The 57,671-nt window shown below is 74.1% G+C and carries 44 protein-coding genes (2 of these 44 cut by a window edge); 22 read left to right on the top strand and 22 right to left on the bottom strand.

Annotated elements, in window-relative coordinates; translation table 11 throughout:
* A protein-coding gene (locus IE239_RS25060) for a type I polyketide synthase (protein WP_190151633.1) crosses the window boundary here: on the bottom strand, positions 1 to 6,433 show its 5' portion. 701 nt of this gene lie to the left of the window's left edge; only the first 6,433 of its 7,134 coding nucleotides appear in the window; it begins with the start codon at positions 6,431 to 6,433; its stop codon lies beyond the left edge, outside the window.
* A 650-nt stretch (positions 6,434 to 7,083) separates the two neighbouring features.
* On the opposite strand from IE239_RS25060, the gene IE239_RS25055 reads away from it, so the two are divergent.
* The gene (locus IE239_RS25055; RefSeq protein WP_190151632.1) at positions 7,084 to 8,280 is read left to right on the top strand and encodes a serine hydrolase domain-containing protein; all 1,197 of its coding nucleotides are present in this window, start codon (positions 7,084 to 7,086) and stop codon (positions 8,278 to 8,280) included.
* Positions 8,281 to 8,533: 253 nt separating this feature from the next.
* On the opposite strand, the gene IE239_RS25050 is transcribed toward IE239_RS25055, so the two are convergent.
* A complete protein-coding gene (locus IE239_RS25050) occupies positions 8,534 to 8,890 on the bottom strand; it encodes a hypothetical protein (RefSeq protein WP_190151631.1) in 357 nt (118 codons plus the stop codon).
* A gap of 112 nt (positions 8,891 to 9,002) precedes the next feature.
* Positions 9,003 to 9,653: a TetR family transcriptional regulator gene (locus IE239_RS25045; protein ID WP_190151630.1), complete on the bottom strand. Its 651-nt coding sequence runs from the start codon at positions 9,651 to 9,653 to the stop codon at positions 9,003 to 9,005.
* 58 nt (positions 9,654 to 9,711) lie between these two features.
* On the opposite strand from IE239_RS25045, the gene IE239_RS25040 reads away from it, so the two are divergent.
* Together IE239_RS25040 and IE239_RS25035 are read left to right on the top strand one after the other, a co-directional pair.
* On the top strand, positions 9,712 to 10,425 hold the full coding sequence (locus tag IE239_RS25040; RefSeq protein ID WP_190151629.1) for a class II aldolase/adducin family protein: 714 nt from the start codon (positions 9,712 to 9,714) through the stop codon (positions 10,423 to 10,425).
* Positions 10,422 to 11,351: a carbohydrate kinase family protein gene (locus IE239_RS25035; protein WP_190151628.1), complete on the top strand. Its 930-nt coding sequence runs from the start codon at positions 10,422 to 10,424 to the stop codon at positions 11,349 to 11,351. The genes IE239_RS25040 and IE239_RS25035 overlap by 4 nt, the downstream gene beginning before the upstream one ends.
* A 231-nt stretch (positions 11,352 to 11,582) precedes the next feature.
* Here IE239_RS25035 and absR1 read toward each other — a convergent pair whose 3' ends face one another.
* Positions 11,583 to 12,668, bottom strand: coding sequence for a beta-glucuronidase AbsR1 (absR1, locus tag IE239_RS25030; protein WP_190151627.1), 1,086 nt, complete (start codon positions 12,666 to 12,668; stop codon positions 11,583 to 11,585).
* 96 nt (positions 12,669 to 12,764) lie between these two features.
* On the opposite strand from absR1, the gene IE239_RS42325 reads away from it, so the two are divergent.
* Entirely contained in the window at positions 12,765 to 15,143 is a 2,379-nt protein-coding gene (locus IE239_RS42325; protein ID WP_229878295.1) for a helix-turn-helix transcriptional regulator, read from the top strand.
* 13 nt (positions 15,144 to 15,156) lie between these two features.
* Here the strand turns inward: IE239_RS42325 and IE239_RS25020 are convergent, their stop codons facing one another.
* Positions 15,157 to 17,736, bottom strand: coding sequence for a CHAT domain-containing protein (locus tag IE239_RS25020; RefSeq protein WP_190151707.1), 2,580 nt, complete (start codon positions 17,734 to 17,736; stop codon positions 15,157 to 15,159).
* A gap of 288 nt (positions 17,737 to 18,024) precedes the next feature.
* Between IE239_RS25020 and IE239_RS25015 the strand changes: the two genes are divergently transcribed.
* Genes IE239_RS25015 through IE239_RS25005 form a run of 3 tightly spaced genes read left to right on the top strand, consistent with a single transcriptional unit; the run spans position 18,025 to position 20,622 of the window.
* Positions 18,025 to 19,455, top strand: coding sequence for a S8/S53 family peptidase (locus tag IE239_RS25015; RefSeq protein ID WP_190151626.1), 1,431 nt, complete (start codon positions 18,025 to 18,027; stop codon positions 19,453 to 19,455).
* Between the two features lie 7 nt (positions 19,456 to 19,462).
* Positions 19,463 to 20,101: an RNA polymerase sigma factor gene (locus tag IE239_RS25010; protein WP_190151625.1), complete on the top strand. Its 639-nt coding sequence runs from the start codon at positions 19,463 to 19,465 to the stop codon at positions 20,099 to 20,101.
* A gap of 5 nt (positions 20,102 to 20,106) precedes the next feature.
* Complete coding sequence (locus IE239_RS25005; RefSeq protein ID WP_190151624.1) at positions 20,107 to 20,622, top strand: hypothetical protein; 516 nt, start codon at positions 20,107 to 20,109, stop codon at positions 20,620 to 20,622.
* 124 nt (positions 20,623 to 20,746) lie between these two features.
* Here the strand turns inward: IE239_RS25005 and IE239_RS25000 are convergent, their stop codons facing one another.
* Entirely contained in the window at positions 20,747 to 21,544 is a 798-nt protein-coding gene (locus IE239_RS25000; protein WP_190151623.1) for an N-formylglutamate amidohydrolase, read from the bottom strand.
* A gap of 87 nt (positions 21,545 to 21,631) precedes the next feature.
* On the opposite strand from IE239_RS25000, the gene IE239_RS24995 reads away from it, so the two are divergent.
* Positions 21,632 to 21,973, top strand: a complete 342-nt coding sequence (locus tag IE239_RS24995) for a DUF5713 family protein (protein ID WP_190151622.1) — start codon at positions 21,632 to 21,634, stop codon at positions 21,971 to 21,973.
* Between the two features lie 121 nt (positions 21,974 to 22,094).
* On the opposite strand, the gene IE239_RS24990 is transcribed toward IE239_RS24995, so the two are convergent.
* Positions 22,095 to 24,314 (bottom strand): NADP-dependent isocitrate dehydrogenase, encoded by a 2,220-nt coding sequence (locus IE239_RS24990; RefSeq protein ID WP_190151621.1) that lies wholly within the window; start codon positions 24,312 to 24,314, stop codon positions 22,095 to 22,097.
* 205 nt (positions 24,315 to 24,519) lie between these two features.
* Here IE239_RS24990 and IE239_RS24985 point away from each other — a divergent pair, with 205 nt between their 5' ends.
* On the top strand, positions 24,520 to 26,088 hold the full coding sequence (locus IE239_RS24985; protein ID WP_190151620.1) for a M1 family metallopeptidase: 1,569 nt from the start codon (positions 24,520 to 24,522) through the stop codon (positions 26,086 to 26,088).
* 15 nt (positions 26,089 to 26,103) lie between these two features.
* Here the strand turns inward: IE239_RS24985 and IE239_RS24980 are convergent, their stop codons facing one another.
* Positions 26,104 to 27,201, bottom strand: coding sequence for a mechanosensitive ion channel family protein (locus tag IE239_RS24980; protein WP_190151619.1), 1,098 nt, complete (start codon positions 27,199 to 27,201; stop codon positions 26,104 to 26,106).
* 390 nt (positions 27,202 to 27,591) lie between these two features.
* Positions 27,592 to 28,557: a lysylphosphatidylglycerol synthase transmembrane domain-containing protein gene (locus IE239_RS24975; protein ID WP_190151618.1), complete on the bottom strand. Its 966-nt coding sequence runs from the start codon at positions 28,555 to 28,557 to the stop codon at positions 27,592 to 27,594.
* A 282-nt stretch (positions 28,558 to 28,839) separates the two neighbouring features.
* On the opposite strand from IE239_RS24975, the gene IE239_RS24970 reads away from it, so the two are divergent.
* Positions 28,840 to 30,729, top strand: a complete 1,890-nt coding sequence (locus IE239_RS24970) for an ABC transporter ATP-binding protein (RefSeq protein ID WP_190151706.1) — start codon at positions 28,840 to 28,842, stop codon at positions 30,727 to 30,729.
* Between the two features lie 70 nt (positions 30,730 to 30,799).
* On the opposite strand, the gene IE239_RS24965 is transcribed toward IE239_RS24970, so the two are convergent.
* The 6 genes from IE239_RS24965 to IE239_RS24940 form a co-directional block, all read right to left on the bottom strand.
* Positions 30,800 to 31,855, bottom strand: a complete 1,056-nt coding sequence (locus IE239_RS24965; RefSeq protein WP_190151617.1) for an NAD(P)/FAD-dependent oxidoreductase — start codon at positions 31,853 to 31,855, stop codon at positions 30,800 to 30,802.
* Between the two features lie 11 nt (positions 31,856 to 31,866).
* A complete protein-coding gene (locus IE239_RS24960) occupies positions 31,867 to 32,376 on the bottom strand; it encodes an isoprenylcysteine carboxyl methyltransferase family protein (protein WP_190151705.1) in 510 nt (169 codons plus the stop codon).
* A gap of 5 nt (positions 32,377 to 32,381) precedes the next feature.
* On the bottom strand, positions 32,382 to 33,470 hold the full coding sequence (locus tag IE239_RS24955; RefSeq protein WP_190151616.1) for a type III polyketide synthase: 1,089 nt from the start codon (positions 33,468 to 33,470) through the stop codon (positions 32,382 to 32,384).
* A gap of 221 nt (positions 33,471 to 33,691) precedes the next feature.
* Positions 33,692 to 34,531 (bottom strand): UbiA family prenyltransferase, encoded by an 840-nt coding sequence (locus tag IE239_RS24950; RefSeq protein WP_229878293.1) that lies wholly within the window; start codon positions 34,529 to 34,531, stop codon positions 33,692 to 33,694.
* A gap of 369 nt (positions 34,532 to 34,900) precedes the next feature.
* The gene (locus IE239_RS24945; protein WP_190151614.1) at positions 34,901 to 36,256 is read right to left on the bottom strand and encodes an NAD(P)/FAD-dependent oxidoreductase; all 1,356 of its coding nucleotides are present in this window, start codon (positions 36,254 to 36,256) and stop codon (positions 34,901 to 34,903) included.
* Between the two features lie 17 nt (positions 36,257 to 36,273).
* Positions 36,274 to 36,612, bottom strand: coding sequence for an acyl carrier protein (locus IE239_RS24940; RefSeq protein WP_190151613.1), 339 nt, complete (start codon positions 36,610 to 36,612; stop codon positions 36,274 to 36,276).
* A 109-nt stretch (positions 36,613 to 36,721) separates the two neighbouring features.
* Between IE239_RS24940 and IE239_RS24935 the strand changes: the two genes are divergently transcribed.
* Positions 36,722 to 37,996: a cation:proton antiporter gene (locus IE239_RS24935; protein ID WP_229878292.1), complete on the top strand. Its 1,275-nt coding sequence runs from the start codon at positions 36,722 to 36,724 to the stop codon at positions 37,994 to 37,996.
* Between the two features lie 21 nt (positions 37,997 to 38,017).
* Here IE239_RS24935 and IE239_RS24930 read toward each other — a convergent pair whose 3' ends face one another.
* Together IE239_RS24930 and IE239_RS24925 are read right to left on the bottom strand one after the other, a co-directional pair.
* Positions 38,018 to 39,004: an SDR family oxidoreductase gene (locus IE239_RS24930; protein ID WP_190151612.1), complete on the bottom strand. Its 987-nt coding sequence runs from the start codon at positions 39,002 to 39,004 to the stop codon at positions 38,018 to 38,020.
* Complete coding sequence (locus tag IE239_RS24925) at positions 38,988 to 39,986, bottom strand: LLM class flavin-dependent oxidoreductase (RefSeq protein WP_190151611.1); 999 nt, start codon at positions 39,984 to 39,986, stop codon at positions 38,988 to 38,990. The genes IE239_RS24930 and IE239_RS24925 overlap by 17 nt, the downstream gene beginning before the upstream one ends.
* Positions 39,987 to 40,179: 193 nt before the next feature.
* Here IE239_RS24925 and IE239_RS24920 point away from each other — a divergent pair, with 193 nt between their 5' ends.
* Entirely contained in the window at positions 40,180 to 41,679 is a 1,500-nt protein-coding gene (locus tag IE239_RS24920) for an FAD-dependent oxidoreductase (RefSeq protein ID WP_190151610.1), read from the top strand.
* A gap of 54 nt (positions 41,680 to 41,733) precedes the next feature.
* A complete protein-coding gene (locus tag IE239_RS24915) occupies positions 41,734 to 42,741 on the top strand; it encodes a methyltransferase (protein ID WP_190151609.1) in 1,008 nt (335 codons plus the stop codon).
* A gap of 82 nt (positions 42,742 to 42,823) precedes the next feature.
* On the opposite strand, the gene IE239_RS24910 is transcribed toward IE239_RS24915, so the two are convergent.
* Both IE239_RS24910 and IE239_RS24905 read right to left on the bottom strand, forming a co-directional pair.
* A complete protein-coding gene (locus tag IE239_RS24910) occupies positions 42,824 to 43,750 on the bottom strand; it encodes an aromatase/cyclase (RefSeq protein ID WP_190151608.1) in 927 nt (308 codons plus the stop codon).
* A gap of 117 nt (positions 43,751 to 43,867) precedes the next feature.
* A complete protein-coding gene (locus IE239_RS24905) occupies positions 43,868 to 44,893 on the bottom strand; it encodes a class I SAM-dependent methyltransferase (protein WP_190151607.1) in 1,026 nt (341 codons plus the stop codon).
* A gap of 138 nt (positions 44,894 to 45,031) precedes the next feature.
* Here IE239_RS24905 and IE239_RS24900 point away from each other — a divergent pair, with 138 nt between their 5' ends.
* Positions 45,032 to 46,195: a nucleotide disphospho-sugar-binding domain-containing protein gene (locus IE239_RS24900; protein WP_190151606.1), complete on the top strand. Its 1,164-nt coding sequence runs from the start codon at positions 45,032 to 45,034 to the stop codon at positions 46,193 to 46,195.
* A 58-nt stretch (positions 46,196 to 46,253) separates the two neighbouring features.
* Here IE239_RS24900 and IE239_RS24895 read toward each other — a convergent pair whose 3' ends face one another.
* Entirely contained in the window at positions 46,254 to 47,858 is a 1,605-nt protein-coding gene (locus IE239_RS24895) for an MFS transporter (protein ID WP_229878291.1), read from the bottom strand.
* Positions 47,859 to 47,950: 92 nt separating this feature from the next.
* On the opposite strand from IE239_RS24895, the gene IE239_RS24890 reads away from it, so the two are divergent.
* From IE239_RS24890 to IE239_RS24880, 3 genes are all read left to right on the top strand, one after another.
* Positions 47,951 to 48,607, top strand: a complete 657-nt coding sequence (locus IE239_RS24890; RefSeq protein WP_190151605.1) for a TetR/AcrR family transcriptional regulator — start codon at positions 47,951 to 47,953, stop codon at positions 48,605 to 48,607.
* A gap of 76 nt (positions 48,608 to 48,683) precedes the next feature.
* Positions 48,684 to 49,703 carry a ketoacyl-ACP synthase III family protein gene (locus IE239_RS24885; RefSeq protein WP_190151604.1) on the top strand — a complete coding sequence of 340 codons (1,020 nt, stop codon included), beginning with the start codon at positions 48,684 to 48,686 and terminating at the stop codon, positions 49,701 to 49,703.
* A gap of 114 nt (positions 49,704 to 49,817) precedes the next feature.
* On the top strand, positions 49,818 to 50,882 hold the full coding sequence (locus IE239_RS24880; RefSeq protein WP_190151603.1) for a ketoacyl-ACP synthase III family protein: 1,065 nt from the start codon (positions 49,818 to 49,820) through the stop codon (positions 50,880 to 50,882).
* A 51-nt stretch (positions 50,883 to 50,933) separates the two neighbouring features.
* Here the strand turns inward: IE239_RS24880 and IE239_RS24875 are convergent, their stop codons facing one another.
* Entirely contained in the window at positions 50,934 to 51,551 is a 618-nt protein-coding gene (locus IE239_RS24875; RefSeq protein ID WP_229878290.1) for a dTDP-4-dehydrorhamnose 3,5-epimerase family protein, read from the bottom strand.
* 124 nt (positions 51,552 to 51,675) lie between these two features.
* On the opposite strand from IE239_RS24875, the gene rfbB reads away from it, so the two are divergent.
* From rfbB to IE239_RS24850, 5 genes are all read left to right on the top strand, one after another.
* Complete coding sequence (gene rfbB, locus IE239_RS24870) at positions 51,676 to 52,647, top strand: dTDP-glucose 4,6-dehydratase (protein ID WP_190151602.1); 972 nt, start codon at positions 51,676 to 51,678, stop codon at positions 52,645 to 52,647.
* Complete coding sequence (locus IE239_RS24865; RefSeq protein WP_190151601.1) at positions 52,644 to 54,002, top strand: NDP-hexose 2,3-dehydratase family protein; 1,359 nt, start codon at positions 52,644 to 52,646, stop codon at positions 54,000 to 54,002. The genes rfbB and IE239_RS24865 overlap by 4 nt, the downstream gene beginning before the upstream one ends.
* Positions 53,992 to 54,948, top strand: a complete 957-nt coding sequence (locus IE239_RS24860) for an NAD-dependent epimerase/dehydratase family protein (protein ID WP_190151600.1) — start codon at positions 53,992 to 53,994, stop codon at positions 54,946 to 54,948. The genes IE239_RS24865 and IE239_RS24860 overlap by 11 nt, the downstream gene beginning before the upstream one ends.
* Before the next feature lie 64 nt (positions 54,949 to 55,012).
* Complete coding sequence (locus IE239_RS24855) at positions 55,013 to 56,152, top strand: nucleotide disphospho-sugar-binding domain-containing protein (RefSeq protein ID WP_190151599.1); 1,140 nt, start codon at positions 55,013 to 55,015, stop codon at positions 56,150 to 56,152.
* A complete protein-coding gene (locus IE239_RS24850) occupies positions 56,145 to 57,170 on the top strand; it encodes a Gfo/Idh/MocA family protein (protein ID WP_229878289.1) in 1,026 nt (341 codons plus the stop codon). Before IE239_RS24855 ends, IE239_RS24850 begins: the two co-directional genes overlap by 8 nt.
* A 16-nt stretch (positions 57,171 to 57,186) precedes the next feature.
* On the opposite strand, the gene IE239_RS24845 is transcribed toward IE239_RS24850, so the two are convergent.
* Positions 57,187 to 57,671: the 3' portion of a BTAD domain-containing putative transcriptional regulator gene (locus tag IE239_RS24845; protein ID WP_229878288.1), read on the bottom strand. Its footprint extends 361 nt past the window's final position; the window shows 485 of its 846 coding nt (coding positions 362–846); its start codon lies off the right edge, out of view; its stop codon occupies positions 57,187 to 57,189.

Below are 57,671 nucleotides of genomic sequence, written 5' to 3'. Positions count from 1 at the left end.
CGGTGTCCGCGGCCTCCGGACCGTCCGGGGCGGGGGTGCGGCCGAGCAGTTCCAGACGGCAGCGGGAGGCGCGGGCGAGTGCGGCGGCGAACTGCGCGGTGATGCCGCGCGCCCCGCCCGCGAGCAGGACCACCGAGTCCCGGTCCAGGCCGAGCGCGGCCGCTTCCGCGGCGCCTTCCCCGGCCGGTCCCGCCCCCGTGTCGCCGAGCGCGCCGAGCGGCGCCGCCACCAGGTCGAACCCGTGCCGCCCGGCCGCCGTCCGCAGCACGACCGGCGTCCGGTCCGGCGCCATGGCCTCGGCGACCACGGCGTCCGCGACGGCGGACGGCGAGACGTCGGCGAGTTCGACGACCCGGGCCACGGTCTGCGGATACTCGAGCGCCACGGTCCGGAACAGTCCGCGCAGGCCCGCCGTGCGGGGGTCGGGCGCCTCGCCGTCGGCGGAGCGGACGGCCAGCAGCCGGCGCGGGCCGTGCGCCAGGGCGGCCTTCAGCACGGGGAACATGTCGGGCAGCACGGGGGAGTCGTCGCCGTTCGCGAGGGCCCCGAGCCACAGCACGCCGTCCACCGGCCCGTCCGCCTCCGTCAGGACGTGATCACGGGCGCGCACGTCGACGTCGGCGCCGTGGGAGGCCAGGCGGGCGGCCGTCTCGGGGGCGTCGCCGAGGACGATCCAGCGGGCGCCGGCGAACACGGCCGACGGGTCGGCGGGGGCGCCGGGCCGCTCGTCGAGGAGGACCGGGCGCAGCAGGCGCCGGCCGGGGGCCTCGCCGGTGACGGCGTCCGGCCCGGGGTCCGGGTCCGGGGCCGCCGCCGGTTGCGTCGGTGCGGCGGCCTGCTCGGCGGGTCCGTCCAGCCGGGCGGTCAGCCAGTCGGTCACCGCGGCGGCCGTCCGCGCCTTCGCCAGCTCCTCCAGCGCGTCGTCGTCCAGGCCGGCGAGGCCGGCGTCCGCTCCCGCGCCCAGGCGGCGGGCCAGTTCGCCCGCGATCTCGGCCCGCTTGATCGAGTCGATGCTGAGATCCGCCTCCAGATCGAGGTCGGGCTCGATCATGTCGACGGGGTAGCCGGTGCGCTCGCTGATGATCTCCAGGACGACCTGCTGGACGTCGACCACTCCCGAGGGCACCGCGGCGGGCTCCATGGCGTCGGGCCCCCCGACGGCGGCCGCGGCGTCCGCGGTCCGGGTCGGGCCGGCCGACTCCGTTGCCCCGGAAGGGAGTTGCGGGACGGCTTGCAGAACCTGAGGTGCGGGCGGCGGGGGGGAGGCGAGCCGCGCGCCCGGGTCGGCGCCGAAGTAGGTGAGCAGGACGTCCCGTTGGGCGGCGATCATCTCCCGGCTGGTGCGCAGGAATTCGGAGATGAGCGCGTCCCGGTCGGACGGGACGCCCTGCGGGGGGTTCGTCGTCACAGTCGTCGCTGTCCTCTCGGTGGGGTCCACGACACGTCGGGCCGGTGCGAGCGCACCGGGAAGGAAGGCGCCGTCGGCGGTGCGCACCAGCTGGCCGTCCACGGTCCAGCCGGGCCGCTTCGGCTCGGGTGCGCGGAGCGCGTCCACCGCGTCGCGGCCGCGCAGCAGCCACCCGGCGCGCACCGGCAGCCCCGCGACGGCGAGTTCCGCCAGCGCCTCGAGCCAGCCGCGCAGGCCGCTGCCGGGCCGGGGCTCGCAGGCCACCGTGCGGTGCGGGCGGTCGCCGAGGATCTGGCCCGTCAGCCGGGTCAGCACGGAGCCCGGACCGGCCTCGACGAAGACGCGCGCCCCGGCCGCGTACATGGCCTCGATCTGCTCCACGAAGGCGACCGGGGCGCCGATCTGCGCGGCGAGCCCGGCCCGCACCGCGTCGCCGTCCGGGGGGTAGGGGTCGGCCGTGCGGTTGGACCACACCGGGAACTCGGGCGCGTGCACCGGGCGGGCGGCGAGCGCCTCGGCGAACCGGTCGGCGGCGCCGGCGACCAGCGGGCTGTGGAAGGCGCAGGCGACCGGGACGCGCTGGGCCCGCAGACCCGCCGCGCGCAGCAGCCGGACGGCCTCGGCGACGGCGTCCGTGGGACCGGAGATCACCGTCTGTTCGGGGGAGTTGCGGTTGGCGATGACGACGCTGTCCGGCGCGCCCGCGTCCCGGAGCGCCCGCGTCACCTCTTCGGCGCCGGCCGAGACCGCCGCCATGGTCCCGAGGTCCGCGCCGTCGCCCTCGTCACCACGGGCGGCCCCGGCGGCCTCCGCCGCCCGCAGGATCGCCGCCGCCCGTTCCGCGCTGAGTTCCAGCAGCGTCTCGGGGGTGAGCGCGCCCGCCGCGCACAGGGCCACCAGCTCGCCGTAGCTGTGTCCGGCGGCCATGTCCGGCTGCACGCCGGCCGCGGTGAGCACGGCGTGCGCGGCGAGTCCCGCGACGCCGAGGGCGGGCTGCGCCACGCGGGTGTCGGTCAGCGCGGCCCGCTGCCTCTCGCGCACGGCGTCGTCAAAGGCGGCCGGCGGATACAGGGCGTCGGCATGCGAGCGGCCGAGCTCCAGGTAGGGGCGCAGCTCCGGGAAGGCGACGAACAGGTCCGCGAGCATGCCGGTGCGCTGGCTGCCCTGACCGGGGAACAGGAAGGCGACCTTGGCGTCGCGTGCGTCGCCCGCGTCACCGGTGCCGCCCGCAGGACCGGTGCCGCTCGTGCTCCCTGCGTCAGCCGTACTCCCTGCACTCTCTGCGTCAGCCGTGTCGTCCGCACGGCTCGTGTCGTCCGCACGGCTCGTGCCGGCCGTGCGGACCACGCCTTCCGTGCCGCCGGGGCCGGGCCGGTGGAGCCCGCGCAGCGGAGCGGCTCCGGCGGCGTCGGCGGGATCGGCCGTGGCCCGCAGCAGTTTCTCCACCAGGTCGTCCACGTCCGTCGCCACGATGGCGCCCCGGGCCGGGTCGGTGCTCGCGTCCGACCGCCGGGCCGCGCTCAGGGCGAGGTCGCGGAGCCGCCATGGACGGCCGGGCGCCCGGGCGGCCTTGAGCAGTTCCTCCATCGCCCGGCGGGCCGTCGCCTCGTCCCGTCCGCGGAAGACGAACAGCTCGGCCGGCCAGACGTCGAGTCCCCGCACCGGCGGCACACCGTCCGCGTAAGCGGCCAGCACCACATGGAAGTTGGTGCCGCCGAAGCCGAACGCGCTGACCCCGGCGATCCGTTCCCGCGCGGGCACCGCCCAGGGGCGGGCCTCGGCGTGGAAGGCGAAGGGGCTGGTGTCCGCGTCCCAGGCCGGGTTGGGCGTCTCGACGTGCAGGGTGGGCGGCCGGACGCCCGTGTGCAGGGCCAGCAGCGTCTTGATCATCCCGGCGAGGCCTGCGGCGCACTTGGTGTGCCCGATCTGCGACTTCACCGAACCGAGCGCACAGCCGCCCGGCCTGGCCCCCGCCTCGGCGAACACCTCGCTGAGAATGCTCAGTTCGGTGCGGTCGCCGACCACCGTCCCGGTGCCGTGCGCCTCGACCAGCCCGACGTCGGCCGGGGAGACGCCCGCGTTGCGGTAGGCGCGCTCCAGCGCCGAACGCTGCCCCTCGGGCCTGGGCGCGGTCAGCCCGAGGGAGCGGCCGTCGCTGGAGGCGCCCAGGCCCTTGATGACGCCGTAGACGCGGTCGCCGTCGCGCTCGGCGTCCGCGAGCCGCTTCAGCACGACGCAGGCGACGCCCTCGCCGAGCGCGATGCCGTCCGCCGAGCCGTCGAAGGCGCGGGAGCGGCCGGTCGGGGACAGGGCGTGCACCGAGGAGAACAGGACGTAGTCGTTGATGCCGTTGTGCAGGTCGGCGCCGCCGCACAGGACCACGTCGGAGGTGCCGCCGACCAGTTCCTTGCAAGCGACGTCCACCGCGGCCAGCGACGAGGCGCAGGCGGCGTCGACGGTGTAGTTGGCGCCGCCGAGGTCCAGCCGGTTGGCGATCCGGCCCGAGATGACGTTCGCGAGCATGCCGGGGAAGGAGTCCTCGGTGAGCCGCGGGAGCTGGCCGTCCAGACCCTCCGGGACACGGCCGTAGTAGGAGGGCAGCACCGCACGCAGCGTGGCCGCGTTCGACAGGTCGCTGCCCGCCTCCGCGCCGAACACCACCGAGGTGCGGGAGCGGTCGAACTCCCGTCCTCCGTCGCCGTATCCGGCGTCCTCCAGGGCGCGCCGCGCGGCCTCCAGGGACAGCAGCTGCACCGGTTCGACCTGGCCGAGGGAGGCCGGCGGGATGCCGTAGCGCAGCGGGTCGAAGGGGATGCGGGGGAGGAACCCGCCCCACTTGGACGGAGTGGACTCGCCGTGGTGCACGGCCGGGTCCCAGCGCTCGGCCGGGACCTCGTCCACCGCGTCCACGCCGCCGACGACGTTCGCCCAGAAGGCGGGCAGGTCGGGAGCCTGCGGGAACATGCACGCCATGCCGACGACGGCGACGTCGAGCGGAGCGGGCGCGACCGGCTCCGCGGCCTGCCCGGCCGGGGCCGTCTCCGCCGCCCGCCGGGCGAGATGCTCGACGGCGCCCGTGGTCACGGACGCGTGCAGGGCCGCGAGGGTGGTGGTGGCCGAGCGCAGCACGGCCACCTCGCCCGCCATGAACATCCCCTCGGCGAGCTGCCGGCGCTCGTCGACGGGGACGAGCGCGCCCTCGGTGTCCCGGGTCACGCCCTTGCTGGCCAGGCGCAGCCGGCCGACGTTGAGCCGCTCCAGCTCCTCCCAGATCCGCCGGTCGGGCACGCCCTCGGCGCGCAGCCGGGCCTCCTGGTCGCGGAATCCCGCGGCGAACGGGCTGGGCACGCACCGCGTCGCGTGCCCCGGCGCCGACTCCAGCAGCGTGGTGGCCTCGGCGTCCATGACCTGCCGCCGGAACAGCGGCCGGATCGCCCCGCAGGACACGGCCTCGTCGGTGAACAGGTACGCGGTGCCCATCAGCAGACCGACGGCCGCTCCGCGCGCGGTGAGCGGCGCGGCGAGCGCGGCGACCATCGCCGCCGACCGTTCGTCGTGCACTCCGCCGGCGAAGAACACCTCGACGTCGTCGGCCGCGCGGCCCTCGAAGTAGTCTTCCAACACGCCGAGTTGGGCTTCCCAGAGCGCGAAGCTGCCGCGCGGTCCGACATGTCCGCCGCACTCCGAGCCCTCGAACACGAACCGGCGTGCCCCGGCGTCCAGGAACTGTCGCAGCAACCCCGGGGAGGGCACGTGCAGAAAGGTGCGGATGCCGTCCTGCTCCAGCGCCCGCGCCTGGGACGGCCGGCCGCCGGCGATGATCGCGTGCGTCGGCCGCATCTGCCGTACGGCCTCCAGCTGGGCCGCGCGCACGTCCTCCGGCGCGAAGCCGAGGACGCCCACACCCCAGGGCCGGCCGGCCGCCGCGTCCCGCGTCTCGGCCAGCATCGTCCGGGTCCGCGCGCCGTCCGCCAGGGCCAGGGCGAGGAAGGGCAGCGCCCCGTCCGCCGCCACCGCCGCGGCGAACGCGGCGTCGTCGCTCACCCTGGTCATCGGCCCCTGAGCGACGGGGAGCCGGGTGCCGAGCGCCCGGCTCATCGGCGAACCGGGCCGCAGCGCACGGGGGGCCGAGTCGTCGTGGACGGCGTCCCGCATCGCGTCCCGCATCGCGCGCACGGTGCGCCGTACGTCGCCCCAGCGCTCGGCGAACCGGGCGGCGAGGAAGCCGTCCTGGCCCACCGGGAGCAACTGGGTGCGCGGGTCCCGTGCGCCGAGCATCGCCGCGACCTCCTGTGGCCCGGCGTCCCCGGCGAGCTGCGGCGCGTCCGGGCCCCGCCGCAGGAGGACACGGTGACCGGCCAGGACGACGGTCTCCGAACCGTCGAGGGTGCGCAGCGCCGCGGCGGCCGGTTCGGGCAGCGCCGACTCGACGAGCAGCGCGAGCTGGCCGTCCAGGACGACCCCCGCCGCGCCGCCCGCCACCGCGGCGGCGGCCGTCCGGGGGCCGATGCCGCCGCACGCCCACACCGGCGTCGTCACGTCGGGCGCGGCCAGGAGCTGCTGGAGCAGGACGAAGGAGTTCAGCGCGCCGACGCGGCCGCCGCATTCGGCGCCGCGAGCGATCAGGCCGTGCGCGCCGGCGAGGGACGCCTCCCGCGCGCCCGCCAGATCGGTCACCTCGACCAGCACCCGGAAGCGCCCCGCGAGTTCGGCGATCGGCCAGGCTGTGCCCGCTGTGCCCGCTGTTCCGGTCGCCGCGTCGACGGCGAGGACCACGGTGTGGGGACCGTCCGGATCCAGATCGGCGGGGGTGAGCCGGCAGTGCGCGTCGACCCGGACGCCGAACCCGCCCGGAGAGGCGCGCCGCAGCCGGGAGAGGGCCTCGCGCGATCTTCGGTCGCCGGGCCCGAGGTCCAGCACGCCGAGACCGCCGGCCCGGCCGACCGCCAGGGCGAGCCCGGCGTCCGGCTCGCCGAACGGAGTGATGCCGATGATCATGTCCTCGGAACGCACAGCGGACGTCATGATGCTCCGAATCAAGGGTGAGACTGCTCGGTGGGGGGTTCGGGACAGCAAAGGCGGCTCACCGGATTCCGGCGGGGAGAGGCCCACCGCGGAACGCCGTTCTGTAGCGCGTGCTCGAAACGCGTTGAAAGCTAGTGGCCTTGTTACTCACTGGTCAACGTTCGAACGATCGGCCGGTTACCGGCCGCATCGATTCGGTCAGACGCGCGTGAAGGTCCAGGGGGGAGGAAAACGGATCAATTCCGGTTCCCCACAGCGGTGTTCACCTCGGACTCACCTTCCGGAAACATGATGGGCCGACAGAAATGCGCTCCTTTGGACCGCATGTCCCCGGACGGGCGCCTGTTCCCTGCGTCGATCCGGTGGCCGGGAAAATTCTGTGTGTCGCCCCCGGAGTGACCGGAAGAGCCCCTGCTCGGCCGGGTGCCCGCCGCTCACCCACCGGAACGGGTCTTGACTGGGGCCGGACGGCCGCCAAGACTGCGTTGACTGCGCGGTCGGGCCCGTCCTCGGGAGGTCGTCGACCGGCTTGACCGTGCGGTCGCTGCGCGGGGGGCTGCACTCCTCCGTACGGGTTCTGTCCGGCCCCGGGGCGCCGGTGTCCGAGTGTCACGCCGGGACCGTTGTGACGTTCAACCCATAGTGCGCGTATGACGCGTACCCGTACGGCGCTGCTCTGCGCCGCCGCTCTTCTCGCCTCGACCCTCCAGACGACGGTCGCGGCCGCAGGTCCCGGCCACCACGACCGGGCCTGCGCAGCCACCCGCAGCCCCGACGGCCGGGCGCGCAAGGTCCTCGGCATCGTCCGCCGCGCAGAGAAGGAGCTCGGTCTCGAGGCCGCCCTCGTCAAGGTCACGGTCGACGGGCGCGAGCTCGTCACGGGAGCCGTCGGCGAATCCATGACGGGCGTGCCCGCGACCCCCGCCATGCACTTCCGGACCGGCTCGGTCGGCATCGCCTTCATGGGCACCGTGCTGCTCCAGCTCGTCGAGGAGCACAAGGCGGACCTCGACGCCCCGGTCTCGCGCTGGCTGCCCGACCTGCCGCACGGCGACGAGATCACCCTGCGCATGCTCGGCGACTCCACCTCGGGCCTGCACGACTACGTCACGGACCCGGTGTTCCTGAAGAAGCTGTACGCGGACCCGTGGCAGCACTGGACCCCGCGGGAACTCGTCGGGATCTCCCTCAGCCACCCGCTCTGGTACGAGCCGGGCACCAACTGGAGCTACTCGCACGCCAACTTCGTGCTGCTCGGCCGCGTCCTGGAGAAGATCTCCCGGACCCCGCTCGCGCACCTCCTGCGGCAGCGCGTCCTGCGCCCGCTGGGCCTGCGCAACACCCACAGCAACGACACCGCGGAGATCCCGCAGCCGGTGCTCCACGCCTACGACGACGAGCGCGGCACCTACGAGGAGTCCACCTACTTCAACCCCTCCTGGACCACCGCACCGGGGGCGGTCATCACCCAGGACATCTGCGACCTGGCCCGTTCCGGCCAGGGCATCGGCTCGGGCGAACTGCTCTCGAAGCGCTCCTTCCGCACGCAGCTCGATCCGGGGACGGTCGGTCTCGGCCACCCCACCGCGAACTGCCCCGCGTCGGTGTGCCTGCCCATGACGAAGGACTTCCACTTCGGCGTGGGCGTCGTCGTCAAGAACGGCTGGGTGCTGCAGAACCCGTCCTTCTTCGGCTACGCGGCCGTGATGGCGTACGAGCCGCACAAGCGGCTGTCCATCGCGGTGTCCACGACGGTCGGCCCGGACGCGCCTGGCGGCAACAACGCGCAGACGATCACCGAGCGGATCGCGAAGCTGCTGGACCCGGAGCACCCGCTCGCGGGCTGACCGCGGCCGCCCGGCGCCCGGCGCGCACCCCGTCCAGGGCGACGGCCGGGACCCGGTCGCGCCGGGCGTCGGCCGTGACGGCGCTCACCGTGCCGCCGGCGACCGGGCGCGGCAGACCGCCGGAGTCCGGGCGAGTCCATGTCCGCGCGCGGCCCCGGCCTGCCTGCCCGCTCGGACAGCGGGGCCGCAGGCCGTACGCCGGCTCGCGGCGGGCCTGGAGGATCTCCGGCCCGCAGCGAGCGTCCCGGCGAGGTCACCGGAACTCGTGGACGACCTCGATCCCGCCCACGATGTGCGCGTTGAACTCCGCCAACTCCTCTGCGGGCACCCACAGTTCGAGGATCGTCCGGCCACCCGCCCGCTGGACCGGGTATCTGCGCAAAAACACGGAGTCGACTTCGAACCGGGTCACGTAGCCCGCGCCGTCGTGTTTGACGTTCCAGTCCCGGGCGATCTTGACGGCGTAGTCCTCGTCGAGCACCGGGTAGAAGATCGGCTGCTCGGGGAGGCGGGGCGGCCAGGCGCGCCAGGCGAGGTCGCGCACCAGCGCCAGCTCCACCGGGCCGGTGGGGCGCCACAGGGTGGTCGTGGGGCGGGGCTGCGTGGTCACGGGGACGGCCTTTCGGGTGCGGCGGCCGTGAATGCCGTCCGCCCGGGAGCCCGACCGTATCCACCGGGCCTGCGGGGCGGCCAGCGACTTTCGCTCCCCCGGCCGTCCCCGCCTACCCCTGCTCGTAGCGGGCGACGACCTCGGCGAAGTACCCGCGCAGCATCGCCTTGGCCTCGTCGAGGAGGTCCGTGTCGCCCTCCGGGGTGCGGCGGAAGGCCTCCTGGGCGAGTGCGTCGGCGGCGAGGATCGCGGCATGGCAGGCCCTCGCCAGCCTCTCGTCGTCGCGGGCCACGCCCAGGGCGAGCAGGATCCGTCGGACGCCGTCGGCCATCCGGCGCTTGTGCTCGCGGTCCGCCGCCCGGGTCCGCTCGGTCAGCCCGCTGCCGAACCACAGGGCGCGGAAGCCGTGTTCCGCGCGGTAGACGCCGGCACAGGTGTCGACGAGGACGCCCACCGGATCGTCCCACCGCTCGTCGGCCGCGGACCGGGTCAGGTCGTCCAGGACGCCTTCGAGACGGGCGAAGTACCCCGAGGCCAGGGCGTCGATGATCGCGCCCCGGTCGGGGAGGTACTGGTAGAGGGAGCCGACCGACACCTTCGCCTCGGCCGCGACCCGTGTCGTGGTGAGCGCCTCCACGCCCTCCTCGACCAGGATGCGCTCGGCGGCCCGCAGCAGCAGGGCCAGACGCGCCTTGCTGCGGGCCTGCCGGGGGGTGCGGCGCAGGGGGGCGCCGCCGTCGGGGCCCGCGGTCCGCTGGACCAAGGAACTGCCTCCAAACCTGAACGTGACTTTGTTTCACGTTTACGCTACCTTCGCGCCCATGACCGCCTCAAGCTCGACGCTGAGTCACGAGCGGACCGCCGTGGCGGCCGCCTGCCGGCGTCTGGGGGCCGAAGGCCTCCTCATCGGCACGGCCGGCAACGTGAGCGTACGCGTCGACGACCGGGTCGCGATCACCGCGACCGGAGCGGTCCTCGCACGGCTCACCCCGGACCAGGTGACCGTGGTCGACCTCGAAGGGAACGTCGTCGCCGGTGGTCTGCGGCCGACCTCGGAACTGGATCTGCACCTCGGCGTCCACCGCCGCCGCGGCGTCGGCGCGGTCGTCCACACGCACGCCCCGATGGCCACGGCCGTCTCCTGTGTGCTCGACGAACTCCCTTGTATCCACTATCAGTTGCTCGCTCTGGGCGGCACGGTGCGCGTCGCCCCGTACGCCACGTTCGGCACCCCCGAGCTGGCCGAGTCGGTGCTCGCCGCGCTCGACGGCCGCAGCGCCGCCCTGATGGCCAACCACGGCGCCGTCACCCACGGGGCGACCCTCGACGAAGCCGTCGAGAACGCGCTGCTCCTCGAATGGGCCTGCGGTGTCTACCGGAACGCGGCCGCCATGGGCCGTCCCCGCGTCCTCGACGAACAGCAGCGAAGCGCCGTGATCGAGGCCGCCGTGGCGCGCGGTTACGGCGCCACCCACCCCGTACCGCCCGTACCGCCCGCGCAGGAGCAAGAGCCGACGAAGGGGGAGAGCCGTTGAAGGTCTTCACGATGGGCGTGCACGTACTCGACGTACTGGTGCACCCGGTGCAGGAGATACCCGAGGGCCAGGGCGCGGCGCTGGTCGAGGACATCCGGATGACCGCCGCCGGGACGGCCGGCGGCACCGCCCTCACCCTCGCCAAGCTGGGCGCCCAGGTGTACAGCGCAGGAGCCGTCGGCTCGGACCCCACCGGGGACATGCTGACGCGGCTGCTCGAACAGGCGGGCGTGGACACCGGGTTCCTCGTCCGGCGCACCGACACCGCCACCTCCGCGAGCGTCCTGCCGATCCGGCCCAACGGCGACCGGCCCTCGCTGCACCTGCTCGGCGCCAACATCACCTACGGCCTCGACGACGTCCCGTGGGAGGCTCTCGCCGAAGCGACCCATCTGCATCTCGGCGGGCCGGAGTTGATCGGCGTCGACGTCGCCGCCCGCATCCTGTCGTACGCCAAGGAGCACGGTGTCGTCACCTCCGTGGACCTGCTCGCCCCCGGCGTCCTCGGCAGCTTCGAGCAGATCGAGGCGGCGCTTCCCCACATCGACCATCTGCTGCCCAACGAGGACCAGGTCCTCGGCTTCACCGGCGAGAGCGACCTGCTGACGGGGGCGCGCAGGCTCCTGCGCGCGGGCGCGGGCGTCGTCGCCGTCACCCGCGGCGGGGACGGAGCGCTCGTGGTCACCGCGGACGGCGCGGAACCGGTGCCCGCGTTCGCCGTCGACGTCGTCGACACCACCGGCTGCGGCGACGCCTTCTCGGCGGGCTATCTGCGGGGCGTGAGCCTCGGCCGCACGCCCGGCGACGCCGCGGTCCTCGGCAGCGCCGCCGCCGCGCTCGTGGCGCAGGGGCTCGGCAGCGACCACGGCGAGTTCGATCTCGCGGCCGCCGACGAGTTCGCCGCGACCCGCGAGGTCCGTCAGTGAGCCGACGTACGCCGTCCTGAGCGGGGCCGTCGTCCTGAGCCGACGTGCGTCGTCCTGAGCCGGGCTGACGCCCTGATCGCGCACCCCGCCGGCACGGCGGGTTCCGCCCGGCCGCCGCGGACCTGTCCGGCCGGGGCGGACCGTGTGGCCGGGGCCGTCGCCCTCCCTCGAAGGCGACGGCCCCGGCGCTTCCCCCGGCGCGGGACCATGGTCTGCGGGCGGCCGTGCCGCTCACCAGCACATGACCGCGGTCTCGCCCGAACCCCAGCCGCAGTACTGGCGTACGCGGACGAAGTAGCGGCGGCCGCGGACGAGCCGGGCCCTGACCGTGGCGTTGTACGGGGCGCCCCCGTCGTCCTGCCCCGCGAGGAAACGGGGTTCGCCGTCCCGCTCCTCGAACACCACGAGCACCGAGTCGCTCGCGCCGAAGGCGCCGAACGTGTACTCCCGCGTCTCGCGCGGCTCGACGGTGAAGTCGGCCTGTCCGCCCGGCCCGAGCGACAGCGGCGCCGAACGGAACGGTGCGAGCGCGGGCGGCCGAGGCGCCCCCCGCGGTGGGTACCAGCCGAGCGCGAACTCCTTGTCGGACGGCGACAGGGTCCCGGGCGGATGCACACCCGCGCGGAACTGCTCCGGTTCGAGGATCAGCCCCGCCGCGAAGGGATACTCCATCACCGACTGCGCGTCCCACACCGGGCCGTTGGCCTCGGCCGGATCCAGCTTGCGCAGGACGTTGAAGTGGATCCGGTCGCGGCTCCAGTGGTGGGGCGGGCCCGACAGCTCGGCGTACACCGCCTCGTCGTCGAAGTGGAGGCCCGCGAACGGACTCTGGTGCTCGTGCTGCATGCCGAGCGCGTGTCCGATCTCGTGCAGGGCGATCGCCCGTTCCCCGGGCGGGGTCAGATCCCAGCCCAGGTTCATGGTGCGCTCGTTGAGTCCGGCCGACAGCGCGTCACGGCCCACCGCCGACCAGGAGCCGTCGCCCGCCTGGAAACCGATGCGCAGCTCTGCCTCCGAACGGTCGTCGACCTCGGCGAACGTCACCCCGATGCCCAGCTCCCGCCACGCGCGGAAGCAGTCCCGCACGACCTCCCGCTGCTCCTCGCCGCCGACCCACGACACCCACCGGACCGCCCCGGACCCCGGCAGGGCGATGACCGACCCGTCGTCCTCGCGGTCGAAGAAGCAGTAGTGCAGCACGGTGCCGTTGACCCACATCCGCCGCCCGCCCCTCAGCGCGCCCAGCCGCTCGGGGGCCAGCCCCGCGGCGAACGCGGGGGCCGACTGCCGGGCGAGCGAGCAGTAGCGGGCGGTCATGGACTCCAGGTTGCCGTGCGAAGCCACCCGGCGGCCTGAGTCGGGGGCTACTCAAGTCGCCCTGTATCAGGCGTGGGTACCCCGGCTCCCATAGACGTGACGAGCATCGAGAGCCGGGCCGCGACCCCGCGCCCGCCGTGGCCGTTCACCGGCCGCGAGGAGGAACGGGAACTCGTCCGCCACTGCCTGACGGCGGGCCGGCCCGGCATCGTGGTCACCGGCCCGGCGGGCTGCGGCCGCACCCGCCTCGCCCTGGAGGCGGTGCGCGGCGCCGACTTCGCCCGGGTGACCGGCGCCCCCGGCCCCGCCGGGGTGCGCGACCTGCCCTTCGCCGCCTTCGCCCACCTGCTCCCCGAGGGCGCGACCCTGCACCGCGCCGTCCGACTCCTGTGCGGCGTACGGCTGTTGGTGGTCGACGACGCACACCTGCTGGACGACGCCTCCGCCGCCCTCGTCCACCAACTGGCCGTGCAGGGCCGCACCCGGCTGCTGGTCCTCGTCGCGGACGGGCCGGCGCCCGCGGCCGTGTCCCGGCTGTGGAGCGGCGAACTGCTGCCCCGCCTCGCCCTGCGGCCGCTGCCCCGGGAGGAGACGGCCCAGCTCCTCGTGCACGGCGCCGGCGGCCCGGTGGAGCCCCTCACCGCCAACCGGCTCCACCGTCTGTGCCGGGGCGACCTGCGCCTGCTGCGAGATCTGCTGGACGCGCTGCGCGAGCGGCCCCGGCCGGGCCGGGACACGGACGGCGACGCGGACGGCGACGCTCTGACGTGGCGCGGCCGGGTCCCGCTGACCCCCGGCCTGCGGGAACGCGCCGCGGCCGTCCTCGCGCGCCCCTGCCCCGACGAACGGGACGCCCTCGACCGCCTCGCCTTCGCCGAACCCCTGCCGCTGCCGGTGGAGGTCTTCGCCCCACGGGTCCTCGAACGCCTGGAGGCCGACGGCCTCCTCGACGTCGTCGACGACACCGGCGTCCGGCTGGCCCACCCCCTGCACGGTCCCGTTCTGCGGGCCGCGGCCGGCCCGCTGCGCGCGAGGCGGCTCTCCGGCGGCCGGCCGCCCACCGCCCCCGCGCTCGCCGCCGAGGCGGCCCGGCTGGCCCGCGGCATCGACCGGATCGACGTGCGCGCGACGCCCACACCCGTCGGGGAGTGGCTCCTCGCGGAGGGGGAACCGGTTCCGCCGTGGTACGCCGCCGTCCGCGCGCGGTTCTCACGGCTGCGGGGAGAACTGCGCGAGGCGGCGGCCTGGGCACGGGAGGGCATGGCCGACGACCCGCACGACCACGCCTGCCGCATCGAACTGGCCCTCGCGCTGGCCCAGTCGGGCGAGACGGGCGAACTGATCGATCCGCTCGCCGCCCACCCCGGCACGGCCCCCTGGCCGCTCGCGGCCCGCGGGGACCTCGACACCGCCCGGAAAACCCTCCCGCCGCCCGACGCCGACGCACTCGACGGCGCCGTGCCCGTGCCCCGGCAGACGCGTCCGGACAGCGCCCGGAAGGCGTTCGCGCCGACCGACGCCCGGGCCGCCGCCGCTGTCGTGCCCGCGCAGGCGAGTCCGGCCGGCGTCTCGCGGGCGCTCGCATCGGCCGGTGCCCATGCCGCCGCCGCTTCCGGGCTCTCGCACGCCGGCCCGGACAGCGCGGCCCTCGCGTCCGGCGACGCTCAGGCCGTGGCCGACTCGCGGCCGGGGCAGGCGCGCCTCGGCGGCGCCCGGAAGGCGCTCGCGCCGACCGACGCCAGGGCCGTCGCCTCCGACGCCCGGGCCGTCGCCTCCGACGCCCGGGCCGCCGCCGCTACCGACGCCCGGGCCGCCGCCGCTACCGACGCCCGGGCCGCCGCCGCTACCGACGCCCGGGCCGTCGCCGCTTCCGGGTTCTCGCACCCGGGGTGCGACAGCGCGCCGCCTCGCACCGCCGGGCCCGACGCCGACCGGCGTGGCCGGCACCCCGCTCACACGTGTGCCGTGCACGACCCCTACACCGTGTACGACGCCGTCCGGCTCGGTGCGCCCGAGGGGGCCGCCCGGGCACTCCCGGCCGACGGGGTGCTCGCCCGGCACGCCCGAGCGCTCGTGCGGGCCGACGGGCCCGCTCTGGACGTGGTCGCCGCCGAGCTGGCGGAGCGCGGGCTGCTCCTCTTCGCGGCCGAGGCGTACGCCCAGTCCGCCCGGGTCCACCGGGACGCGGGCGCGGCGCGCACCGCCCGTACGCGTGCCGCCGCTCTCGCCCGACGCTGCCAGGGGGCCAGGACCCCGGCGCTGGCGGGGCTGGCCCTGGGCGAACTCACCGCCCGCCAGCGGCAGATCGTCACCCTCGCCGCGGCAGGCCTCAGCAACCGGCAGATCGCCGAACGCCTCACCCTCTCCGTGCGCACGGTCGGCAACCACCTCTACGCCGCCTATACCCGCCTCGGCGCCGCAGACCGCGGATCACTCCCGTGGCTGGTCGAGCTGCGGATCGGTCAACCGGCTTGAGCGGGGAGCCTGTTCAGGCCGCGCCGAACGCCGTGAACGCCCAGCCCGTCGCCTGGTGCACGGAGTCCCCCGGGAGGGCCGCCCGTGCGTCGCGCAGCGCCTCCGCCAGGGACAGGCCGGCGCTGACCCCCTTGTGCAGGGCCAGCATCAGCGGGACCACCGCGGCGTCGTTGACGGGCGCACTGCTGGCCACCACGCCCGCCGTGCCCAGCGGCAGCAACGCCGTGACCAGGCCGAGGAGTTCGTCCGCGCCGACCGAGGCGAGCCGGGCCGTGTCGCAACTGGAGAGAATGATCCGGTACGGGCTGCGGGCCAGCCGCTCGAAGTCGTGCACGATCAGCGGACCGTCCGCCATACGCAGCGACGAGAACATCGGGCTGTCCGCCCGGAACGCGCCGTGCGCGGCGATGTGCGCCAGCGCGGCCCCGTCCAACTCCCGCAGCACACGCGGGACACGGGCCTCCTCCTGCTCCAGCACGACAGGCCTGCCGTAGCGGCCGGCCACCTCCGGCACCTCCGCGCCCCCGGTGGCAAGCCCCGGCCCGCGCACCAGGACCTGGCGGCCGCCCGGCGGCGCCTCCGTGTCCCGCGCACGCAGCCAGCCGCTCGCCGACGGCGACACGCTGAGCACCCGCTCGCGCAGCGACGGCAGCAGCGCCCACGGCACCCGGTGCAGCCTGGCGGGCGGCACCACCACGACCGGGCCGGAGCCCAGATGTGCCGCAGCCTCGCCCAGCAGGAGCTCCTCCAGCCGCCGTCCCGCCGCCTCCACCACCGGCAGCCGGCCCTCCGCGCCGGGATGGGCCAGCCGGCGGAGCCCTGCCTGGATGTGCTCGGCCTCCCGCTCCGCGTCGGCGAGCAGTCCGCCCGCGAACCGGCGCACCCGCCCGTCCCCGCACACCAGCACCTGGACCCGCCCGGCCGGCACAGCCAGTTCCACGAGGCGCTCCCCGCCGAGCCGCTCCAGCAGCCGGCCCGCGTCGAACCGGTCGCCGCCGAACCGTTCGCCGCCCCAGGCCGCACCCCCACGGCTGTGGAGGGTCCGGGAACGGATCTCCCTCTCCAGCCGCCGCTGTTCGCGCTCCAGGGCCGGTACCGGCCGCCCCTCCATGCGGGCGGCCTCCGCGCGGGCGGCGATCACCCGGAAGGCCGTCAGCCCGCTCAGCAGCGCGGGATCGGTCGGCGGCCGGGTCGGCGGCGTGGACAGCGCCGTGGCCCGCCAGCGTTCGCTCCACACCAGCAGCCGTCGCGGCCCGCCCCGCTCAAGGCTCACCTCCTGGGCCAGCGCGGCGAGTTCGGCCCCCTGCGCGGTGGCCCGGGCGCGCAGTTCGGAGGCGCCCAGCGTCATCCGGTGTGCGTCGAGGACGTCGAGTCCGCGCCGGCAGGCCTCCAGCACCCCGCGGTCCGAGCCCGTCGCCCGCGCCCACAACGCCTGCGCCGCCCAGCCCGTGAGCCGGGCCAGCGGCGGGCCGCTGCGCCGGCTGCGCGCCGCGATCTGCAGACAGCGTTCGGCGTCCGTGCTCCAGTTCAGGTCCAGCGCTATCCGGCCCGCCAGCAGCCAGGCCTCGGGCGCGGCCGGGGCCTGGAAGGCGGCCAGCCGCTCGGCGAGCCGCGCGGCGTCCGCCACCAGCCGGCCGGAGCCGCGGCCGGTGGCGACCCGCGCCTCGATCAGCACGAGCCGCGCGTGCGCCTCCCACCAGGTGCGCCGCTGCCCCGCGAAGAGCCGCTCGGCCACGGCAGCGCGCGCGATCGCCGTCCCGGGGTCGCCCGCCAGCCGTGCCGCCTTCGCGGCGGCCAGCATCAACTCCGCCTTCCGGGTGGACTGCCCGCCGATGCCGTCGAGGACGGCGATGGCCGCGTCCGCCTCGGCCAGCGCCTCGGGAGCCAGACCGGCCGCCATCAGGACCTCGCAGCGCCGGATGTCGAGCATGAAGGTGGGAGTGCCGAGCTTCGCGTACCGCTCCTCCGCCTCGTCGAGGAGCCGCAGCGCGGCCGGGACGTCCCCGGAACGGAACGCGGCCAGGCCCCGGCTCTCCACCGCGTCGGCCTTGTCGTGTTCCTGGCCGGTGGTGTCCCACAGCGCCTCGGCCGCCGTGAAGTCGGCCTCCGCGCGGTCCACCGCCCCGAGGGCCAGATGCACGGTGGCACGCAGGGTGAGGGCGCGCGCCGTCCAGATGACGTCGTCCACCTGACGCAGCACGGGGATCGCCCGCCGCACGTCCTCCAGCGCCTCGCGGTGGTGGCCGAGCACCCACTGGGAGTAGGCCCGCCGGTACAGCACCCGCGCGCGGGTGTGGCCCGAGCCGCGCTCGACGCCCCGCTCGAAGGCCGCCAGCCCCTGCCGGGTGCGGCCCGCGTGCACCAGCGCCACCCCGAGCGTGCCGAGGACGTCCGCCTCCCGCTCGGCCGAGTCCGCGCGCGCCGCCAGATCCCGGGCTCGGCGCAGATGGTCCAGGGCGAGACGCATGTCGCCCCAGTCCCGCTGCCAGATGCCGATCACCTGGTGGGCGACCGAGGCGTGCAACGGCGTCGGATCGGTGTCGAGCACTCCTTCCGCCCGCGACAACGCGTCGTTCGGGGCGGCGAACACCATCGGCAGCAGTTCGAGAACCGAGTCGTTTCCCGCGGTCACTCCACGGATGGTAGTGCTCCGGCCGGTGGGCCACACCGGTTCGGCACCGTATCCACCAGTAACAATTGGACGTCGTGTCAACGGTTTCGGCGATGCGAGGGAGCGTGGAGGGGCGCGAAGGCGCGGAAGAGGGCGGGAAGGGGCGTGCGACGCAACCGCACCGCCCCCGTCCGCCGTCGCACCACCTGTATCAGACGGCCGGCCGGCGGGTCCTGCTGACGACCACCGGCCGCAGGGGGAGGACACGCCATGGCGCCACAGCGATTCCACGAGCAGTTCGACCAGATCCAACGTTCGCTGCCCGACGTCCCGTTGGCGATGGGGCCGGACGACTCCGCCGAGTTCATCTACGAGAAGGGCGTCGTCCTCGCCCGCGACGGCGAGGAGGCGCAGGTCGTCGAGGACGCCGTCCGCTCGCACTTCACCGCGACCGAGGGTCTGGTGCCCGACCATGTGCGCCGCGCCGGACCGCACACCAACCGCTCGGGCATCACCCGCATCCGCGTCGGCGACCCGGGGGAGGGCGGCCGGAGCGCCGACCACGCCGTGGCGGGGGCCCTGCGCGCGCTGCGCGAGACGGAGGGGCGCGCGGGCCGCCGACTGGTCAGCCGCAACCACGTGGTGTCCATCGCCGTCAACGCCTGCCCCGGCGACGAGCCGGTGCCCGTCGCACGCACCGAACAGCCCAACCCCGCCCCGGCGCAGCCCGCCGGCGGCCCCGACGGTCCCGACGGCCGTGTCGGCGTGCTCGTCATCGACACCGGACTGACCCACGACTACCGCTCCTACCCGCTGCTGGCCCGCACCCGGGGCGACGTCCAGGTCAGGGAGACCGACGACGAGGGCGTCCTCCAGCAGTACGTCGGCCACGGCACGTTCATCGCGGGGCTCGTCGCGGCCGTCGCGCCGCACACCGACGTCACCGTGCGCGGCACCCTCAACGACGCCGGCGCGATCCTGGAGTCCGAGTTCGGCGAGCGGCTCTTCGACGCCGTCGAGGACGGCTGGCCCGACATCATCAGCCTCTCCGCCGGCACCTCCAACGGCCGGCTGGACGGTCTGCTCGGTGTGGCCGCGTTCATGGAGGAACTCCGCGTCCATGACACCCTGCTGGTCGCGGCGGCCGGCAACAACGCCAGCGCCGCGCCCTTCTGGCCCGCCGCCTACGCGTCGTCCCCGGAGCACGCGGACGCCGTGCTGTCGGTGGGCGCGCTGCGTGGCGACGGCGAGTTCGGCGCCTGTTTCAGCAACCACGGCCCCTGGGTGAAGGTGTACGCCCCCGGTGAGCGGCTGATCAGCGCACTCACCGGCTTCGACGCCCCCGTCCCGTACGTCTATCAGCACTCCACCTTCGAGACCTGCCGCTATGGCTTCGCCTACTCCTGCACCTGCCGGTCGCCGCGCCACACCGGGGTGTTGAGCGAGGCGCAGCAGAACCCGCCGGGCAAGCCGGACCAGGTGATGTTCGAGGGGCTGGCGTCCTGGAGCGGGACCTCCTTCGCGACTCCGGTGGCGGCCGGGCTCGTCGCCGCTCACATGACGGATCGTCAGGTCAGTGATTCCCGAGCCGCCGCCCGCGAACTGCTCGCCGTCCACGCGGACTTCGCCGAGGTGCGGGGAGCGCATGTGCCGGCGCTGCTCCCGCCCACCTGGCGACCGGTCCCGGTCGGTCCGTCGTGAGGCGCGCATGAGGTCCGGGACGAGCCCAGCCACGGCGTACGATGACAGGCCGTACACGAGGGGTGGGACCGTGGACCGTACTGATGTCGGCGCGCTCGTCCGGTCCGCCGTCGACGGTGACACGGCGGCCTGGAAAGCTCTGGTGGACGGGTTGAGTCCGCTGGTGTGGTCGGTGGTGCGCGCGCACCGGCTCTCGGACGCCGACGGCCACGAGGTGTACCAGACCGTCTGGTTCCGGTTCGCCCAGCATCTGGGGCGGATCCGTGAGCCGCACAAGGCGGGCTCGTGGCTCGCGAGCACCGCGCGCAACGAGTGCCTGAAAGTGATCAAGGGATTGAAGCGGCTGACGCCGACCGACGATCCCCAGCTGCTCGACCGGGCCAGCGAGGACCGCACGCCGGAGCAGTCGGTGCTGGACTCGGAGGAGGCGGCCGCGCAGAGTGAGCGCGTCCGCTTCCTGTGGCAGGAGTTCGAGGAACTCGGCGAGCGCTGCCGCCAACTGCTGCGGGTGCTGATCGCCTCGCCGCCGCCCAGCTATCAGGAGGTGTCGGCCGCCCTGGGCATCGCCGTCGGCAGCATCGGACCGATGCGCCAGCGATGCCTGCGCCGGCTGCGCGCCCGACTCGACGCACGGGGAGCACTGTGAGCGACATGGACGAGACCGGCCGGACGAACGGCGCGAACGGCGACGGGCAGGACGACGTCTTCGGCGAAGCGCCTTTCCTGGACGAGGAGTTGGACCACGACCGGCTGGAGGAGGAACTCCGGGAGGCCACCGCGGTCCTGGACCCGGTCCCGGCCGAGCTGCGGCGCCTCGCCATCGAGGCCTACGCGCTGCACGACCTGGACGCGCGCATCGCCGAGCTGACGTTCGACTCGCTCGTCGACGCCATCCCGGTGCGCGGCGCGGTGGACGTGCCGCGGATGCTGACCTTCCACTCCGGGGAGCTGACGGTCGACGTCGAGGTGACGGGGGAGGGTCTGCTGGGGCAGCTGCTGCCGCCCCGGCCGGCGGCGATCGAGGTGCTGCACGGCCCCCGGGCGACCGCCGTGCTCACCGCCGACGACATGGGCCGTTTCTCCTGCGACGCACCGCCCACCGGCCCGTTCGCCCTGCGGCTGCGCACGGGCGGCGAGGTGGTCGTGACGGAGTGGCTGCGGGCCTGAGCGCAGGGACCGGCCCGGCGGGGCGAGGGCCGGCCCGGTCCCGGTCGGGGGCCGCCGTCCCTTGGGCCGGGACGTGCGCACGGGCGCCGCGGGGGCGTCCGTGCGGGGGCGGGCGGGGCGCCGGTCAGACGGAGGCCGCCGTCACCAGGGCCGCCAGCGCCGCGGCGAGCCGGGGGAGGCCCGGTCCGGCCGGGCCGCCGGGCTCGGTCATGTACGTGTCCCGGCGGATCTCCACCATCAGCGCGCTCACCCTGGGATCCTGGCCGTAGTACTCCAGGGGGACGTAGGCCCCGGCGAACGGGCTGTCGAGCCCGGTCTCCCCCAGCTCCGCGAACGCCTCACGCGCGGCGTCGAGCAGCTCCGGCGGGGTGTGGAAGGCGTCGGTGCCCAGGCACACCGGCGGTCGCGGCCCCTCGCCGTGCAGCTCGTAGGGCAGCGGCTCGGCCGGGTAGGAGTGCACGTCGATGACGACGGCCCGGCCGACAGCGGCCAGCCGGTCGGCGACGGCGTCGGTCATGGCCCGCGCGTACGGCCGGAAGTAGCGGGCGACCAGCGGCTCGGGGTCGGTGTCGTCCGGCCGCAGCGGCTCGCGGTGCGTGGTCCGCGTGTAGACGGCGCCCATCCCGACCGCCCGCATCTCCTCCCGTTCGTCCGGGAACCGCTCCGGGTCGACGACCAGCCGTGACAGCCGGTTCACGAACCGCCAGGGCGTCAGCGGCGCCGTCAGGGCGGCCTCCTGCGCGATCCGCGCCGTGTGCGAGTCGGTGATGTGATCGAGCTCCCGCTCCAGCGCCTCGTCGTCCAAGACGATGCCCGCCCGCACCTCGGCCGGTATCTCCCGCGCCGAGTGCGGCACATGGAGGATCACGGGTGAGCCGGCGGCGCCCGGCAGGAACGCGAAGGACGGTGCGGCAGGGTTCATCGGGCGGCTCCCGGGGCGTTGTCAGTGGTGTGGTGCATGATCGGAGACGCCATCACAGCACGACGGGGAACAGGGCGGGGAAGCGGCATGGCGGTGACGAACGAGCAGGTGACAGGACACGCGTTCCTGAAGACGCTGTACGTGGACGGCTATTACCCGGATCACCTGGTGGACCGGGGCAGGGAGATCCTGCTGCGCCTGTGCGAGCGGGTGGAGGCCGAGCGGCCCGGGGACCTCGACGCGCTGTACGTCCTCACCCAGGCCGCCACCGAGGAGTTCAACGCCTTGCAGGACGCCTTCTGGGAGGCCGGCAGCGACATCGAGACCGTGGCCCGCGAGGAGATAGCCGGGGATGTCCACTTCGTCGCCCGGGCCTACGGCTTCGACGGCGTCGACGTGGAGGAGCTGATCGCCACCCGGGACTGGTGAGCCTCCGGCCGGGCCGGCGGGGCGTCCGTCGGGCGGCGCGAGCCGGCACGGGCCGCGCCCCGGCCGGGCGATGCCGGGCGGGGCGCGGTCGGGACGGGGAGCGGCCCGCGGGCCGGTCGCGTCAGCTCAGCGAGGCGAGGGCCTCGTTCCAGGTGGCCGAGGGGCGCATGACCGCCGCCGCCTTGGCCGGGTCGGGCTGGTAGTAGCCGCCGATGTCGGCCGGCTTGCCCTGGGCGGCGATCAGCTCGTCGACGATGGTCTGCTCGTTCGCGGCGAGCGTCTCGGCGAGCTGGGCGAAGGCCTTCGCCAGCTCGGCGTCGTCGGTCTGCCGGGCCAGCTCCTGCGCCCAGTACAGGGACAGGTAGAAGTGGCTGCCACGGTTGTCGATGCCGCCGACGCGACGGGTCGGGGACTTGTCCTGGTCGAGGAAGGTCGCCGTGGCGCGGTCGAGGGTGTCGGCGAGGACCTTGGCGCGGGTGTTGCCCGTGGTCTCGGCGTAGTGCTCGAAGGACGGCACCAGGGCGAAGAACTCGCCCAGGGAGTCCCAGCGCAGGTAGTTCTCCTTGACCAGCTGCTGGACGTGCTTCGGGGCGGAGCCGCCGGCGCCGGTCTCGAACAGGCCGCCGCCCGCCATCAGCGGGACGACCGACAGCATCTTGGCGCTGGTGCCCAGCTCCAGGATGGGGAACAGGTCCGTGAGGTAGTCGCGCAGGACGTTGCCGGTCACCGAGATGGTGTTCTCGCCGCGGCGGATGCGCTCCACCGACAGCTTGGTGGCCTCGACCGGGGCGAGGATGCGGATGTCCAGGCCCTCGGTGTCGTGCTCCGGCAGGTAGGCGTTGACCTTGGCGATCAGCTGAGCGTCGTGCGCGCGCGTCTCGTCCAGCCAGAAGACGGCCGGGTCGCCGGTGGCGCGGGCACGCGTGACGGCCAGCTTGACCCAGTCGCGGATCGGCGCGTCCTTGGTCTGGCAGGCGCGGAAGATGTCGCCCTCGGCGACCTCCTGCTCGATGACCACGTTGCCGGCCTGGTCGACCAGGCGGACGGTGCCGGCGGCCTTGATCTCGAAGGTCTTGTCGTGGGAACCGTACTCCTCGGCCTTCTGCGCCATCAGACCGACGTTCGGGACGGAGCCCATCGTCGACGGGTCGTAGGCGCCGTGGGCGCGGCAGTCGTCGACCACGGCCTGGTAGACGCCGGAGTAGGACGAGTCCGGCAGGACCGCGAGGGTGTCGGCCTCCTGGCCGTCCGGGCCCCACATGTGACCGGAGGTGCGGATCATGGCCGGCATCGAGGCGTCGACGATGACGTCGGACGGCACGTGCAGGTTGGTGATGCCCTTGTCGGAGTCGACCATCGCCAGGGCCGGGCCCTCGGCGAGCTCCGCGTCGAAGGAGGCCTTGATCGCGTCGCCCTCGGGGAGGGCCTCCAGGCCCTTGAGGATGCCGCCGAGACCGTCGTTGGGGGACAGGCCCGCCGCGGCCAGGACCGCGCCGTACTGCTCGAAGGTCTTCGGGAAGAACGCGCGGACCACGTGACCGAAGATGATCGGGTCGGAGACCTTCATCATCGTGGCCTTGAGGTGCACCGAGAACAGCACGCCCTCGGCCTTGGCGCGGGCGATCTGCGCGGTGAGGAACTGCCGCAGCGCCGCGACGCGCAGCACGGAGGCGTCGACGACCTCGTCCTTCAGGACGGGCACGGCCTCGCGCAGGACGGTCGTGGCGCCGTCCGCGGCGACCAGCTCGATGCGCAGCGTGCCCGCCTCGGAGATCACGGCGGACTTCTCGGTGGAGCGGAAGTCGTTCTCGCCCATGGTGGCGACGTCGGTCTTGGACTCCGAAGACCAGGCGCCCATGCGGTGCGGGTGATTCCTGGCGTAGTTCTTGACCGACGCGGGCGCGCGGCGGTCGGAGTTGCCCTCGCGCAGGACCGGGTTGACGGCGGAGCCCTTGATCTTGTCGTAGCGGGCCTGGATCTCCCGCTCCTCGTCGGTCTTGGGGTCGTCCGGGTACGCCGGCAGCGCGTAGCCCTGCGCCTGCAGCTCGGCGACCGCGGCCTTGAGCTGCGGGATCGACGCCGAGACGTTCGGCAGCTTGATGATGTTGGCCGCGGGCGTCCTGGCCAGCTCGCCGAGCTCGGTCAGCGCGTCCGGGATCCGCTGGTCCTCGGTCAGGTACTCCGGGAACACGGCGATGATGCGTCCGGCCAGGGAGATGTCCCGCGTCTCCACGGCGACACCCGCCTGCGAGGCGTACGCCTGGACCACCGGCAGGAAGGAATACGTTGCCAGGGCCGGGGCCTCGTCAGTGTGCGTATAGATGATGGTCGAGTCAGTCACCGGGTGCTCCGCTCCACGTCTGCAACATTGCTCGACATCAAGATATCTCGTGCCCGGGATCCGCTCGACAGGGGTCTCCGCACGGCCGTGACGGGCGAAGGGTCCGCCGCATGCAACCGAAGCGGCCGTTTTCGTGGTCAACCAGGCAGAGCCTCGACCTGATCCGGCCGGACCGACCACCCGGCCGCCCGAGCGGAAGCGGACCATGAGATATCGCAGCAGAGTGACGGCCCCGGCGGCCGTCCTGATCGGCACGGCGGCAGTACTGGCGGGGGGAAACACGGCCCGCGCGGCCGGGAGGACCGACGACACCCCGGCGCCCGGCAGGACCGACGACACCCCGGCGCCCGGGACGCTCGGGGACCCGGTCTTCCCGAACCTGGGCAACGCGGGCTACCGCGTCGCCGCTTATCACCTCGACCTCTCGTACGACGCGACGACCGCCCTCGTCGACGCCACGGCGACGCTGGAACTGCACACCACGCAGGCCCTTGCCCGCCTCTCCCTCGACTGTCTCGGCCTCGACGTCCGCACGGTCCGCGTCGACGGGCGCACCGCCGCCTTCGAGCAGGCGGACGAGAAGCTGTGGATCACGCCCGCCTGTGCGCTGCGCGCACGGGACCGTGCCACGGTGTGCGTGACGTACACGGCCGACCCGCGGCGGACCCTCGCGCACACCGCGTGGGTGCCCACCCCGGACGGGTTCGCGATATGCCCCCAGCCGGACTCGGCGCACACCGTGTTCCCCTGCAACGACCACCCCTCGGACAAGGCGCGCTTCACGTTCCGCGTCACCGTCCCCGCAGCCCTGCGCGCGGTCGCGAACGGCTCACTGGTGTGCACCGAGAACCTGGCCGGCGACCGCACCGCGTACACCTACCGCTCCCGCTCGCCGATCGCCACCGAGCTGGTGCAGATCACGGTCGGCGACTACGTCGTGAAGGAGCGCCGGGGGCCGCACGGGCTGCCCCTGCGCGACGTCGTCCCCACGGCCCGGGCCGAGGCCCTGGAGCCCGCCCTCGCCCTCACCCCGGGCCTGGTCGAGTGGCTCGAGGCCCGGCTGGGCGCCTACCCCTTCGAGACGTACGGACTGCTGCCCTGCAACTCCGACGACCCGAAGGCCTTCGACTTCACCGGCCTGGAGACGCAGACCCTCACCCTGTACAAGCCGAACTTCCTGCTCCAGGCGGAGCCGAAGATCGGCTCGCACATGATGCACGAGCTGGTCCACTCCTACTTCGGCAACAGTGTCAGCCCCGCCACCTGGGCCGACCTGTGGCTCAACGAGGGCCACGCCGATTTCTACGGACTGCTCTACCGCTACGAGCGCGGCTGGGCGGACTCCCTGGGCCTGACCACCTTCGAGGCGCGGATGAAGGACACCTACGCGCGCGGCGACCAGTGGCGCAGGACCTCCGGCCCGGTCGCCGCGCCGACCGCGGCCGACCTCTTCGACAGCCAGCGCTATCTGGGCGGCGTCCTCGTCCTGTACGCCCTGCGGCAGCTCATCGGGGAGGACGCCTTCCACGCGGTCGAGCGGGCCTTCCTGGCCCGGTACCGCGACTCCTCGGCCTCCACCGAGGACTACATCGCCGTCGCCTCGCGGGTCGGCGGGCAGGACGTCTCCGGGTTCCTGCGCGACTGGCTGTACGGCACGACGACGCCGAGGATGCCCGGACATCCGGACTGGACGGTCACCCCGGCGCCCCCGTCCCTCACCGCGCCGCGCCGCCGCACGGACGTGCGGTGGCACGAGAACTCGGCCACGCTCTGACCCCGGGCGCCGCCGTCAGCCGTGCAGGGCGGACGTCCCGTCCTGCACGGCCCCGTCGCCGGTGCGCTGCTGCGGGATGACCACCGCGCCCTGCTGCAACGCCACGGTGCGGGCCGGCGCGGGGATCCGGATGCCCTCCTCGCGGTACCGGCGGTGCAGGCGCTTGATGAACTCGTGCTTGATGCGGTACTGGTCGCTGAACTCGCCGACGCCCAGGATGACGGTGAAGCCGATCCGCGAGTCGCCGAACGTGTGGAAACGGATGGCGGGTTCGTGGTCCGGCAGGGCGCCGTCCACCCCCGTCATGACCTCCGCGACGACCTCCGACGTCACCCGCTCCACCTGCTCCAGGTCGCTGTCGTAGGCCACGCCCGCCTGCACCAGGATCGTCAACCGCTGCTCGGGACGCATGTAGTTGGTCATGTTCGTCTTCGCGAGCTGGCCGTTGGGGATGACGACCAGGTTGTTGGACAGCGCGCGCACGGTCGTCTGACGCCAGTTGATGTCCTCGACGTAGCCCTCCTCGCCGCTGCTCAGCTTGATGTAGTCGCCGGGCTGGACGGTCTTGGAGGCGAGGATGTGGATGCCCGCGAAGAGGTTCGCGAGGGTGTCCTGCAGCGCGAGCGCCACGGCCAGACCGCCGACGCCCAGGGCGGTGAGCAGCGGGGCTATGGAGATCCCCAGCGTCTGCAGGACCACCAGGAAGCCGATGGCCAGGACCAGGATCCGGGTGATGTTCACGAAGATCGTGGCCGATCCGGCGACACCGGAGCGCGAGGAGGTCACCGACTGCACGAGCCCGGCGACGACCCGCGCCGCCGACACGGTCACCACGAAGATCAGCAGCACGGTCAGGCACTGGTTGACGGTGTGCTGGAGGGGCTTCGCCAGCGGCAGCACCGCGGCCGCGGCCGCCGCGCCGCCGGCGATCGCCGCCCACGGCACCACGGTGCGCAGCGCGTCCACCATGACGTCGTCGCCGCTCCACCTGGTGCGCTTGGCGTGCTTCGCCAGCCAGCGCAGCAGGGTGCGCGAGAGGAAGGCGGCCAACAGCCCGGCGGCCAGGGCGATTCCGGCGACGACACTGTCGTCCAGGGTCAGGGCGCGGTTCACCGGTCGCCTCCGGGAGGTCGATGCGCGGCCGCGGGGGCCGTCGACGGCCGGAGGGGGATTCTCGTCACGATGTCACCTGCTCGGTTCCGGGATGTGCGGTCGCCCCTCCCGCTCGCTCGCGGAGAGGCGCGACCTCTCATCCTGCCGTATCCGGCAGGGGAGTTCGTACCGGAGGATCCGGCCGCGACGGCGCAATCACGCAGTCCCGCCGCGTCCTTCGCCCCGGCCTCCCCGCCCGGCTCTCGGTCTCGCCTCCCCGCCCGGCTCTCGGTCTCGCCTCCCCGCCCCGGCCCTCGGCCGGATCGGGGTCGCCACCGCCCCGGCGGAAGCGGCCCCGATCGGGGGGACGCCGTGGGGAAAGCGGCGGGAGCGGGCCGGCGCCGAGCGGGTTCAGATGACCTTCATCCGCACCAGCGCTCCCAGCGTCAACGCGCCCGGCACCAGCGGCAGCCACACGGTGATGATGCGGTAGCCGAGCACGACGGCCGTGGCGACGGCCACCGGGCCGCCGGCCGCCACCAGCGCCACCACCAGCGCGGCCTCCACCGAACCGATCCCGCCGGGCGTCGGCACCAGCGCGACCGCCGCCGTGGCCGCGAGATACGCGACCGCCATGTGCGCCGCCGGCACCGGCAGCCCCAGGGCCCGCCCCACCGCCGCCAGACCGGCCGCCTGCAGTACCGGGAACGCCAGGGAGCCGCCCCACAGCGCGAGCACCCGGGCCGGACGGCAGTGCACCGAGCGGGCCTCGCCCAGCGCGGTGCGCAGGAAGGAGACGACCGCCGTCCGCAGCCGCCGTACCAGGAGCAGAGCGCCCGCCGCCGCCAGCGCGACCGCACCGAGCGCGGCCAGCAGCGGGCCCAGCGTTCCGCCGGGCAGCAGCGAGCCGAGCCGCAGCGCGTCGGGGAAGACCAGCAGCAGCACCGCCAGCAGGCCCACCCTGGCCACGCCCTCCGCGAGCAGATACAGCGCGAGCGCCGCCGAGGAGCGGGCCAGCGGCACCCCGCACACCGTCATGAACCGCAGGTTGACCGCGCTGGCGCCCAGCCCCGTGGGCAGCAGGTGGTTGGCCGCGCCCGCCGCGAACTGCGCCGCCAGCAGCCGCCGCCCCGGCAGCCGCTCCACGACCGCGCCCTGCCGGGTCACGGCTGCCGCCACCCAGGTGAGACAGGTCGCGCCGACGGCGGCCAGCAGCCAGGGCCACTCGGCCCGCCGCAACTGCGCGACCCCCTCGACGAGTACGGAGCGGTGCCGCACCGCCACCACGGTGACGAGCAACAGGGGCAGCAGGCACAGGACCTGGCGCACCGGAAGTCGCCTGGCCGGCCTGAGCGGGGGGAGCGGAACCGTCGTCACACTCGGAGAGGTTCTCGCCGCCGCGCCAACCACGGGTTGCGGAAGCGGGGACGGAACATTACGTACTGTCATCGGGTCCTTCGTGTTCGAGACCTTCGGTTGCGTGACCTTCGGTTGCGGAGCCTTCGGTTGCGGGACCATCGTGCGCGAGTTCTCCCGGGACGAGGTCGTCATGTCCGGATTCGTCGTTTTCGGGGCCCTCGTGGGGAGCGGTGTGGGAAGAGGCGTGGGGAAAACATTGACCTCAAGGAAGGTCGAGGTTCTACGGTCGCTTCCATGAGCATGGACGCCACGGCCATGACGCAGTTGTACAGCGTCATGCACGCCCAGCAGGAACGCCGCCCCTTCGACCGGGCGACACTTCGCCGCATCGGCGCCTTCGCGCGCCCGCACCGCCGCCGTATCGCGCTGTTCGTCGTGCTGGGGATGCTGACCGCGCTGCTCGCCGTCGCCACCCCCGTCCTCGCGGGACGGGTCGTCGACGCGATCGTGTCGCACGGCGACGCGGACACCGTCGTCCGGCTGGCGCTGCTCATCGCGGGCATCGCGCTGCTGGAGGCGGCGCTCGGCATCCTGGGCAGGAGGCTCTCGTCGACGCTCGGGGAGGGGCTCATCCTCGATCTGCGCACGGCCGTGTTCGATCATGTGCAGCGGATGCCGGTCGCGTTCTTCACACGTACCCGTACGGGAGCGCTGGTCTCCCGACTCAACAACGACGTGATCGGTGCCCAGCGCGCCTTCAGCAACACGCTCTCCGGAGTGGTCTCCAACCTGGTCACCCTGGTCCTCACCCTCGCCGTCATGCTCACCCTGTCCTGGCAGGTCACGCTGCTCGCGCTCGTCCTGCTGCCGGTGTTCGTGATCCCGGCGCGGCGCATGGGCAGCCGGATGGCCGGCATGCAGCGGGAGGCGGCCGCGCTCAACGCGGCGATGGGCACCCGCATGACCGAGCGGTTCTCCGCGCCCGGCGCCACCCTGGTCAAGCTGTTCGGCCGCCCCGAGGAGGAGTCGGCCGAGTTCGCGGCCCGGGCGGCCCGCGTCCGCGACATCGGCGTCCGCACGGCCACCGCGCAGTCGGTCTTCATCACGGCTCTGACCCTGGTCTCCGCCCTGGCCCTCGCCCTCGTCTACGGACTGGGCGGCCGGCTCGCCCTGAGCGGCGCCCTCGAACCGGGCGCCGTCGTCTCCCTCGCGCTGCTTCTGACCCGCCTGTACGCCCCGCTCACCGCCCTCGCCGGGGCCCGGGTGGAGGTGATGAGCGCCCTGGTCAGCTTCGAGCGGGTCTTCGAGGTGCTCGATCTGAAGCCGCTCATCGAGGAGCGGCCGGACGCCCGCGAGGTGCCCGAGGGCCCGGTCTCCGTCGAGTTCGACGACGTCCGCTTCGGCTACCCGTCCGCCGACAAGGTCTCGCTCGCCTCCCTGGAGGAGGTCGCGGCGCTCGACGCCCGCGGCGGCGACGAGGTCCTGCACGGCGTCTCCTTCCGCGCGGATCCCGGGCAGACCGTCGCCCTCGTCGGCTCCTCCGGCGCCGGCAAGTCGACCATCGCCCAACTTCTGCCCCGGCTCTACGACGTCGACGAGGGCGCCGTCCGCATCGGCGGCGTGGACGTCCGGGAGCTGAGCGCGGCCTCCCTGCGGGCCACGCTCGGGATGGTGACCCAGGACGGCCACCTCTTCCACGACACCGTCCGCGCCAACCTCCTGCTCGCCCGGCCCGCGGCCGACGACGACGCGCTGTGGGACGCCCTGCGCCGCTCCCGCCTCGACGACCTCGTCCGCTCCCTGCCCGACGGCCTCGACACCGTGGTCGGCGAGCGCGGCTACCGGCTCTCCGGCGGCGAGCGCCAGCGGATGACCATCGCCCGGCTGCTGCTGGCGGGCCAGCGCGTCGTCATCCTCGACGAGGCCACCGCGCACCTCGACAACACCTCCGAGGCCGCCGTCCAGGAAGCCCTCGCCGAGGCCCTCGCGGACCGTACCGCGCTCGTCATCGCCCACCGGCTGTCCACCGTGCGCGCCGCCGACCTCATCCTCGTCGTCGAGTCCGGGCGGATCGTGGAACGCGGCACGCACGAGGAACTCCTGGCGGACGGCGGACGGTACGCGGAGCTGTACCGCACGCAGTTCGAGCAGCCGGGGATGACCGACGTGCCCGAGGCGGCCGCTCTCTGAGGCGGCCGTTCCGGTCTCGTGGAACGTCCCCGTGCGGCCGGCCGGCGCGACCGGTCACGGCGATCGTCCGCTACCCGCTCGGCGGGCCCGCCTGCGCAGGGTGCCCGGCCGGGCGGGCCAGCGCGTCGACGCCCGCGCGGAACAGCCACGGCAGCCGCCGTGCCAGGGGCACCAGCGCCGCGCGGGCCGGGGGCGTCCGCGTCGCGCCCAGCAGCGCGTGGGTCAGCCAGCGGCAGCGCCGGGTGAGCTGGCGCCAGTCCCGCTCGTAGCCCGCCAGGTCGCCGCCGACGACGGCCCGCACGGCCGCCGACGCCTGGGCGAGGGCCAGCGCGATGCCCTCGCCGGTCAGCGCGTCGACGTAGCCCGCGGCGTCGCCGACGAGCAGCACGCGACCGGCGGTGCGCGCGCCGGCGTCCTGCCGGAGCGGCCCCGCCCCGCGCACCGGCCCGGCGGGGCGCGCCCCGGCCAGCCGCTCCCGCAGCTCGGGGAAGGCGGCCAGCTGGTCGTCGTACGGTCCGCGGGCGGCGGTGAGCAGCGCGACGCCCACGAGGTCGTCGGCCACCGGGGTCACATAGGCCTCCGCGCAGCGGGCCCAGTGCACCTCGACGTGGTCGCTCCAGGGGACCGTCAGGAAGTGGCGCCGCAGCCCGTGACGCGGGCGGCCCCGGTGCGGCCGGTCCAGTCCCAGGGCCCGGCGGATCGGCGAGTGCAGCCCGTCGGCGGCGACGAGGTGACCGGCACGGGTCCCGTCGACCCGCACGCCGCTCTCGTCCTGCTCGACCCGGCGCGCGGTGCGCCGCTCCACCCGTACCCCCGCGGCCAGCACCGCCTCGCGCAGCGCGGCGTGCAGCGTCGTACGCCGGACCCCGCGGCCCGGGCCCGCCCGGAAGCAGGCGTCGACGTGGCGCGGTCCGGCGACGTAACGGATGCCGCGCAGGTCGCGCCCCGGCGGGCGCACGCCGAGCGCCTCCAGCGCGGCCACCGCGCCCGGCATCAGCCCCTCGCCGCACGCTTTGTCGACGGTGCCCGCCCGCTGCTCCCACACGGCGACGTCGAGCCCGGCGCGGGCCGCGTGCAGGGCCGTCGCCAGGCCCGCCGGTCCTCCGCCGACGACGAGCAGATCCATGTGCGCCTCCCTCAGGCCAGCCGCGTCAGGGCCGCGTCCTCGGTGCGGACTCGGGTGACCAGCAGGAAGCCGTTCAGTGTGGTGAAGACGACGGCCGTGACCCAGGCCGAGTGCACCAGCGGGAGCGCGAGCCCCTCCACGACGACGGCGACGTAGTTGGGATGCGGAAGCAGCCGGTAGGGGCCGCCCGTCACGCGCGCGGCGCCCGGCACGACGATCACCCGGGTGTTCCACTGCCGTCCCAGCGTGGCGATGCACCACCAGCGCAGCGCCTGCGCGGCCACGACGAGCGCGAACATGGCCCAGGCGAGGAGGGCGGCCGTGTCGGGCCGGCGGGTCCACGCCTCCACCAGCGCGCCGGCGAGCAGTCCGGTGTGCAGGGCCACCATGAAGGGGTAGTGCCCCCGCCCGCACTCCGTGCCGCCCCGTGCCATGCTGAAGGCGGCGTTGCGGCGGGACACGGCCAGTTCGGCGACCCGCTCCAGACCGACGGCCAGGACCAGGACGGTGAACGCGGCCACACTGTTCACCGCCCACCGCCCGGAGCGCGCAGCAGGACCAGTTCGGAACAGAACCCCGGCCCTATGGCGAGCATGAGGCCGTGGGAGCCGGGCGGCGGCGGGCGGTCGGCGAGCGTGTCCGCCATGACGTGCAGCACCGAGGCGGAGGAGAGGTTGCCGATCCGGCGCAGCGAGTCCCAGGTCAGGCCGAGGGCGTCCCGCTCGACCTCCAGGGCGTCCTGCAGGGCTTCGAGGACCTTGGGGCCGCCGGGGTGCGCCACGTACCAGCCGACGTCGTCACGGGTGAGACGGTGGTCGGCGAGGAAGCCGCGGACGTCGTCGCCGATGTGACGGCGCACCAGGTCGGGGACCGAGGCGTCGAGCACGATCCGCAGCCCGCCGGACCCGACGTCCCAGCCCATCATGCGCTCCGAGTCGGGGTAGAGACGGCTGCGCGAGGCGAGCACCTCGGGCCGGGCCGGGTCGTCGGTCCGCGCGAGCGGGTGCTCGGAGCCGACGGCGACCACCGCGGCGGCGCCGTCCCCGAACAGCCCGCCGGCCACGAGGTTGGCGACCGAGGCGTCGTCGCGCTGCAGGGTGAGCGAGCACAGCTCGACCGACATCAGGACCGCGACCCCGTCCGGACGGCCGCGCAGCAGGTCGTGCAGCCGGGCGACACCGGCCACGCCCGCCACGCACCCGAGGCCGACGAGGGGCAGGCGCACCACGTCGGGCCGCAGCCCGATCTCCGCCGCCACACGGGCCTCCAGCGAGGGCACGGCCAGGCCGGTCACCGTGCAGGACACGATGTAGTCGACGTCGGCGGGGGTGAGACCGACGTCCTTGAGCGCGTCGACGACCGCGCGGGCGCCGAGTTCGACGCCCGCCCGGATGAAGACGTCGTTCGACCGGCCGAAGTCGCCGAGACGGGCGTACTCGGGCAGCGGGAGCACGGTGTGCCGGGTCTCGACGCACACGTTGCGGTGCAGGCGCTCCACGACCGCGCGGTCGGCCCCGCCCCCGGCCAGCGTGGCGCTCAAGGACTCGGTGATCTCCTCCTGGCGGTGTCGGTGCTCGGGCAGGACGCCGCGGACGCTGAGGACGCGCATGGCCATGCAGGCTCCTGGTGGTCGTGGTCGTGGTCGTGGTCGTGGTCGTGGTCGGCCGATCGGGCGGACGGCTGCCCAGCGGGCATCGGGGCAGCCGGGGAGCGGGGGAGCGGCAGGGCGCCGGGACAGGGGACGGGGACGGGCGGCCGGGGCCCCGAGGCCGGGGATCCCGCGTTCGTGGACGCGCGGGCCGGCCCGGGCCAGGCCGGCCCGGCGGGCCGACGGCGTCATCGGCCGGCCGCCACGAGCAGCGCGACGTCGACCAGGGCGATGGTCACCGCGGCCCGGAAGGGAGTACGACCGTGGGCCGACAGCGTGAGCACGGCGAGGACGATCACCAGGGCGAGGGCCGCCCACGCCCAGGCGGGGGGATTGCCCGCCGGGCCGAGCACGGTGAGCAGCGAGGCGGCGGGCAGCAGCGCGGCGGCCAGGACGCGCGAGCGACGCTCGCCGATCCGGTGGGGGAGCCCGCGGACGCCGGTGCGTTCGTCGTCGGCGAGGTCGGGCAGCGTGTTGAGCAGATGAGCCCCCACCCCGAGCGCGGCGCCGGCGCCGGTCATCCACGGCGGCGCCCAGCCCTGGCCGGGGCCGGCGAGTGTGACGACCGAGGGCAGCGTCCCGAAGGCGCAGGCGTACGGCGCCCAGGACCATGCGGTCGCCTTGAGCCCGAGGTTGTAGGCGTGGCCCGCGCCGGTGGCCAGGGTGCAGTTGAGCAGCGCGGTGCGCCAGCCGGCGAGCACGGACAGCACGAGGCAGGCGAGTGCGGCCACGGCCAGGGCTCCCGCCGCCCGGCCGGCCGGGAGGCTGCCGACGGCCAACGGCTTGTCGGAGCGGCCGACGGCGCGGTCGCGACGCAGGTCCAGCAGGTCGTTGCCCCAGCCGACGGTGAGCTGGCCGGTGAACACCGCGGCGGTGACGAGGACGGCGTCGAGCGGAGGCAAGCCGCCGCGGAGCGCGAGCAGCCCCGCGACGACGGTGACCGCGAGGGCCGGCCCGCCGTGAGCGGCGGCGAGCAGCGCGGGCAGGGGACGCGGTCCGGGCAGGGCCGGGACCGCACGGGTCGTCACGGGCACCGGCGCCCCGTCCCGCCCGGCGCGTGCCGGGCCGTGCGACGGACCGCGAGCGCGGGGCCGAGCGCGCCGCACACCGTGCGCGAGCGCGCCCCGGCCGGGGGGACGGCGGGTGCGCCGGGCGGGCGTCGTCCGACGCGGCCGGTGCTTCCCGTCGCACGGGTGACCATGAGGGGCATGCAGCATCGCTGCCACGCAGCCCGCCCGCTCACACGGGGCACTCCGGCATCCGGCGGACGCGAGGGGCGTCGCCCGCGCCCGACGGCGGTGGGCCGGCCGGGACGCCCGCCGGCCCACGCGGCCGCACGGGCGGAACCGAAGGGGCGGACCGGCCTCCCGCGGCCCGTCCGCCCCTCCGGCACGCGGTCAGAACAGCGCCAGCGCCGAGGAAGACGCCTTGAGGTCGCCCAGCTTGCCGTGCCACAGATGAGTGGGATCGGCCTCGACGGCCTCGACCAGCTCCTTCATGGCGATCAGCGCGTGCGGCACGTCCCCGTCGTAGACGTCGCCCTGCAGCATCCGGATCATGTCGATGCGGTAGCGCGGGTCGTCGATGAAGGCCGTGAACAGGACGTTCAGCCGGTAGTACATCGAGATGAAGTCGTACCAGATGTTCACCCCCCGACGCAGGGTGCTCACATAGGTGGCGAAACGTCCGGCGCCGAAGTCGCCCGCCGACGCCGCGGCGACGATGTCCTTCGCGGCGAGTCGGGCGCTGTTCATGGCGACGCTCACACCGCTGGAGAAGATCGGGTCGACGAAACGGGCCGCGTCCCCGATCAGGACCAGACCGTCGTCGGCGATCTTCCGCATGCCGTAGCTGTAGTCGCCCTCGGACTTGAACGGGCGCAGTCGCGTCGCGTTCTTCAGCGCTCCGAGCAGTTCCGGCCGGGTCGCCACCGAGTCCCAGAAGTACGACTCCAGGTCGTCCTTGGCCGCCTTGAACCGTGCCTTCTGCGTGACGACTCCGACCGAGGTGATCGTGTCCGTGATCGGGATCTGCCACACCCAGGTGTTCTCCTGCGGGAGGAAGTGCACATGGATGTAGTCGGCGTCCTCCGGCCTGCGGGCCACCGAAGCCCGGTCGAGGCCCTCGAACCAGGTGTGCACCGCGTACTGGTCGAACACCGGGTCGGGGACCTTCACCTTGAGCTGACTGCCGACCAGCGTCCCGCGCCCGCTGGCGTCCACCACCATGCGCACGGGCACGGCGACCTGCTGCCCGCCGATCCTCGCCAGCAGCCGCGGACGCCGCGCGTCCGAGAAGTCGACGCCGTTGACGCGCACGCCCTGGAACACCTTCGCGCCCAGCTCCTCCGCGTGCTTGAGCAGGATCTGGTCGAACTTCCCGCGGTCCACGTGGAAGGTGTACTCGCGGTCGACACCGCGCTGTTCGCGTTCCTGGTACGCGATCTCGGCGACACCCCAGCCGTGCGAGTTCGCCTGGAAACCGGCGGGCGCCGCGGCCCGGTCGTCCGCCGCCGTCCAGGCGGCGCCGTACTTGCGCGGGAAGCCCGCGGCGTCGATCTTGTCCAGCGCGCCGATCTCCCTCAGTACCGGCATCACCGCCGGGACGAGCGACTCGCCCACGTGCTCCCGAGGGAAGACCTGGCCCTCGAACACCGCGACCCGCAGGCCCGCCGTCGCCAGATAGGACGCTACGGTCGAACCGGCCGGGCCTCCGCCGATGACGCCCACGTCGTAGTCGTAGGTCTCAGACACACCCAACTCCCATCAGGTCAGGGACTGTGCTCGACCGAGCGCGGACCGGGGGCGGCGGCACGCAGTGAGACGACCAGGTCCGCCACCCGCCCGAGGTTCTCGAAGTTGCGACGGGCCAGCCCGGCGGGAGGCACCCGCACTCCGAACTCCCGGTGCAGGAAGGCGAGCAGGCGAGCCGTCTCGAGCGACTTGAGGATCCCCGACTCCACGAGCGACGTGTCCGGACCGAACCCGTCAGCCTCCGGTTCGGGCAGCAACTCGCCGCGGACAAAGGCGATGAGCTTGTGCAGCACCGCATCACGGTCGTCGTCGTCCACTGTCATGTGCCGTCCCGTCTGCGTGGTCGTCTCGGTCACGGGGGCCGAGCATGGCGGGCGGGTCTGGAGGACCGCTCGAGATGCGGCCGCGGCGGGCCGCCGACGCCCGTTCGAGTCACGCCCGACCGGCCTTCGGGACGCTCGCCCCATGATTACCAGCCATCAAGTGGTGTTCCTGCTGCTGGACTTCGCGGTCGTCATCGTGCTGGCCAAGAGCCTGGGGGCACTCGCCCGCCGACTGGACCAGCCCGCTGTCATCGGCGAGATCCTCGCCGGTGTCCTCCTCGGGCCGACGCTCCTCGGTGACCCGGTCGCCGGAGCCCTCGTCCCCACGGACGTCCGGCCGCTGCTCACCGTCCTCGCCGACCTCGGCGTGATCCTCTTCATGTACCAGGTCGGCGTGGAGTTCGACCGGCGCGCCCTGCGCGGCCGGGGAGGCACGGTCTCGGCGGTGGCGCTGGCCTCCATCGTCGTGCCGTTCGGCACCGGAGCCCTCCTCGCCCTGCGCCTGACGGACCATCAACCACACGGCGAGAAAATGACGTTCGTCCTCTTCATGGGGACGGCCATGTCGATCACCGCCTTTCCGGTCCTGGCCCGCATCCTCACCGACCGGGCCATGCTGCACTCCGACGTCGGCCGGCTGGCCCTGGCCGCCGCCGCCGTCGGGGACGCGGTGGCCTGGGCGCTGCTCGCCGTGGTCGTCGCCATGGCCGGCGCCGGGGGCGGCCAGTGGAAGGTGCTCCTGCTGATCCCGTACGCGGCCGCGCTGCTGTACATCGGACGCCCCCTGCTGCGCAGGCTCCTGACCGCCGGCGGCGACCGCGCGGCGCACCGCCGCCCGGCGATCACCATGGCCGGTCTGCTGCTGTCCAGCGCCCTCACCGAGTGGATGGGCCTGCACTTCCTGTTCGGCGCCTTCCTGTTCGGCGTCGCCATGCCCGAGGCGCAGGACCGCAGGCTGCGCGAGGACACGGCGAACGGCCTCGCCGGTGTGGCGGGGCTGCTGCTGCCGGTCTACTTCGTGATCGCGGGAATCCGCGTCGACCTGTCGGGCGTCGGTTCCGCCGACCTGGGCGAGCTGGGCCTGATCCTGGCCGTCGCCATGGGCGGAAAGTTCCTCGGCGTGTTCACGGCGGCCCGGCTCGGAGGTGTGGACGCCCGCGAGTCGGCGACCCTCGCCCTGCTGATGAACACCCGCGGCCTGACGGAGCTGATCGTGCTCACGGTCGGACTCGGTCTCGGCCTGCTCGACACCGGGCTGTACTCCCTGATGGTGGTGATGGCCGTCGTGACCACCGCGCTGGCCGGTCCGCTGCTGAGGATCCTTCACCCGCGGCCGCGCCGCCGGGAGGACCCCGGCCGGCAAGCCCTCGAGACGGGTGCGAACGGCGTGCCCGGCCCCCCTCCCGCACGGCCCTGACGGACCAAGGCGGCGGCCGGGTCAGCCGACCCGCACCACCCCGCGCTCCGTCGACTCCCACAGGGACCGCAGCGACTCCGTCAGGCGGCGCCCGGGCGTCCAGTCCAGAAGCCGTCCCGCGGCGGTGATGTCCAGCAACTGCCAGTCGCCGCTGGCCCGCACGATCTGCCCGCCCGGGCAGGCGTCCACCACCACCCGGGCGGGCGCGCCGCTGATCCGGGCGAGCTGTTCCATCAGGCTGCGCACCGCGACGGCCGTGCCGCCGCCCAGGTTGACGACTCCGCCGACGCCGCACGCCGCGGCCGCGGCCACGCCGTCGGCCACGTCACGCACGTCCACGAAGTCCCGGTACACCTGCGCCGGGCCGGTGCGCAGCACCGCCGTGCGCCCTGTCTCGGCGGCGGTCCGCAGCCGGGCGACGGTCGCCCCCGGCAGACTGGTCGCCGGCGCGTCCGGGCCGAGCACGTTGGAGATCCGCAGCACGATGCCGTCGACGACGCCCGCACGCGTCGCGTCCAGCACGCAGGTCGTTCCGCGCAGTTTCGTCCGGCCGTAGTCCGTCCGCGGATCGGGCGGGGTCTCCTCGTCGACGAGCGAGCCGTACGGCACCGGCCCGTACTCGTGGGCGGAGCCGAGCTGTATGAGCCGGGGCCGCGGTTCCCAGCCCCCGAGTGCGGCGACGAGACGCTCGACGACGGTGACGTTCGACCGGACCATCTGCTCCGCGTCCACGTTCCACACTCCGCCCGCCGCGTTCACCACGACCGTCGGCCGATGGGCCCGCAGCAGGGCAACCAGGGCGTCGGGAGTCGCCGCCGCCAGATCCAGTGCCGCGAACCGCCCCGCCCGCCCGGTCCGCGGCGGACGCGTGCGGCCCACGGCGAGCACGTCATGGCCGAGCGCGGCGAGCCGAGCGCACACCTGACGGCCGACGAACCCGGTCCCGCCGAGGACCAGCGCCCGGCCCGCGTCGCCGCCGGCCGGCGCCGGCTCACCGACCGGTCGCATCGGACACCGTCCCCGTGCCGGCCTCGACGCGGCCGTCCGCCAGCAGCTGCCGGGCCTCGGCGAAGACGTCGAACTGCCGCCGCCAGTCCGTCCCGAACGGGGCCAGCACCACGTGGTGGACCCCGGCCGCGCGGTACGCGTCGAGCCGCTCCGCGATCGCCGCAGGACCGCCCGCCACCGCCGCCCGGGCGGCGCGGCCGGGGTCCATGCCCAGCCGGGCGGACAGGAACCCGGCCAGCTGCCCGGCGGCGCGCTCCCCGTGCTCCCGCACCCCGGCGGCGATGACCAGCGCCGCAACCTGTGGCGCCGGCCGACCGTACTGTGCGGCGAGCTCCCCCAACCGCCCTCCCGCGTCGGCGAGTTCGCCCGGAGGCGTGGCGGCGGCCAGCCAGGCGTCGCCGTACTCCGCGACCCGGCGCAGCGCCCGCCCGGAGCCCCCGCCGATCCACAGCGGCGGCCGGGGCACCGCGGGCGCCAGCGTGACCTCCTCCGGGGCGTCCGCAGTCCCGGGGGACCCGGACCCGGCGGGTGTGCCGCCGGGGCGGGGCACCAGCCCGGCGAGCGGGGTCCGCTGCCCGGTCAGCAGCCCGGGCAGCGCGGCCAGCACCCGGTCGGTGCGCCGTCCGCGCCCGTCCAGCGCGATGCCCGCCGCCCGCCACTCCGCGGGCACGCTGCCACCCGTGCCCACCCCGAGGACCAGCCGGCCCCCGGAGAGGCACTGCAGCGTGGCGATCTGCTTCGCGGCCCACACCGGCTGGCGCAGGGCCAGTTGCAGCACCCCGAGACCGACGCGCACCCGGGTGGTCACCGCGGCGGCCGCGGCGAGCGCGAGCGTGCTCTCCAGCAGGGGCCGTCCGTCTGCCAGATGGTCACCGACCCACACGGAGTCGAAGCCGGCCGACTCCGCGTACCTGGCCGTGGCCGTGACGTCGGGGATGTCGTCACCGGAGATCGGCAGAGAGACACCTGTGTGCAGTCCCATGGGCTGCTCCTTCCGCTTCGGTGTGCGCCCGCGCCGACCCTGACAGCCGCCGGTTGAGCACCGATCGAGCGCCCGGACACGCCCGGGCGTCCGCCGCCGCTCGACGCGCCCTCCAACGGCCGTTGACGTCGCGCCGCCACGCTGACGGCGTCCGAGCGGCCGGCGGCCCGCAGCCGTCACGGGAAGGAGATCCATGGGTACGGACGTGGTGGTGGTGGGCGCGGGGCCCGTGGGTCTGATGACCGCGTGCGAGCTGGCGCTGACCGGGGCGCGGGTCACCGTCCTCGAACGGGGGACGGCGCCCGCCGACGACTCGCGGGCCCAGGTGCTGCACGGCAGGACGATCCCCACGCTCGACCGCCGCGGTCTGCTCGACCGGTTCCTGGCCGCCGAACGCGAACTGAACGGCGGAGCGGGCCTCAGCCACGACAAACGGGCCCTGCCCAGAGGGCACTTCGCGGGCATCACCGGCCTGGACTTCCCGGCGCCGGGCGACGGGCTGCCGGGAGCCCTCTTCGTGCCGCAGGCCGTGACCGCCCGCATCCTCGGCGAGCGGGCGGCCGAACTCGGGGTGCGGGTCCGCCGCGGCGCCGAGGTCGCGGGGGTCGACCAGGACGCCGAGGGCGTCACCGTGCGGATGTCCGACGGCTCCCGCGCGCGCGGCGCCTTCGTCGTCGGCTGCGACGGCGCCCGCAGCGTCGTCCGGCGCACCGCGGGCATCGGCTTCCGCGGAACGGACGCCATCGCCTCGACGACGGCGGGCGAGGTGTTCCTGGGCGACCCCGCGAACGCTCCGGCCGGCTGGCACCGCACCCGGCGGGGCTGCACCGTGATCTCCGTCCACCCGGGAGAAGGACGCAGCCGGGTGGTCGCCATCGAGTTCACCGGACCGCCCGGGGACCGGGACACCCCGGTCACCCTGGAGGAACTGACCGCGACCGTGGCGCGCATCCACGGCCGGGACGTTCCCATGTCGGGACTGGCGGCGGGCGCCCGTTACGGTGACGCGGCCCTGCTGGCCGACGTCTACCGCCGGGGACGGGTCCTGCTCGCCGGTGACGCGGCGCACATCCACTACCCGGTCGGCGGCCAGGGACTGAACATCGGACTTCAGGACGCGGTCAACCTGGGCTGGAAGCTCGCCGCACGCGTCACGGGCCGGGCCTGCGACGCGCTGCTCGACACCTACGAGAGCGAGCGCCGGCCGGTCGCCGACGCCGTGCTGACGCACGCTCGGGCCCAACTCGCGCTTCTGGCGCCGGAACCGCGCGTCGACGCGCTGCGCGCGATGTTCCACGACCTGATCGGCTTCGGTGAGGTGAACCGTTACCTCGCCGAGAAGATCTCCGCCGCGGACGTCCGCTACGCCACGGGCGCCGCCGACCCCCACCCGTCGGCGGGCGGCTGGGCGCCGGAGGCGGTGCTCACCGTCGGCGACAAGAAGCGCAGGCTGGCCGAACTCCTTCACCCGGGCCGGCCCGTCCTGCTGTGCCTGGACGGCGGCGCCACGGGCGGGGCGCTCCCGGGCGGCCGGTGCGATGTGGTGACGGCGACCTGTCCCGAACTGGCCGGACTCACGCACCTGTTGATCCGCCCTGACGGCTATGTGGCCTGGGCGGCCGCCGTCGGCCACTCCGCCGAACGGACCCGGTCCGAACGGGACGCGGCGCTGGCGCGCCTGGCGGGCGCATGACCGCACGACCTCGTTCCGAGGCTTTGTGAACCCAGATCCGGAGGGAAAGAAACGATGACCGACGCCCCTTGGGCATCCCGGCTGCAGGACATGGCCGACCTGACGACGCCGATGACGATCAGGGTGGCGGCCACCCTGCGCGTCGCCGACCACATCGCCGACGGCACCGGCGATCTCGCCGCCCTCGCCGAGCGCACGGGCGTCGCCGCCCCCGCGCTGCGGCGTGTCATGCGCCACCTCGTCGCCGTCGGAGTCTTCTGCGAGCCCTCACCCGACTCCTACGCGCTCGCCGAGGTCGGCAAGGAGCTGTGCACCCAGGGTCCGGGCGACGCCCGCAGCTGGCTCGACCTCGAGAGCGCCATCGGCCGGGTGGACCTGGCACTGACGGACCTTCTGGAGTCGGTGCGCACCGGACGGCCCCCGGCCGGCCGGACCGGCGACACCTGGGAGGCCCTCGACCAGGACCCCGACCTGTCGCGGACCTTCGACGAACAGATGGCCGCGGGCGCCGCGGCCAAGGCCCCGGGCCTGGCCGAGGCCTTCGACTGGTCCTCCGCGGCGCACGTGGTGGACGTCGGCGGCGGCAACGGCACACTCCTCGCCGCGCTCCTCGCCGCCCACCCGCATCTGCGCGGCACGGTCGTGGACCGGCCCGGGCCCACCCTGGCCGCGGACGAACGGTTCGCCGAGGCCGGGCTCGCCGGGCGCGCCAGCACCGTCGCCCGGAGTTTCTTCGATCCGCTGCCCACCGGGGGCGACGTCTACCTGCTGTCCGGCGTCCTGCACGACTGGGACGACGACCGGGCGGCCCGGATCCTGGGCCGGTGCGCCGAGGCCGCGGGCGCCACGGGCCGGGTGCTGGTCCTCGAGTCGCTGGTCGACCCGGCGTCCGCCCGCAGCTCGACGACCGACATGGACCTGCTGATGCTGGTCACCACCGGCGGCCGGGCCCGTACCGCCGCGGACCTGGAGGCCATGGGAACCGGCGTGGGGCTGGCCGTGCGCTCGCTGACCGCGGTTCACGACCCGCACACCCTGGTGGAGTTCGCCGCTGCGACCTGAGCGGACGCGGACGGGTGAGGGGCGGGCGCCCGATGCTCCGGGCGCCCGCCCCTCACCGGCGTCCGAAGCCGCCGCCGGCCGCTCAGCCGGGCAGGCCGGCGAAGGGATCGAGCCCCGCGCCGGCCCGGATCCCGGCGACCCGCTCGGCGACCGCCGCGGCCGGCAGGCCGGCGAGCGCCACCGGGTCGAGACCGTCGGTCCGGCGCACGCTCACCGTGCAGCCGCCGGCGGCGGGCCGTGCGCGGATCTCACCGCGGACCGAACGGCAGAACGGGGGAAGGCCCTCGGTCTGCTTCCACACGATCACGGTGGCCGCCGGGCGCACATAGCAGCGCCGCAGCACGGGCCCGCCCGCCGTCGTCCCGAGGTCGACGGACAGACACCGCTCGGCCTCGGCCGTCACGGTCGCCGTCCGGCAGCCGGGCAGCACCTCGGGCCAGCGGGCGGGGTCCCAGAGCCCCTCGACGGCCTCGACCGGCGGCTGAGGCAGGAACACCTCGGTCTCGTCCGTGTACTCGTGCCGGGTGAGGGCGTCCAGGTGCTCGGCGAAGCGCTTCAGTCCCCGCAACTGCTCGGTGATGCCGCCGTCCATGCGCTCCGCCATCCGTCGCGCGGCCTCTTCGCCGCCGCCGGTCAGCGTCCAGGCATGGCTCAGTTCCACGTCCGTGCCCCCCTCGGCGCGGGCCCGGATGCACCACTCGCCGTGCATGGCGGCCACCGGGGGAGCCGCGTTCAGCTGGTCGAAGGAGATCCGGCCGCGGGCCGCGTCGAGGGTGCGGGCCACCTGCCAGGTCCGGGGCGCGCCGCCGTCGACGACCCACCGCTGGATCACGTCGCCACGGGCGTCGCCCCGCACGCGCTCGATGTGCACGACGGTGGGGGAGAGCCGCGGAGTGTGCGTGTTGTCGGCCACGAGGTCGTACACCGCCTCCGGGGGCGCGGCGACGGCGATGCGGTGGGTCAGCCGGCCCTGCGGTCGGGTGGCGGGGCCGGGCGCGGGTGTGGACATGGGCGGGACGCCTTTCCGGTCTGCGGGGAGAGGAACGGCCTGGAGGCCGGTTGTGCGGCGGGGGCGGTGCGGCCGGGTGGCCGGTGTGCGGCGGGTGTGGTGCGGCCGGTGCGCGGCTCAGGGACGTTCTCCCTCGACCACGCGCACCGGGAGACGGTCGTGCAGGTGTGCTCGTACGGAGGTCAGGCCCGCCTCGGCGAGCATCGAGGCGTAGGCGTCGGCGGAGTGCGCCTCGCCCCCCGCGGTGGTCGCCAGCATGAGGAGGCCCAGCATGTGCGCGTGGTACTCCTCGCGCGGAGCGGCGTCGCCGGTGGTGAAGCCCGCGATGACGACGCGGCCCCCGGGCGCCAGCGCCGGGGTGAGGCGGCGCAGCAGGTCGACGCAGCGGCGGTGCGAGAACATCAGCAGGAAGTTGGCCAGGACGATCACGTCGTAGGGCCCTCCGACCGGCACCTCGAAGGCGTCGCCCGGCAGATAGGAGGTCCGGTCCTGGAGGCCGAGCCGCCGGGCGTGACGTTCGGCCGCCTCGAGCACTTCGGGCCAGTCCTGGCAGCGGACGTGCCCGGCCGGACGTCGGCCCGCGAGGGTGAGTCCGAACAGAGCGTGGCCGCAGCCGACGTCCAGCACCCTCAGCCCCTTCCGTTCGGCTGCCCACGGCTCGAGGAGGTCGGCGACATGCCCGGCGCCCGCCCGGGTGAGGCCGGTGAGGTGGGTGGCGAAGTCGGTCCAGAACGCAAACCCGGGCCGCTCCGCCTCGGCGTCGGCCAGGGGCCCGCCCTTGCGGACGACGTCGGGGAGCGCGCGCATCGTGTCCCACTCCCACAGGCTCGCGGCGACGTGGACGTTGCCGCCGAAGTACTCCTTCGCGGAGCCGACCAGCAGCCGTTCGGCCCCCGGCGCCGGCCGGAACGCCTCCCCGGCCGGCTCCAGCAGCCCGGCCCCGGCCAGCGCGCCCAGCAGCAGCCGCACGGCGCGCGGATCGGCGGAGACGGCGCGGGCGACCTCGGCCGCGCCGACGGGGCCGTGCGTGAAACAGTCGAAGATCCCCAGTTCGAGGGCGGTGCGCAGCAGGTAGGTCGACTTGAAGCCGGTCATCATGTCCAGCAGACGTTCACGGGTGATCTCGGTGCTCGTGTCAGACATGCGCGGATGCTGGCACGGGGCGTTCGAGGAGGGATCGAGGTGGCCGGACGTGCCCAGCCGGGCTCGAGCGGGGCGCGACAGCGCGCTGAGAAGGTCTGGCGGCCGCAGTCGACCCGTCGTCGCCATCTGGGAGTTGCCGTGCGCGTACTCGCGATCTCGAGCCCGTCCGCCACCCACTTCATGCCCGCGGTGCCCCTGATGTGGGCACTGCGCTCCGCCGGGCACGACGTCATGTTCCTGGGGCAGCCGGACGTGGTGGGCATGGCCCGGGGCGCGGGGCTGCCCACCGTGTGCGAGGGGGCGCTCTTCGACGTCGACGAACTGTTCCTGGGACTCCCCGAGGGCAAGCGTCCGATCGACATCGGACTGGCTCAGCTGCCCCGGGGCGGCTGGACGGCCGCCGCGCTCGCCTGGGTGTTCCACGCGAAGTACCTGCTGGACCCGTATCTGGACTTCGCGCGCCGCTGGAAACCGGATCTGATCGTCACCGATCCGCTGGAGTACGCGGGTCTGATCGTCGGCGGGGTGCTGGGCGTGCCCACGGTGCACCACCGGTGGGGGCCGGAGCCCGTCTCGTCCGCGGGGCTGGCGCTGGCCCGCACGCTGCTGCACGGGCGCGCGGTCCGGCACGGTCTGGCGGGGCTGCCCGATCCGGCCCTGCTGCTGGATCCGTTCCCGGCCGAGCTGGGTCTGCCGGACGAGCCGGCCGGCCGGCCGATCCGGCCCGTGGCCTACAACGGAGGGGGAAGCGTGCCCTCCTGGCTGTGGCAGGCGGAGGGCGACCGGCGCCGGGTGTGCGTGTCGTTCGGCCGGTCCATCCTGCCGCTCAACGGACTGTCGCTGATCCGGCACGTGGTCGACGCCTTCGACGGCCTGGACGGCGTCGAGGCGCTGGTCACGCTGGAGCGCGAACACCGGCCGGCGCTGGGGCCGGTGCCGGATCAGGTGCGGCTGGTGGATCCGCTGCCCATCCGAGAGGTGCTGGAGATCTCGGACGCCGTCGTGCACCACGGCGGTGGCGGCACGACCCTCACGGCGGTGCTGGCGGCGCGGCCGCACCTGCTGCTGCCCCAGATCATGGATCAGCACGTGCGGTGCGAACGGCTGGAGGAGGCCGGCGTGGCGGTGCGGCTGGGGGACGCCGGCAGTCAGAACGACCCCGGTGTCATCCGCGACGCGTTGACCACCCTGCTCGACAAGCCGGGGTACCGGCAGGCCGCCGTCGCCCTGCGCGAGCGGGCGCTGGAGCTGCCCTCGCCCGCCGAGGTGGCGCGGGACCTCGAGGAGCTCGCCGCACGGTGAACGCGCCGATGCCCGGACTCGCCCGGAATCCCGGGGGAGTCCGGGCATCGTGCTGCGGTCAGCCGGCCGTGGCGGCCAGCTCCCGCTGGGACTTCTCCCGGATGAACAGGGACAGCACGGACGGGACGAGGACCAGGAACGCGGAGATGAAGAACACCAGGTTGGTCGCCTGGACGAACGTGTGCACAGCGGAGTCGTGCTGCTCGGGCGTCAGCTGGGCGAGGACTCCGGTGTCCAGCTCGCCGTTGACGTTCGCGGCGCCCGCCCGGCCCGTGAGATGGCCGGCGAGGAAGCGTGTCACGACGGTGCTGAACAGCGCGAAGCCGAAAGCGGTGCCCAGCTGCTGGCTGAAGCGCAGCGAGGTGGTGGCGATGCCGATGTCGTCGAGCTCGACGTTGTTCTGCGTGAAGAGCAGGGCGAGGCCGAGGGACTGGCCGAGCGCGACGCCGATCACCGCCATGCCGATCCCGATGAGCACGAAATCGGTGTGGTCGCCCAGTCCGCTGAAGCAGAAGAGCACGGCGGCCTGGATGATGCCCGACGCCGTGAGCAGGTACTTGAACTTCCCGAACAGGCGGATGATCCAGCGTCCGACGAGCGCGGAGAGGATCAGGCCGCAGGCCATGCACAGGGTGAGCAGCCCGGCCCGGCTGGGGCTGAGGCCGCGTCCGATCTGCAGGTAGCCGCCGACGTAGAACAGCCCGCCGGCCAGGGCCAGTCCGCCGATCAGGGAGATCGGCATCATGATGCGGAACATGGGGTTGCGCAGCAGCGCCAGCGAGATGAGGGGTTCGTCGGCGGTGCTGATGCGCCAGACGAAACCGCCCAGCATGAGCGCGCCGGCGGCGGACAGCGAGAGCACGGTCGCCGAGTCCCACGCGTACCGCTTGCCGCCCCAGTCGGCGACCAGCAGAGCGGCGGCCGCGGTGCCGGCGATCAGCGCGGCGCCGACGAAGTCGACCCGGCGCCGCTGGGTGCGGCGGGGCAGCCGCAGCATCGTGGCGACGACCGCGAACGCGGCGACGCCGAACGGCAGGTTGATGTAGAAGACCCAGCGCCAGTTCAGGGAGTCCGCGACGAAACCGCCGAGCGTCGGTCCGAGGGCCAGGCCCACGCCGAACATGACCGCGCCGAAGGCCGTCTTCGACGAGGTCGCTCCGTCGAGGTCGTCGGCGTCGGAGCGGAAGAGCACGCCCATGATGATCAGGGCGACGGCGGTGAGCCCGCCGGCGCCGATTCCCTGGACGGTACGGAAGACGATCAGCTGGGTCATGCTCTGGGCGACCCCGCACAGGCACGAGCCGACCAGGAACGTGCCGAGGGAGAACAGGAAGACGGGCTTGGGCCCGTGGGCGTCGGAGAGCTTCCCGTACAGCGGGACCACGATGCAGTCGGCGAGGGCGTAACAGGTGGTCAGCCAGGGCAGCCGGGAGATCCCGTGCACGGGGTCGAGGTCGGCGACCATCTTCCAGGACACCGCCGAGACGATGTTGACGTCGAGCAGCGCCAGCAGCAGCGAAGTCAGGCAGGACAGGGACACCAGGATCACCTGGTTCTTGCCCATGAGCCGGCGCGAGCCGTCGTAGACCGGCTGCGGACCGGGCTGCGGCCCCTGCTGCGTGTCCGCCGAGGGCGGTTGATCACCGATTCCGAGCTGTGTCATGCCGTCAGCATAGAGCATTTGCTTTAGTCACTCAATGAATATATTGAGCACAAGTTTATTCTCGCTCAGATCACCCTCGGTAGGGTGGGGGCATGAGCGAGCGACTGGGTCTTCGGGAACGGAAGAAACTGCGGACGCGCGAGGCGATCTCGGACGCGGCCGTGCGGCTCTTCCTCGAGCGGGGCTTCGACAGCGTCACCGTGGCGGAGATCGCGGAGGCCGCCGAGGTGTCCTCCATGACGGTCTTCAACCACTTCCCGGCCAAGGAGGACCTCGTCCTGTGCCGGATCGACGACCACTTCGGCGAGGCCGCCGCGATCGTGCGGGCCTGCGGACCCGAGGACTCCCCGCTGGAGGCGCTGCTGCGCCACTTCGTGTCAGGCCTGGACGAACGCAACCCCTCGACGGGGCTGTGCGACGAGCCGGGATTCCTCGCCTTCCAGCGCATGATCATGCATACGCCCAGCCTGAAGCTGCGTCTGGTGGACCAGTGGCTGGGCAGCCGGAGCGAACTCGCCGCCGCGCTCGCCGGGCGGCTCGGCGAGGAACCCGAAGGGATTGCGCCGACGATCGCCGCCCTGCAGATCACCGCCGCCCAGCAGGCCCTCGTCTCGCGCAACCTCGAGCGCGTGCTGGCCGGGCGGGATCTGGAGACGGCCCACGCGGAGGCCGTGGCCGACGCGGAACGCGCCTTCTTCCTGCTCGAGCACGGACTGGCCCGGTTCAATCGCCCCAGTCCCACGGCTTGAACGTCGTACCAGGAGTACTCGACCGCATCCTGGTTGCCTGAGCGTCCCCTCAGCACCCAGTGCGTCGGAGGCTCCCATGAAGTACGAGAAGGACATCCGCGTCGCGGCCACCGGCGTGTGGCTGCCGCCGCGGACCCCCCTGGAACAGGCCGTCGAGGCCGGCCTGGTCGGCGACCACCACCGCTCCCTCGGCTACGAGTCGATCGCCGTGGCCGACGACGAGGCGGGGGCCGACATGGCGGTGCGCGCCGCCCGGACCGCGGTGCGGCGCGCCGGCCTCGATCCGGCCGCCTACGACCTCGTCCTGCACGCCTGCTCCTGGTTCCAGGGGCTCGACTGGTGGCCCGCCGCGAGCTATGTCGCCGGACAGAGCGTGAGCCACCGGGCGGTCGCGTTCGACGTGCAGCAGCGCTCCAACGGCGGCCTCGGCGCCCTCCACCTGGCGGCCGGGCAGCTCCAGTCGGGCGCGGCCGGCACCGCGCTGCTGACCACCGGAGACCACTTCGCCCCACCCATGGTCGACCGCTGGGCGACGCAGTTCTACACGATCTTCGGGGACGGCGGCACCGCCCTCGTCCTGTCCACCGCCGGCGGATTCGCCCGCCTGCTGTCCACCGCCGTCCACGCCGACACCTCACTGGAGCCGTGGAGCCGGGCGGACAGCCCGCTGACGCTCGCGCCGGGACGGCAGTCGCCCGTGCCCGTCCTGCGGCGCTTCAGCACCCACAGCCGCAATCCCGCGTCGCGGGGATCCTGGGAACGGCTGGAGAACGCCATGCTGCGGGCCCGCGACGAGGCGCTGGCCGACGCCGGCCTGGCGCTCGCCGACATCGACCGGGTCGTCGTCCCCCATGTCCACCGGGGCGACGGGCGCAGCGAGAACTACGACGCGCTGGGTTTCACCGAGGAGCAGAGCGTCTGGGAGTTCGGCCGGCGCGTCGGGCACCTGGGCGCGGGCGACCAGTTCGCCGCTCTCGACCATCTCGCGCGGGAGAACCGGCTGGACCCGGGAGACAGAGTCCTTCTCGCGGGGGTCGGCGTCGGCTACAGCGTCGGCGCGGCCGTCGTGGAGATCGTGCACACACCGCCGCTGTGACCTCGCCCGGCCTGCCGAGCCGGTGTGCGGCGCCGACGTGGCTTCGACGGGCTCTCGAGACGGCGTGCCCAGACTCGTGGCGCAGCCGAAGCCGATCGATCCCCGGGGGCGACCATGGAAATCCGAGACGACGTCTACGTCCGCTCTGTGGGCAGCAGCCTGCCCGAGACCGTCAGCGTGGACCGGGCCGTGGAGCAGGGTCTGTACGATCCCGCCGCCGTGGACATGTGCCGGCTCACGGCGACGTCCGTGACCGACGACGTCTCCCCTGCGGAGATGAACGTCTCGGCGGCGCGCACGGCACTGGAGCGTGCCGGGCTGGAGTCCAAGGAACTGGACGCGCTCATCCACGCCAGTGTGTTCCCGCCGGGGCCGGCCGGCTGGTCGATCGCCGGCTACACCCTGCGCGAACTCGGCGGTGGCGCCGCCCCGGTGACCGAACTGCGCACCGGCTGCTCGGCGATGCTCAGCGCGATGGAACTCGCCGTCGGCCAGCTGACCGGCGCCCTGCGGCACCGCACGGTGCTGTTGACGGGCGCCGACGTCTTCGGCCCGTGGATCGACCGCTGGGGCTCGTACTCCTTCATCGGCGGCGACGGCGCCAGCGCCGCGGTGCTCGGCACCGACGGCGGCTTCGCGAGAATCCGCTCCGTCAACTCCCGTACGATTCCCGAACTCGAGATGATGCAACGGGGCGACGAGCCGCTGTTCCCCTCGTCCGCCGGGGGCCGGATCGACGAGCAGGGACGCCTCGACCACTTCGTCGACAACGTGATGTCGACGGTGGAGGCGGCCTCCCTGATGGCCGCCAACCATGCCGACCTGGCCCGGACGTCGGCGGCCGAGGCGGGCATCGCGGTCGCCGGCCTCACGAAGGTGATCTTCCACAACATGTCCCGGTTCGTGGTCGACCAGTTCGTGATGGCGCCCCTCGGACTGCCCATGGAGCGCTCCTGTTTCGACATCGGCGCGGTCACCGGCCACCTGGGCGTCAGCGACCAGCTGGTGTCCCTCGAACGCCTGCTGCTCGACGGGCTGCTGGCCCCCGGCGACCACGTGCTGCTGCTGGGCGGGTCGGCCGGCTTCGCCACGGTCGCCGTCGTGCTGGAGATCCTCGAGCGGCCCGTGTGGGCGTCCGGGCCCGGGACGGCCCGAGGCGCCGGCGCGAAGACGCCGTAGGACGAAAGGCGCGTCCGGCCGGGAGGGACCCCGGCCGGACGCGCCGGCACCTCATGCCGGGACGGACCGGCCGTACAGCTCGAGGCACTCCTCGTACGTCGGGAGCAGGTCCTTGGCGACGGCCTCCTCCACGGACGGCGCGGCCAGGTCGCTCTCGGACATCACCGGAGGCTCGGTCAGTCCCCAGGGAAGTGCCAGGGCCGGGTCGAGAGCGCTCACGGTGTACACCGCGTCGGCCACATAGGGCTGCGAACAGTGGTAGTTCATGACCGTGTCGTCGTCCAGCGCCAGGAACGAATGCCCGAGCCCCTCGGCGATGAACAGACTCGTCAGGGACCGGTGATCGAGCCAGACCACCTCGTGCCGGCCGAACGTCGGTGAGCCGACCCGCAGATCGACCACGATGTCGACGACCGCGCCGCGCAGACAGGTCACCAGCTTCGCCTGGCTGAACTCGCCCCGCACACCGTGGATCCCGCGCAGCACCCTGCGGTGCGAGACGGAGAGATTGCTCTGCGCGATGGTGAAGTTCCGGCCGAGCGCCTCGGACAGCAGGTCCTGGCGGAACGACTCGTAGAAGGTGCCTCGGCGATCCGGGAATCCCCTCGGTGTGACGAGGAAGACGTCCGGCAGCGCCAGGTTGCGGATTTCCATGCTGCGAGACTCCATGCGCCGACCGTAGGACCGCCGCCTCAAGGCGCGTTGGAGCCGAACGGTCCGACGGCCGCCCGGCGCTGCCGGCTTCGAGCCCCTCTCGACCCGCAGGCCATCCGTCGCCCGCAAGGTCCTGTGCATGAGAATCCTGGTCACCGGAGGAGCCGGATTCATCGGCTCGAACTACGCGCGCACCCTGCTCGGGGGTGGGTATCCCGGCTACGAAGAGGCCGAGGTGACCGTCCTCGACGCACTCACCTACGCCGGCAACACCGACAACCTGCCGCTGGACCACCCGCGCCTGACGTTCGTGCGCGGGGACGTCACCGACGGGGAGCTGCTGCGCTCCCTCGTCCCCGGGCACGACTGCGTCGTGCACTTCGCCGCGGAATCGCACGTGGACCGGTCGGTGCTCGGCGCCGCCGAGTTCGTGCGCACGAACGTCGTCGGCACCCAGAGCCTGCTGGACGCCTGCCTGGCAGCCGGCGTGGCACGGTTCGTGCACGTCTCCACGGACGAGGTGTACGGCTCGATCGACGGCGGCTCGTGGACCGAGGACAGCCCGCTGCTGCCCAACTCCCCCTACGCGGCCTCGAAGGCTGCCGCGGATCTGATGGCCCGCGCCTACTGGCGCACCCACGGGCTGGATGTGCGGATCACCCGGTGCTCCAACAACTACGGTCCCTACCAGCACATCGAGAAACTGGTCCCGCTGTTCATCACCCGGCTGACGGCGGGCGGGACGGTGCCGCTGTACGGAGACGGGCACAACGTCCGCGAGTGGATCCACGTCGACGACCACTGCCGGGCCGTCCAGCTGGTCCTGACCCGGGGCAGGGCGGGGGAGGTCTACAACGTCGGCGGCGGCACCGCGCTGACCAACAGGCGGATGACCGAGCTGCTGCTGGAGCTGTGCGGAGCCGACTGGAGCCGGGTGCGGCACGTCGAGGACCGCAAGGGTCACGACCTGCGCTACGCCGTCGACGACGGCAAGATCCGGGCGGAGCTCGGCTATCGGCCGCAGGTCCCCTTCGAGGAGGGCCTGGCCCGGGTCGTGCACTGGTACCGGGCCAACCCCGCGTGGTGGAAGGCGATGGAGGCCGTGCGATGAGTGACGTCGACAGGTTCGAGAGGTCGGCGCTCACGCGGGACAGCGTCGTGACGCCCAACGCCGAGTTCGACGCGTGGTTCGCGGAGCAGCGTCGCACCAACCGCTACGCCGTCGACCGCATCCCGTTCGCGGAACTGGTGGGCTGGGGGTTCCGTGACGACACCGGCGACCTGGTCCACGACAGCGGGAGGTTCTTCTCGGTGGAGGGCCTGCGGGTGGACACGGCCTGGGACGGGGAGGAGGCCTCCTGGTCCCAGCCCATCATCAACCAGCCCGAGGTCGGTGTTCTCGGCATCCTCGTCAAGGAGTTCGGCGGTGTGCTGCACTGCCTGATGCAGGCCAAGATGGAGCCGGGCAACCTGGACACCGTGCAGCTGTCGCCCACGGTGCAGGCGACCCGCAGCAACTACACGGGGGTGCACCGAGGCGCTCCGGTCACCTACATCGACCAGTTCGCCCCACCCCGGCGGGGACGCGTGCTGTACGACTCCCTCCAGTCCGAACAGGGCTCATGGTTCCTGCGCAAGCGCAACCGCAACATGGTGGTCGAGGCCCTCGGCGAAGTTCCGCCCCACGACGACTTCCGCTGGCTCACCATCGGGCAGATCCACCGGCTGCTCGAGCGGGACAACGTGGTCAACATGGACGCACGGACCGTCCTGTCGACCGTCCCGCTCTTCGCGCGCGACGCGGACTCGCGCCACGACGACGCAGAGCTGCTGAGCCGGCTGACCGAGATCAAGTCGCTGCGCGAGCTGCGGCAGCGGAGCATCGCGCTGGCCGACGTCGAGCGCTGGTACCGCAAGGAGGACGAGATCGGCCACGAGGACGGCCGTCACTTCACGATCGTCGCCGCCGCCGTGCACGCCGCGAACCGGGAGGTCACCCAGTGGACGCAGCCGCTGCTGGCGCCCGTCGAGCAGGGCCTGGCGGCGTTCGTCGCACGGGACATCGGCGGTGTGCGCCATCTGCTGGCCCAGGTCAAGACGGAGGCCGGCGTCCTGGACGTCGCCGAACTGGCCCCCACCGTGCAGTGCCTTCCCGGGCACGCCGGCGCGCTGCCCGAGCGGCGGCGGCCGCGCTATCTCGACCTGGTCCTGGATCCGGACGCCGGCCGGGTCCTGTACGACTCCGTCCAGTCGGAGGAGGGCGGCCGCTTCCACCACGCGGACAACCGCTACCGCGTCGTCGACGTGGGCGAGGACTTCCCGGTCGAGGAGGAGCCGGGCTTCCTTTGGGTGACGGTCCGTCAGCTCAGCGCTCTGCTGAGGCACGCCAACTACGTGAACATCCAGGCCCGGACCCTGCTGGCCGGGCTGCGCAGCTCGGAGGGGGCTGAGCCTCATGGGGCGTGAGACCGCGGTCGTGCTCGGCGGCACCGGATGGGTGGGACGCCATGTCAGCGCCTCGTTCGCGGCCGAGGGGTACGACGTCGTCACCGTGGCGCGCGACCGCGCCGAACGCCTGCCGTACGCCCGGTTCGTCCGGCTGGACCTGACGGCCGAGCCGGTGGAGAAGATCGTCCGCACGCTGGAGGCCGAACGCCCCGCCGTCGTGGTCAACGCGGCCGGGCAGCCGTGGGGGAGCAGCGAGGAGGTGATGCGCACCTCGCTCCTGGAACTCACCGAGCGCGTGCTGGCCGCCCTCGGCGCCCTCCCCTTCCGGCCTCGGTTCGTCCAGGTCGGCACCGTCATGGAGTACGGGCCGACGCCCCGTGGCGTGCCGATCGGCGAGAACACCGCACCGCGGCCCGCGGGTGCGTACGGACGGATCAAACTGGCGGCTTCCACCGCCGTGCTCGAGGCAGCCCGCGCGGGCCGCGTCGACGCGGTCGTCGTGCGGCTCGTGAACGTCGCGGGTCCCGGCACGGCTCCGGCCAGCCTGCTGGGCCGGGTCCTCGAGGAGCTGCTCACCGCGCGCGAGGAGGGGCGCGACGCCGAACTGGTGCTCGCCCCGCTGCGCGCCCAACGCGACTACATCGACATCCGGGACGCGGGCGACGCCGTGCTGGCCGCCGCCCGCGGGGGCCTCGTCGGGCAGGCCGTCAACATCGGCAGCGGCACCACGGTGCCGGTGCGCCGGCTGGTGCGGCAGCTCATCGCCGCCAGCGGGGTGCCGACCCGGCTGGAGGAACGGGCTCCCGGCGCGGGCGGCCCGGTCTCTCCGGGCGCCGGCGGTGACTGGCTCGCCGTCGACCCGGATCCCGCGCGGCTGCTGCTGGGCTGGAAGGCCCAGCGCCCCGTGGAGGGCGCGCTGAGCGACGACTGGCACGACCGCGCCGCCCGCCGCACCGGTTCCTGACGCCGAAGTCCGGCCGGCCGCTTCCGTCCATCGCGACCCGAGAGAATCCGAGAAGGGACGTTCCATGCGGGTGCTCTTCCACACCGCTCCGATCCGTGCCCACACACTCCCGTTGATCCCCCTGGCCTGGGCGCTGCGGGCGGCGGGCCACGACGTGCTGTTCGCGACGGCCGGTGAGGGATCGGTGGTGACCGCGGCCGGGCTGTCCATGGTGGACGTCGCGCCGGACCTCGAGATCGGCCCGATGTTCATGCCGCTGTTCGAACGCCACCAGGGCCTCTACGAGTCCCGGGCCACCAGCCCGGCCGAGGCCGCCACCATCGCCGAGATCTTCGGCGCGGTGAACGACCGCACGGCGCCCGGTCTGGTGGAGGCCGCCGGGCGTTGGCGGCCCGATCTGATCGTGCACGACTCCAGTGCCGCGGCGGGCGCCCTGTGCGCGGCTCTCCTGGGGATCCCGGCCGTCCAGCACGACGTGTACCTGGAGAGCTCGCGCGGACTGTGCGAGCGCATCGCCTCCCACATGACCGGCTCCTTCGAACGGTTCGGCGTCGACGGGCTGCCCGCCGACCCGGTCGCCGTCCACATCACGCCGCCCAGTGTCGAGCCCGAAGGCCAGTACGGCTGGGCCATGCGCAACGTGCCCTACAGCGGCGGCGCCGAGCTGCCCGACTGGCTCACGGCGCCGACGCCGCGGCCGACCGTCGCGGTGACCATGGGGCTCACCTGGGGCGAGATCGGCCCGGTCGAGCAGATCATCGCGGCGGCGGGGGAGGTGGACGCCGACTTCGTCCTGGCGATCAGCGGGTACGACCTGTCCAAGTACGGGACGCTGCCGTCCAACGTCCGTGCGGCGGGCTGGATTCCGCTGTCGGACCTGTTGCCGAGGTGCACGGCCGTCATCCACCACGGCGGCGGCGGCACCTCCCTGACCGCGCTGGCCCTGGGGCTGCCCCAGCTCGTCTTCGCGGGCGGCATCGGTCACTACGCGGCCGCCGCGGCGATCGGCCGGCGCGGCGTCGGCGTCTTCGCCCACGCCGACGCCATCGGGCCTGAACTCTTCCGCCGCTGGCTCGAGGACGACGCGGTCCGGCGGGCGGCCGCCGAAGTACGGGCGGAGGTGGAGGCGCTGCCCGCACCGCTGGAGATCGCCGCGCGCCTCGGCGCCCTCGCCGCCCGAGGAAGGGAGCGGGCCCGTGTCTGACCCACGGTCCGGCGGGCGCGGGCCCGTGCCCGACCCACAGGCCGGCGGGCGTCGGCTGCGCGTCGGGGTGCTGGGCTGCGCCGGCATCGCGGAGCGCCGCATGCTGCCCTCGATGGCGTATCAGCCGCTCGTCGAGATCGCGGCCGTCGCCAGCCGGGACGGCGCGCGGGCTGAGGCCTTCGCCGCCCGGTTCGGCGGCGAGCCGGTGACCGGCTACGACCGGCTGCTGGAGCGCGAGGACGTCGACGCGGTCTATCTGCCGCTGCCGCCCGAGCTGCACGTCGAATGGACGATCCGGGCGCTCGAGGCGGGCAAGCACGTGCTGTGCGAGAAGCCCTTCGCCACAGGTCGCGCGGAGGCCGCCGAGGCGGTCGCCGCGGCACGTGAGCGCCGGCTGCTGCTGATGGAGAGCTTCATGTTCCTCCACCATCCCCAGCACGCCGAGGTGGCCCGGCTCCTCGCGGACGGCGTGATCGGTGAACTCCGCCTGTTCCACGGGTACTTCGGCATACCCAGGGCCGGCACGGAAGCGGACGCGGCGCCCCGGTACGCCAGCACCCTGCCGGAGGTGGCGGCCTACCCGCTGCGGGCGGCGCGGCTGTTCCTCGGAGACGGTCTGCGGGTCTGCGGCGCCGAGCTGCGCCGGACGGAGCGGGACGCCCGGCCCATCGCGGGGTCGGCCCTGCTGGTCTCGTCCCGGGGAGTCCCGGCGCACCTGGTGTTCGGCGTCGACCACTCCTACCGCAGCGGGTACGCGATGTGGGGGAGCGAGGGCCACCTGCGGCTGGACAGGGCGTACAGCACGCCGGACGAGCACGCTCCGGTGGTCAGGATCGAGCGGCAGGACGGTGTCGAGGAGGTACCGCTGCCGTGCGAGCGGCAGTTCACCCGGATCGCCGGGGAGTTCGCCCGCACGATCCTCGACGGCGGGGACTTCGAGCGGCACGGCGAGGACATCCTGCGTCAGGCCGAGCTGGTGGACGCGGTGGACCGGGCCGCGGCGGCGGCCCGGTCCTGATCCCCGCGCGGCGGCCTCAGGGCCGGCGCCCCGTCGCCGGCCGGGGCGGGGCCACCGGTCCCCGGCGAGGCCCGGCGGCCGTCCTCGGGTCGGTGCGCGGCCGGGTGAGCAGGGCCACGTCGGCTTCCGGCGACCGGGCCGACCACGGATCGTCCGAGGGGTCGTCGGTGAGGAGGTCACGCTGCAGCCGCTGGAGGGTGCCGGAGGGCTGGATGCCCAGCTCCCGGTCCAGCACCTTCCACAGCGACTGGTACGCCTGGAGTGCCTCACCGCGCCGTCCGACGTGCTGGAGCGCCATGATGAGCTGGGCGTGGAACCACTCGTTGAGCGGGTAGTCCGCCACCAGCGAGCGGAGTTCGGGAATCAGTTCACGGTGTGCGCCGAGTTCCAGGTCCGCCTGGCAGCGCAGTTCCAGGGTGGTGATGCGCAGTTCCTCCAGATGCACGGTGTGCCCCTCGAGGAGACGGCCGGCGCACACGTCGGCGAGGGCCCGTCCGCGCC

Source organism: Streptomyces humidus (assembly GCF_014649655.1).
Taxonomy (GTDB): Bacteria; Actinomycetota; Actinomycetes; order Streptomycetales; family Streptomycetaceae; genus Streptomyces; species Streptomyces humidus.
This window is presented reverse-complemented; position numbering and strand designations above follow the sequence as displayed.

Bases quoted from the DNA above. Each gene is read 5' to 3' on its own strand.
- IE239_RS25055 (WP_190151632.1), top strand. From the start codon at position 7,084: ATGACGCGTACCCGTACGGCGCTGCTCTGCGCCGCCGCTCTTCTCGCC.
- IE239_RS25040 (WP_190151629.1), top strand. From the start codon at position 9,712: ATGACCGCCTCAAGCTCGACGCTGAGTCACGAGCGGACCGCCGTGGCG.
- absR1 (WP_190151627.1), bottom strand. From the start codon at position 12,668: ATGACCGCCCGCTACTGCTCGCTCGCCCGGCAGTCGGCCCCCGCGTTC.
- IE239_RS25020 (WP_190151707.1), bottom strand. From the start codon at position 17,736: ATGGTGTTCGCCGCCCCGAACGACGCGTTGTCGCGGGCGGAAGGAGTG.
- IE239_RS25015 (WP_190151626.1), top strand. From the start codon at position 18,025: ATGGCGCCACAGCGATTCCACGAGCAGTTCGACCAGATCCAACGTTCG.
- IE239_RS25010 (WP_190151625.1), top strand. From the start codon at position 19,463: ATGAGGTCCGGGACGAGCCCAGCCACGGCGTACGATGACAGGCCGTAC.
- IE239_RS25005 (WP_190151624.1), top strand. From the start codon at position 20,107: ATGGACGAGACCGGCCGGACGAACGGCGCGAACGGCGACGGGCAGGAC.
- IE239_RS25000 (WP_190151623.1), bottom strand. From the start codon at position 21,544: ATGAACCCTGCCGCACCGTCCTTCGCGTTCCTGCCGGGCGCCGCCGGC.
- IE239_RS24995 (WP_190151622.1), top strand. From the start codon at position 21,632: ATGGCGGTGACGAACGAGCAGGTGACAGGACACGCGTTCCTGAAGACG.
- IE239_RS24985 (WP_190151620.1), top strand. From the start codon at position 24,520: ATGAGATATCGCAGCAGAGTGACGGCCCCGGCGGCCGTCCTGATCGGC.
- IE239_RS24970 (WP_190151706.1), top strand. From the start codon at position 28,840: ATGGACGCCACGGCCATGACGCAGTTGTACAGCGTCATGCACGCCCAG.
- IE239_RS24965 (WP_190151617.1), bottom strand. From the start codon at position 31,855: ATGGATCTGCTCGTCGTCGGCGGAGGACCGGCGGGCCTGGCGACGGCC.
- IE239_RS24955 (WP_190151616.1), bottom strand. From the start codon at position 33,470: ATGGCCATGCGCGTCCTCAGCGTCCGCGGCGTCCTGCCCGAGCACCGA.
- IE239_RS24935 (WP_229878292.1), top strand. From the start codon at position 36,722: ATGATTACCAGCCATCAAGTGGTGTTCCTGCTGCTGGACTTCGCGGTC.
- IE239_RS24930 (WP_190151612.1), bottom strand. From the start codon at position 39,004: ATGCGACCGGTCGGTGAGCCGGCGCCGGCCGGCGGCGACGCGGGCCGG.
- IE239_RS24925 (WP_190151611.1), bottom strand. From the start codon at position 39,986: ATGGGACTGCACACAGGTGTCTCTCTGCCGATCTCCGGTGACGACATC.
- IE239_RS24920 (WP_190151610.1), top strand. From the start codon at position 40,180: ATGGGTACGGACGTGGTGGTGGTGGGCGCGGGGCCCGTGGGTCTGATG.
- IE239_RS24915 (WP_190151609.1), top strand. From the start codon at position 41,734: ATGACCGACGCCCCTTGGGCATCCCGGCTGCAGGACATGGCCGACCTG.
- IE239_RS24910 (WP_190151608.1), bottom strand. From the start codon at position 43,750: ATGTCCACACCCGCGCCCGGCCCCGCCACCCGACCGCAGGGCCGGCTG.
- IE239_RS24905 (WP_190151607.1), bottom strand. From the start codon at position 44,893: ATGTCTGACACGAGCACCGAGATCACCCGTGAACGTCTGCTGGACATG.
- IE239_RS24895 (WP_229878291.1), bottom strand. From the start codon at position 47,858: ATGACACAGCTCGGAATCGGTGATCAACCGCCCTCGGCGGACACGCAG.
- IE239_RS24890 (WP_190151605.1), top strand. From the start codon at position 47,951: ATGAGCGAGCGACTGGGTCTTCGGGAACGGAAGAAACTGCGGACGCGC.
- IE239_RS24885 (WP_190151604.1), top strand. From the start codon at position 48,684: ATGAAGTACGAGAAGGACATCCGCGTCGCGGCCACCGGCGTGTGGCTG.
- IE239_RS24880 (WP_190151603.1), top strand. From the start codon at position 49,818: ATGGAAATCCGAGACGACGTCTACGTCCGCTCTGTGGGCAGCAGCCTG.
- IE239_RS24875 (WP_229878290.1), bottom strand. From the start codon at position 51,551: ATGGAGTCTCGCAGCATGGAAATCCGCAACCTGGCGCTGCCGGACGTC.
- rfbB (WP_190151602.1), top strand. From the start codon at position 51,676: ATGAGAATCCTGGTCACCGGAGGAGCCGGATTCATCGGCTCGAACTAC.
- IE239_RS24865 (WP_190151601.1), top strand. From the start codon at position 52,644: ATGAGTGACGTCGACAGGTTCGAGAGGTCGGCGCTCACGCGGGACAGC.
- IE239_RS24860 (WP_190151600.1), top strand. From the start codon at position 53,992: ATGGGGCGTGAGACCGCGGTCGTGCTCGGCGGCACCGGATGGGTGGGA.
- IE239_RS24855 (WP_190151599.1), top strand. From the start codon at position 55,013: ATGCGGGTGCTCTTCCACACCGCTCCGATCCGTGCCCACACACTCCCG.